At 55.3% G+C, this 52,968-nt stretch carries 45 protein-coding genes, 1 pseudogene and 1 riboswitch; of the genes and pseudogenes, 24 read left to right on the forward strand and 22 right to left on the reverse strand.

Annotation, left to right across the window (positions count from 1 at the left end; genetic code table 11):
• Nucleotides 1-52: 52 nt before the first annotated feature.
• Nucleotides 53-508, forward strand: a complete 456-nt coding sequence (locus IQ254_RS08555; RefSeq protein WP_193965757.1) for a hypothetical protein — start codon at nucleotides 53-55, stop codon at nucleotides 506-508.
• Here the strand turns inward: IQ254_RS08555 and IQ254_RS08560 are convergent.
• Both IQ254_RS08560 and IQ254_RS08565 read right to left on the reverse strand, forming a co-directional pair.
• Complete coding sequence (locus IQ254_RS08560; protein ID WP_193965758.1) at nucleotides 498-1,178, reverse strand: DUF4033 domain-containing protein; 681 nt, start codon at nucleotides 1,176-1,178, stop codon at nucleotides 498-500. The genes IQ254_RS08555 and IQ254_RS08560 overlap by 11 nt on opposite strands.
• A 68-nt stretch (nucleotides 1,179-1,246) precedes the next feature.
• Nucleotides 1,247-3,001, reverse strand: coding sequence for an ABC transporter ATP-binding protein (locus IQ254_RS08565; RefSeq protein WP_228040381.1), 1,755 nt, complete (start codon nucleotides 2,999-3,001; stop codon nucleotides 1,247-1,249).
• 147 nt (nucleotides 3,002-3,148) lie between these two features.
• Here IQ254_RS08565 and rdgB point away from each other — a divergent pair, with 147 nt between their 5' ends.
• Entirely contained in the window at nucleotides 3,149-3,727 is a 579-nt protein-coding gene (gene rdgB / locus IQ254_RS08570; RefSeq protein WP_193965759.1) for an RdgB/HAM1 family non-canonical purine NTP pyrophosphatase, read from the forward strand.
• A 91-nt stretch (nucleotides 3,728-3,818) separates the two neighbouring features.
• On the opposite strand, the gene IQ254_RS08575 is transcribed toward rdgB, so the two are convergent.
• Nucleotides 3,819-3,938 (reverse strand): photosystem II protein Y, encoded by a 120-nt coding sequence (locus tag IQ254_RS08575; protein ID WP_106871929.1) that lies wholly within the window; start codon nucleotides 3,936-3,938, stop codon nucleotides 3,819-3,821.
• A 1,026-nt stretch (nucleotides 3,939-4,964) separates the two neighbouring features.
• On the opposite strand from IQ254_RS08575, the gene IQ254_RS08580 reads away from it, so the two are divergent.
• The 6 genes from IQ254_RS08580 (at nucleotide 4,965) to IQ254_RS08605 (ending at nucleotide 13,337) form a co-directional block, all read left to right on the forward strand.
• A complete protein-coding gene (locus IQ254_RS08580; RefSeq protein WP_193965760.1) occupies nucleotides 4,965-6,845 on the forward strand; it encodes a PRC-barrel domain-containing protein in 1,881 nt (626 codons plus the stop codon).
• On the forward strand, nucleotides 6,820-6,975 hold the full coding sequence (locus IQ254_RS08585; RefSeq protein ID WP_193965761.1) for a hypothetical protein: 156 nt from the start codon (nucleotides 6,820-6,822) through the stop codon (nucleotides 6,973-6,975). Before IQ254_RS08580 ends, IQ254_RS08585 begins: the two co-directional genes overlap by 26 nt.
• A 695-nt stretch (nucleotides 6,976-7,670) precedes the next feature.
• The gene (psaA, locus tag IQ254_RS08590) at nucleotides 7,671-9,965 is read left to right on the forward strand and encodes a photosystem I core protein PsaA (RefSeq protein WP_193965762.1); all 2,295 of its coding nucleotides are present in this window, start codon (nucleotides 7,671-7,673) and stop codon (nucleotides 9,963-9,965) included.
• Nucleotides 9,966-10,081: 116 nt separating this feature from the next.
• Nucleotides 10,082-12,310 carry a photosystem I core protein PsaB gene (gene psaB / locus IQ254_RS08595; protein WP_193965763.1) on the forward strand — a complete coding sequence of 743 codons (2,229 nt, stop codon included), beginning with the start codon at nucleotides 10,082-10,084 and terminating at the stop codon, nucleotides 12,308-12,310.
• Nucleotides 12,311-12,682: 372 nt separating this feature from the next.
• On the forward strand, nucleotides 12,683-13,165 hold the full coding sequence (locus IQ254_RS08600; protein WP_193965764.1) for a photosystem I reaction center subunit XI: 483 nt from the start codon (nucleotides 12,683-12,685) through the stop codon (nucleotides 13,163-13,165).
• Nucleotides 13,166-13,220: 55 nt separating this feature from the next.
• The gene (locus IQ254_RS08605) at nucleotides 13,221-13,337 is read left to right on the forward strand and encodes a photosystem I reaction center subunit VIII (RefSeq protein WP_193965765.1); all 117 of its coding nucleotides are present in this window, start codon (nucleotides 13,221-13,223) and stop codon (nucleotides 13,335-13,337) included.
• 299 nt (nucleotides 13,338-13,636) lie between these two features.
• Here IQ254_RS08605 and IQ254_RS08610 read toward each other — a convergent pair whose 3' ends face one another.
• Together IQ254_RS08610 and IQ254_RS08615 are read right to left on the reverse strand one after the other, a co-directional pair.
• A complete protein-coding gene (locus tag IQ254_RS08610; RefSeq protein ID WP_193965766.1) occupies nucleotides 13,637-13,795 on the reverse strand; it encodes a hypothetical protein in 159 nt (52 codons plus the stop codon).
• 367 nt (nucleotides 13,796-14,162) lie between these two features.
• Nucleotides 14,163-15,641 carry a catalase gene (locus IQ254_RS08615; RefSeq protein ID WP_193965767.1) on the reverse strand — a complete coding sequence of 493 codons (1,479 nt, stop codon included), beginning with the start codon at nucleotides 15,639-15,641 and terminating at the stop codon, nucleotides 14,163-14,165.
• 149 nt (nucleotides 15,642-15,790) lie between these two features.
• Between IQ254_RS08615 and IQ254_RS08620 the strand changes: the two genes are divergently transcribed.
• Nucleotides 15,791-17,050, forward strand: a complete 1,260-nt coding sequence (locus IQ254_RS08620) for a sodium:proton antiporter (RefSeq protein WP_193965768.1) — start codon at nucleotides 15,791-15,793, stop codon at nucleotides 17,048-17,050.
• A gap of 421 nt (nucleotides 17,051-17,471) precedes the next feature.
• On the opposite strand, the gene IQ254_RS08625 is transcribed toward IQ254_RS08620, so the two are convergent.
• A complete protein-coding gene (locus tag IQ254_RS08625) occupies nucleotides 17,472-18,767 on the reverse strand; it encodes a hypothetical protein (RefSeq protein WP_193965769.1) in 1,296 nt (431 codons plus the stop codon).
• 614 nt (nucleotides 18,768-19,381) lie between these two features.
• Here IQ254_RS08625 and murF point away from each other — a divergent pair.
• On the forward strand, nucleotides 19,382-20,752 hold the full coding sequence (murF, locus tag IQ254_RS08630) for a UDP-N-acetylmuramoyl-tripeptide--D-alanyl-D-alanine ligase (protein ID WP_193965770.1): 1,371 nt from the start codon (nucleotides 19,382-19,384) through the stop codon (nucleotides 20,750-20,752).
• Between the two features lie 50 nt (nucleotides 20,753-20,802).
• On the opposite strand, the gene IQ254_RS08635 is transcribed toward murF, so the two are convergent.
• From IQ254_RS08635 to IQ254_RS08645, 3 genes are all read right to left on the reverse strand, one after another.
• Nucleotides 20,803-21,897, reverse strand: a complete 1,095-nt coding sequence (locus tag IQ254_RS08635; protein WP_193965771.1) for a DUF3086 domain-containing protein — start codon at nucleotides 21,895-21,897, stop codon at nucleotides 20,803-20,805.
• Nucleotides 21,898-21,961: 64 nt separating this feature from the next.
• The gene (locus IQ254_RS08640) at nucleotides 21,962-22,351 is read right to left on the reverse strand and encodes a DUF3119 family protein (protein WP_313887403.1); all 390 of its coding nucleotides are present in this window, start codon (nucleotides 22,349-22,351) and stop codon (nucleotides 21,962-21,964) included.
• Nucleotides 22,352-22,451: 100 nt separating this feature from the next.
• Nucleotides 22,452-23,249, reverse strand: coding sequence for an MlaE family lipid ABC transporter permease subunit (locus tag IQ254_RS08645; RefSeq protein WP_193965772.1), 798 nt, complete (start codon nucleotides 23,247-23,249; stop codon nucleotides 22,452-22,454).
• Between the two features lie 368 nt (nucleotides 23,250-23,617).
• Between IQ254_RS08645 and IQ254_RS08650 the strand changes: the two genes are divergently transcribed.
• A complete protein-coding gene (locus tag IQ254_RS08650; RefSeq protein ID WP_193965773.1) occupies nucleotides 23,618-25,093 on the forward strand; it encodes a pitrilysin family protein in 1,476 nt (491 codons plus the stop codon).
• Nucleotides 25,094-25,135: 42 nt separating this feature from the next.
• The gene (locus IQ254_RS08655; RefSeq protein WP_193965774.1) at nucleotides 25,136-26,620 is read left to right on the forward strand and encodes a pitrilysin family protein; all 1,485 of its coding nucleotides are present in this window, start codon (nucleotides 25,136-25,138) and stop codon (nucleotides 26,618-26,620) included.
• Between the two features lie 30 nt (nucleotides 26,621-26,650).
• Here IQ254_RS08655 and IQ254_RS08660 read toward each other — a convergent pair whose 3' ends face one another.
• Both IQ254_RS08660 and IQ254_RS08665 read right to left on the reverse strand, forming a co-directional pair.
• Nucleotides 26,651-29,092, reverse strand: coding sequence for a serine/threonine-protein kinase (locus IQ254_RS08660; protein ID WP_193965775.1), 2,442 nt, complete (start codon nucleotides 29,090-29,092; stop codon nucleotides 26,651-26,653).
• A 91-nt stretch (nucleotides 29,093-29,183) separates the two neighbouring features.
• The gene (locus tag IQ254_RS08665) at nucleotides 29,184-29,342 is read right to left on the reverse strand and encodes a hypothetical protein (RefSeq protein WP_193965776.1); all 159 of its coding nucleotides are present in this window, start codon (nucleotides 29,340-29,342) and stop codon (nucleotides 29,184-29,186) included.
• 331 nt (nucleotides 29,343-29,673) lie between these two features.
• Between IQ254_RS08665 and IQ254_RS08670 the strand changes: the two genes are divergently transcribed.
• Entirely contained in the window at nucleotides 29,674-30,276 is a 603-nt protein-coding gene (locus IQ254_RS08670; protein ID WP_313887404.1) for a TetR/AcrR family transcriptional regulator, read from the forward strand.
• Between the two features lie 12 nt (nucleotides 30,277-30,288).
• On the opposite strand, the gene bioB is transcribed toward IQ254_RS08670, so the two are convergent.
• Nucleotides 30,289-31,323: a biotin synthase BioB gene (gene bioB / locus IQ254_RS08675; RefSeq protein ID WP_193965777.1), complete on the reverse strand. Its 1,035-nt coding sequence runs from the start codon at nucleotides 31,321-31,323 to the stop codon at nucleotides 30,289-30,291.
• Between the two features lie 177 nt (nucleotides 31,324-31,500).
• Nucleotides 31,501-32,037 carry a DUF4330 domain-containing protein gene (locus IQ254_RS08680; RefSeq protein WP_193965778.1) on the reverse strand — a complete coding sequence of 179 codons (537 nt, stop codon included), beginning with the start codon at nucleotides 32,035-32,037 and terminating at the stop codon, nucleotides 31,501-31,503.
• Between the two features lie 236 nt (nucleotides 32,038-32,273).
• Here IQ254_RS08680 and IQ254_RS08685 point away from each other — a divergent pair, with 236 nt between their 5' ends.
• Nucleotides 32,274-33,137: a M48 family metallopeptidase gene (locus IQ254_RS08685; RefSeq protein ID WP_193965779.1), complete on the forward strand. Its 864-nt coding sequence runs from the start codon at nucleotides 32,274-32,276 to the stop codon at nucleotides 33,135-33,137.
• On the opposite strand, the gene IQ254_RS08690 is transcribed toward IQ254_RS08685, so the two are convergent.
• The gene (locus IQ254_RS08690) at nucleotides 33,124-33,960 is read right to left on the reverse strand and encodes a pantothenate kinase (RefSeq protein ID WP_193965780.1); all 837 of its coding nucleotides are present in this window, start codon (nucleotides 33,958-33,960) and stop codon (nucleotides 33,124-33,126) included. The genes IQ254_RS08685 and IQ254_RS08690 overlap by 14 nt on opposite strands.
• A gap of 1,146 nt (nucleotides 33,961-35,106) precedes the next feature.
• Nucleotides 35,107-37,584, reverse strand: a complete 2,478-nt coding sequence (priA, locus tag IQ254_RS08695) for a primosomal protein N' (RefSeq protein WP_193965781.1) — start codon at nucleotides 37,582-37,584, stop codon at nucleotides 35,107-35,109.
• Between the two features lie 555 nt (nucleotides 37,585-38,139).
• Here priA and IQ254_RS08700 point away from each other — a divergent pair.
• From IQ254_RS08700 to IQ254_RS08720, 5 genes are all read left to right on the forward strand, one after another.
• On the forward strand, nucleotides 38,140-39,315 hold the full coding sequence (locus IQ254_RS08700) for an RNA polymerase sigma factor, RpoD/SigA family (protein ID WP_193965782.1): 1,176 nt from the start codon (nucleotides 38,140-38,142) through the stop codon (nucleotides 39,313-39,315).
• 197 nt (nucleotides 39,316-39,512) lie between these two features.
• The gene (gene folB / locus IQ254_RS08705) at nucleotides 39,513-39,878 is read left to right on the forward strand and encodes a dihydroneopterin aldolase (RefSeq protein WP_193965783.1); all 366 of its coding nucleotides are present in this window, start codon (nucleotides 39,513-39,515) and stop codon (nucleotides 39,876-39,878) included.
• A 127-nt stretch (nucleotides 39,879-40,005) separates the two neighbouring features.
• The gene (gene lipA / locus IQ254_RS08710) at nucleotides 40,006-40,917 is read left to right on the forward strand and encodes a lipoyl synthase (protein WP_193965784.1); all 912 of its coding nucleotides are present in this window, start codon (nucleotides 40,006-40,008) and stop codon (nucleotides 40,915-40,917) included.
• Nucleotides 40,914-41,723 carry a lipoate--protein ligase family protein gene (locus tag IQ254_RS08715; protein ID WP_313887405.1) on the forward strand — a complete coding sequence of 270 codons (810 nt, stop codon included), beginning with the start codon at nucleotides 40,914-40,916 and terminating at the stop codon, nucleotides 41,721-41,723. The genes lipA and IQ254_RS08715 overlap by 4 nt, the downstream gene beginning before the upstream one ends.
• A 128-nt stretch (nucleotides 41,724-41,851) precedes the next feature.
• Nucleotides 41,852-42,511, forward strand: a complete 660-nt coding sequence (locus IQ254_RS08720) for a response regulator transcription factor (protein WP_313887406.1) — start codon at nucleotides 41,852-41,854, stop codon at nucleotides 42,509-42,511.
• 10 nt (nucleotides 42,512-42,521) lie between these two features.
• Here IQ254_RS08720 and IQ254_RS08725 read toward each other — a convergent pair whose 3' ends face one another.
• Entirely contained in the window at nucleotides 42,522-43,883 is a 1,362-nt protein-coding gene (locus IQ254_RS08725; protein ID WP_193965785.1) for a sensor histidine kinase KdpD, read from the reverse strand.
• A 232-nt stretch (nucleotides 43,884-44,115) separates the two neighbouring features.
• On the opposite strand from IQ254_RS08725, the gene IQ254_RS08730 reads away from it, so the two are divergent.
• Together IQ254_RS08730 and IQ254_RS08735 are read left to right on the forward strand one after the other, a co-directional pair.
• Entirely contained in the window at nucleotides 44,116-45,714 is a 1,599-nt protein-coding gene (locus tag IQ254_RS08730; RefSeq protein WP_193965786.1) for an alpha/beta hydrolase, read from the forward strand.
• A 123-nt stretch (nucleotides 45,715-45,837) separates the two neighbouring features.
• Nucleotides 45,838-46,227, forward strand: coding sequence for a hypothetical protein (locus IQ254_RS08735; RefSeq protein ID WP_193965787.1), 390 nt, complete (start codon nucleotides 45,838-45,840; stop codon nucleotides 46,225-46,227).
• A gap of 93 nt (nucleotides 46,228-46,320) precedes the next feature.
• Here the strand turns inward: IQ254_RS08735 and IQ254_RS08740 are convergent, their stop codons facing one another.
• Nucleotides 46,321-46,797 carry a DUF4278 domain-containing protein gene (locus tag IQ254_RS08740; RefSeq protein ID WP_193965788.1) on the reverse strand — a complete coding sequence of 159 codons (477 nt, stop codon included), beginning with the start codon at nucleotides 46,795-46,797 and terminating at the stop codon, nucleotides 46,321-46,323.
• Between the two features lie 31 nt (nucleotides 46,798-46,828).
• Nucleotides 46,829-46,921, reverse strand: a riboswitch (Glutamine riboswitch).
• Nucleotides 46,922-47,132: 211 nt separating this feature from the next.
• Between IQ254_RS08740 and IQ254_RS08745 the strand changes: the two genes are divergently transcribed.
• Complete coding sequence (locus IQ254_RS08745; protein ID WP_193965789.1) at nucleotides 47,133-47,369, forward strand: hypothetical protein; 237 nt, start codon at nucleotides 47,133-47,135, stop codon at nucleotides 47,367-47,369.
• Between the two features lie 125 nt (nucleotides 47,370-47,494).
• On the forward strand, nucleotides 47,495-48,910 hold the full coding sequence (gene hydA, locus IQ254_RS08750) for a dihydropyrimidinase (protein WP_193965790.1): 1,416 nt from the start codon (nucleotides 47,495-47,497) through the stop codon (nucleotides 48,908-48,910).
• Nucleotides 48,911-49,004: 94 nt separating this feature from the next.
• On the opposite strand, the gene IQ254_RS08755 is transcribed toward hydA, so the two are convergent.
• The 5 genes from IQ254_RS08755 to IQ254_RS08775 form a co-directional block, all read right to left on the reverse strand.
• Nucleotides 49,005-49,316 (reverse strand): VOC family protein, encoded by a 312-nt coding sequence (locus IQ254_RS08755; RefSeq protein WP_193965791.1) that lies wholly within the window; start codon nucleotides 49,314-49,316, stop codon nucleotides 49,005-49,007.
• A 6-nt stretch (nucleotides 49,317-49,322) separates the two neighbouring features.
• Nucleotides 49,323-49,940: a class I SAM-dependent methyltransferase gene (locus IQ254_RS08760; protein WP_193965792.1), complete on the reverse strand. Its 618-nt coding sequence runs from the start codon at nucleotides 49,938-49,940 to the stop codon at nucleotides 49,323-49,325.
• A gap of 33 nt (nucleotides 49,941-49,973) precedes the next feature.
• Complete coding sequence (locus tag IQ254_RS08765; protein ID WP_228040383.1) at nucleotides 49,974-50,507, reverse strand: adenylate kinase; 534 nt, start codon at nucleotides 50,505-50,507, stop codon at nucleotides 49,974-49,976.
• A 25-nt stretch (nucleotides 50,508-50,532) separates the two neighbouring features.
• The gene (locus IQ254_RS08770; protein WP_193965793.1) at nucleotides 50,533-50,958 is read right to left on the reverse strand and encodes a DUF6326 family protein; all 426 of its coding nucleotides are present in this window, start codon (nucleotides 50,956-50,958) and stop codon (nucleotides 50,533-50,535) included.
• A gap of 134 nt (nucleotides 50,959-51,092) precedes the next feature.
• Nucleotides 51,093-52,262: a MerR family transcriptional regulator gene (locus IQ254_RS08775; protein ID WP_193965794.1), complete on the reverse strand. Its 1,170-nt coding sequence runs from the start codon at nucleotides 52,260-52,262 to the stop codon at nucleotides 51,093-51,095.
• Between the two features lie 176 nt (nucleotides 52,263-52,438).
• Between IQ254_RS08775 and IQ254_RS08780 the strand changes: the two are divergent.
• Nucleotides 52,439-52,840: pseudogene (locus IQ254_RS08780) on the forward strand (Uma2 family endonuclease); the annotation flags it as partial.
• Nucleotides 52,841-52,968 lie beyond the last annotated feature (128 nt).

The raw sequence follows: 52,968 nt of genomic DNA on the forward strand, positions 1-52,968 counted from the left end.
CTCCCCTCCCCTACAATGACCACATCCATTGGGCCAGAGGCGATCGCTTAGAATGGAGCTATTCAAGCGTCAGGTGTGGATCAACTTTCTGGGCTTGCTGCCCGGCAGTTTGGTCACGGTACTCGTAATCGCTATTGCATTTCTGCGGTTCTATGACAAACAAGACTTCCAGTTCCTCAGCATCGTCGCCCAGCCCCAACTCTGGAGCAACCGACTCACCGTGGCAGCCCTCCTGGCTGCACTGGCTAATTTCGGCGTTGAGTGGAACCGTCGAAATCGAGAAGGAAACCGTGAGGCTGAAGCAAGAGACCGAAGAGCTGAGGAAACAGAACGCGAAGCTGAAAGAGCAGAACGCGAAGCTCGACGAGATCGACAGGAAGTACGCTACCAAAAAGCTCAAATCCGATACCAACTAGACCCCAATGTGGCCAATCGTCAGGAACTGATATTGGTGCTGGCGGCACTGGAAGAATATGAGCAAACCCTATCGGACACCCTCAGTGCCTAACCTTGGGGCAGGGCTGGGGATCTCTGGTTGCGAGGGAACAATGATCGATGAGGCAGGGCTGCTGGTAGGCGTCCTCGGTCTCTAGGGGTGACGGCGGCTGACCAAAGACCATCTCGCAGCTAAAGTCTTCAAAATTCGGCACCATGGTGAGGGGAATGCCAAAGTCTTCGGTAAAGAAGCGCTGGGTAGGCAGCTTGCACATGTTGACGCACATGCCGACGCAGCGACTCTCATCCAGGTAGCGGCACTTTTTAATTTGGACGCCGCTGCGCTGCTGCCGCACCTGCCCTTGGGCATCGGTAAGTTCGACGGTTGTGACATCGCAGGGGCCAACTAGCCACTCAAACAGGAGGGTGGCAAACCAAGCATTGAGTTCACAGACCAACTGGGTGGGTGCAAACAGATGGCGAATCAGCCACAGGGCTTGGGAGGGCACTAAGGATTTGAGCACCACGGCTACAAGAGCTTGCTGCTGTTGGGCATTGCGCCCCTGCATAATTTGCTGCGAAAGCTCGACAAACCCGTCATAACCCCTGCGGGCGGGGTCTTTGCCGACAGCCTTAGCCATTTTGTGGCTAAACAGCCAGATAAATAGACGATCGATCGCGCCGTCGTTATAAACTGCTTTCTCAGAGTTGGGGCCAAGGCCCGTAGCCGGAGACGATGTCATGCCAATGGGAACCGTTAGGGACTTACTTCAGAGTAGTCATTACAGAGCATGATGACAGCGGGGGCAGGCTACCCCTGACTACTGCCTGCAAACTGTTGAGCATAAAATTGAGCATAGCGACTCTGGTTAGCCAACAGTTCGCTGTGGGTACCCGACTCGATCACTTGGCCTTTTTCTAGCACCAAGATACGATCGGCGTCGCGCACAGTGGCCAGTCGGTGGGCAATGATAAACACGGTGCGATCGCCCATGAGCCGCTCCAGGGCCTCCTGCACCAATGCCTCTGACTCGGCATCGAGCGCTGAGGTAGCTTCGTCAAGGATGAGAATGCGGGGGTTGAGCAGAACGGCGCGGGCGATCGCCACCCGCTGCCGCTGCCCCCCCGACAGGTTTACGCCCCGCTCACCCATCCAGGTGTAGTAGCCCTGGGAAAACTGGCTAATGAAATTGTGAGCATTGGCGATGCGAGCCGCTGCTTCCACCGCTTCAAGGTCAAAGTCTTGTTGGCCAAAGGCAATATTTTGGGCGATCGTACCCGAAAATAGCGTGGTTTCCTGGGGCACAATGCCGATCTGCCGCCGCAGGCTGCGCAGGGTCACTGTGGAGACATCGACATCGTCGATCAAAATTTGGCCCGATTGGGGGTCATAGAAGCGAGGCAGCAAGTTTACCAGGGTCGACTTGCCTGCCCCCGAAGACCCCACCAGGGCAATTTTTTCGCCGGGTAAAGCCAGCAAATCCAAGTTGCGCAACACCGGCTCGTCGGCCTCGTAGCCAAAGGTAACGTTGCGGTACTCTACCCGCCCAGTGACCTTGGGTAAGTCGCCAGCACTGGGCAATTCGCGCACCGCAGGCTCAATATCTAGCAGCTCGATCACGCGATCGACCGAGGCCTCGCCCTGCTTAAACTCGCCATAATTGATAATGACGTGGTTGACCGGGTCAATCAGCATTAGCGCTGCAACCACGTAGCTACCAAAGGAAGCCCCGGTAAGATTACCCTGGGAAATTTGCCAGGTACCCACTAGCAAAATCAGCATCACGACCACGGCGTAGGTAAAGCCCACCACCGGGTACTGCACCGCCTGCAGCCAAGCCGCTTTGTACTTGGCCTGGCGGTTTTTCTCAGCTTCCTGGGTAAAGCGCTCGACCTCGTAGTCTTCGGCAGCAAAGGCCCGCACTAAGCGAATGCCGCTAAACACCTCGGTCACCAGCGACGACAGATCAGACACCAGATTTTGGCTGCGCCGCGAAAACGTCAGCATTTGCTCCCCAAACCACCCGGCCAGAATGGCCAAAATCGGCACCAGCACGATGGCGGTGAGGGTGAGCTGCCAGTTGAGATAGACCATATAACCCAGCACCACAACCAGCTGTAGCACTGACGGCAAGAAGTCATGGAACAGCTTTTGCACCACTTCGCCAATGCGATCGATATCCTCCGTTAGTCGATAGGAGAGATCGCCGGTTTGACTGCGCTCAAAGTAGGTGAGGCTGAGCCGATGGATGTGGGTATAGACATCTTTGCGCAGGTTAAAGGCTACCTCTAGGGCCGCCCTCGCCATCAGCGAATCTTGAATATATTGACCAATTTTTTGGAGGGCAAATCCGGCCATGGTGATGGCGATAAACCGCGCTACCACAGGCACATTGCCCGCCGCTAGCTGGGCCAGTATATTTCCCGACAGCCAGGCCAACACCGGCCAGAAGGAAACGAAAATGATAGTGCCAACCAGCGCCTGGGCAATGGTGCGCCATTCACGTCGCACATAGGGAGCGAGCGTCCAGTAGTTGGAGCGTTGGGAGGGGCGCTTTGCGGTCAAGGGCTCAACCTTTTCGATTGAAGGCAACTGTTCAACCACGCTACCAGGTTTAGGTTCAATCTGTATTTGGCAGCTGTGCCATTTTGTCGGCCCGAACCAGGCACTACAATCGACCCATGGCTCCCTCTTGAAATGGATAGATTACCCATGCCCACGGTCGTTGTCGCTACTGGGAACCCCGGCAAGCTAAAAGAAATGCAGGTGTATCTCGATGCCCTGGGCTGGGAGCTGCAACTCAAACCCGATGCAATCGATATTAAGGAAACCGGCACCACATTTCTAGAGAATGCCCGACTGAAAGCATCGGGGGTAGCCCAGGCACTGGGCCAGTGGGCGATCGCAGACGATTCGGGCCTACAGGTAAAGGCCCTCGGTGGCGCGCCAGGCATCTACTCGGCTCGCTACGCCCCTAGCGATCGAGCCAGAATTGATCGCCTACTGCAAGAGCTAGAGGGCATAGATCACCGCCAGGCCCAGTTTGTTTGCGCCCTGGCCCTGGCCAACCCCGCTGGCCAGATCGTGGTTGAAACCGAGGGTATTTGCCCCGGTGAAATCTTACTGGCACCGCGCGGCACAGGGGGCTTTGGCTACGATCCGATCTTTTACGTGCCAGCCCTGGGGCAGAGTTTTGCCGAAATGTCGCCACAACAAAAAGAGCAGCACAGCCACCGAGGCGTAGCCTTTAACCAGCTGATGCCCAAGTTGCAACAGTTAGCCCTAGAGTGAACCGGCAATTTCAGGCCAGCCCCTTCTAGGGCAACGTGAGTGGGCTTAATTTAGGCGGTAACAATGCGACGACAGACTCAACGAACCAGGCCTAAGCCTCCCGGTTGAGAAAGTCTTGTAGTTGCCCTAGGGCAGCCCGACCGATGTTAAACACAGCCCAGCTAGCCGCCACAGCAATCGGCAATAAAACGACTACAACACGCCAATCCATAGGGGATGACCTCCTAAATTGAGTTTACTTAAATAGTTGTCACAATTTTCTCATAATGTACACCACCTGGGGCGATCGCGGGCAGAGAGATTTATCTGCCCACCCTCGATCAGGGCAGCTCGGGAGCGATCGCGACCATTAGCCAGTTAGGACGCTATCGGGATAAAGCCCATAATCCTTAGCACCGTTGGCCTAGCTGCGACTACTGACCGCCAAATATCTCCACACAGGTCTCCACACAGGTCTCCCCACAGGGGCGGTCGTCGTGGAGCTCTATGACCGTCCTCTTAAAATCGCTGCATCCAGTTACAACACATCTGTAAAGCAGCGCCAAAGCAGCGCCAAAGCAGACACCCACTGCCAGCCTTAACAGCAGCCTTAGGAAAGACTCCAAAAATCAGCCCACCCGCCAGGGATTTTCATAACCCATCTTTGCCTTGTCAATCTATCTAAAGACAGATAGATTTTTATTTCTTGATGGGGAGGCTTTTTTTGTTACATCGAGAGTAGAGTTACTATGGGAAGTAGAGACAGATGTGTTTATTCTGGCCTTTTACAAGGTCAAAGTTTCTAGAGTTAGCCTATTTACTACCTGCTTTTTTGTTCTGCTGATAGTAGAAAAATAGTGGGTTTTAGGCACTTTAAAATTCTTTGAGAGAATTCTCTGATCTGCAATGGATCCCTGTTAGGAAAGGTTATGCCTCGCTACAAAGTTAGCTCTTGAGTTCAAACAGCTCTTGAGCTCAAACACCGCTGTGAAATTTTGAAGGAGTTGGCAATGCCTAGGTTAGTAGGAAAACGGACTAATCATAGACTTTTTTGGGGTGTCGCTTTGGTACTGCTCGCGATCGCAGGCCTGGGCACGCTTGAGTACAAGGGCTACACCAACTGGGGGCCTGACGTTGTCCGGCAGCAGTAGCCTCCGCTCGCTGAATTTACCATCAACTGATTTTTTAGGCTCGATCCCAGTTGGCTCAGCCTCAAACCAATACTCTACGGTTCACACACTAGCGGCAAGGAGCAACTATGCGACAAGGTAGCGATATTTTAGGGAAGTCGATTTTTGCCTACGACACTGGCAAAATGTTGGAGTCAGTACGTGATTTAGTTTTTGACCATGAAACTAATCAGGTGCTGGGCTTTCTAGTGTCTGAAGCAGGTTGGTTTAAAGGTGCTCGTATTCTGCCCCTGGCATCGGTTAAAGCCATTGGCCCTAGCGGCATTATTACTGCCGATAAAAGCACTCTTGTTTCGGCTAAGACGCTAAGCCGTATTAAAGCTCTGCTGCGAGAAAACAATATCCTGCGGGGTACCAAAATTATGACCACCGATGGTCGTCACCTCGGTACCATGGTTGACCTGTTTTTTGACGAAATTACGGGCTTGGTGGAGGGCTATGAAGTCTCTGGCGGGCTGTTTGCCGATGCCTACTCAGGGCGATCGTTCGTGCCCGCGCTACATACGTTGACCATCGGCGAAGACGTGGCCTTTGTATCACCCGAAACCGCTGACCTAATGGAAGAACAGGTGGGTGGGGTACGCGGGGCTCTGCAATCAGCGAGCGATCGCCTGCAAGAGGCCAGTCAGTACACCGGCACTAAGCTTCAGGAAGCGGGTCAGTACACCAGCGAGAAGCTTCAGGCTGCCACCACCGCTGCTCAAAAAGATTGGGAAGCCCTCACCCGTGATGCCAGCGAACAGTACGACACGGCTCGTCGCAGTGCCGAGGTCTCAATCACAAATGCTGTTGTGGCCCCTAGTGAGCAGCAAGCTTTTACCCTAGGCAAAACGACCCAGGATGCCGTGCTTGATCACCAGGGGCATATGCTGTTCCCCGTTGGGTTAGCGATCACGGCGGCGGATGTGCAGAAAGCCTCAGATAGCGGCGTGCTCGATCGCCTCTACCGGGCGACGGGCGGCGACATTGGCCAGGAAGCCCGCGATCGCATTCAGGTGGCTACCCAAGCTGCCAGGGAACAATTTCAAACAGCTACGCAGCAGGCCAAAGACCAATTTCAGTCGGCAACCCAACAGGCTAGCCAAGATCTCAAAGGTTTGCAGCATGACACCCTGGCATCAATCACCAATGCCGCCGTCTCCCCCGCCAATCAGCGCGCCTATGTCCTGGGTAAAATCGTCGATCGCGACATTTACACTACCGCAGGCAACCTGTTAATTGCTGAAGGTGCTGTGGTCAATACTGAGGTGCTGAGTCTGGCCGATTCTGCCGAGGTGCTCGACGAACTCTACCGCGCCACAGGTGGCGATATCAGTGCCGATCTGACCCAGCAGGCTACAGGGTTCTTAGCTGCTCCCCTGGTTGATCAAACCCTAGGACAGCGCGCTGAGACTACAGTACGGACTCCCTCGGGGGTTGTGATCGTAGCGGCCGGACAGATTGTCACCGAAACGGTGCTGGAGCGTGCCCGTACCCATCGCCAAGAGCAGGCGCTGATGGACGCCACGGGTCTCAGTCTGGATGCAGCCCTTCGCCAAGGGGCCAGCCAGAGGCTGCAACGCACCAACGAGCAATTCAAGCAGAGAACTGCGATCGCAGGCAGGCAACTGCAAACCGGGGCCAGCCAGCTCCAATCTGAGGCCGCTACCCTGTGGGCAGTCCTGCAGCGTCAGGCGACCAATGCCCAGGTTCAGGTTCAGCAGTTCATCGAGAACCGTCGCATTCAGGGAGCCTTGGGACGCCCAGTGACAAGGGTCATGCTCGATGAACAGGACCAAGTCATTTTGAACGTCGGCGATTTGATTACTCACAAAGCTATTCATCGGGCTCGCGCAGCGGGCTGCTTAGAGATTTTGCTGGGGTCAGTGTACAGTCATACCCCTGAACTGACCCGCTCTGACCTGCGTGCTCCCACGCCTGGGGATGCCGCCCTGGTGCAGCGAGGATAATGTCACTGGTGGGCGGATCGCCATTGAGCCGATCGCCATTGAGCCGATCGCCATTGAAATGAAGGCATTCTTTTTCCCGATGGGGACGCTGCCCATTGGCGAAGCTTGTCTACAAGACTTACGATTCTGACCAAACCCAGTTCTGGACAGGGCAAATCTAACCCGGTCAGGCTGACATTGCCGAACGGGCGCATCTTGGTAGGCATGTAACTTACCCCATGATGGCCCCAAACCTTTCGCTATGAGCCGCTCAGGTCACAGCCAGACTCAGCCCATGCCATCTAGCAACCAACCCCATTTCTAGAAGCCGTAACCTCAACCATGGTTACGACGAGACCCCGCAATGGGCCAGTTTATTCATTCTCTGGTCGCTAATATATAGAGTACTAAACCCTCTTATGTTGAGATGATTATTTTTCTTTATTGCAAGAAATAAAAGAGCACTGTCGGCCATCCTCAAAGTATTTGGCTTGTCGATTTTATTTTTTCCAGAGTTATTAACTTGTGAAACTTTCGCTTACCAAGAACACCAACCATTCTGTAGTTTATTACTTAACCTGACCTTGTTTTTAGGACGATTGAGTGATCTAGCTTAGGTTTTAGACTGGCTCTAGCCCTAGGAAAGTCAGGATTGAAAGCTATTAAACCGTTCGATTCAACGGTGCCTTTCTGGGTTATCCAGTCAAAGTCACCCCTGCTTCGGAAGGCTTTTTAGCACCCAAAACGCTTATTTAAGCTTTCTATAGACTCAATTTATATTCGTCTATCGAGTAGGAAGCACTTTATATCCGCTCTGTATTTTCGAGTAGAAGAGAGGAGAGTCCCATGACCATAAGTCCCCCTGAACCGGGACAAAAAGTCAGGGTCGTAGTTGATAAAGATCCGGTACCCGTCTCATTTGAGCGATGGGGCAAACCCGGCCACTTCGACCGCACGTTGGCCAAGGGGCCCAAAACCACCACCTGGATTTGGGATCTGCATGCCGACGCCCATGACTTTGACAGTCACACCAGTGACCTGGAAGATATTTCGCGAAAAATCTTCAGTGCTCACTTTGGCCATTTAGCCGTCATTTTTATCTGGCTAAGCGGCATGTACTTCCACGGTGCCAAGTTCTCTAACTACGAGGCTTGGCTCACCAACCCCACCGGCATTAAGCCCAGTGCTCAGGTAGTTTGGCCCATTTTTGGCCAAGAAATTCTCAACGCCGACGTGGGCGGCGGCTTCCACGGCATCCAGATCACCTCTGGCTTGTTCCAGATGTGGCGGGCCAACGGCATTACTAACGGCTTCCAGCTCTACTGCACCGCCATTGGCGCCCTGGTAATGGCCGGGCTGATGCTGTTTGCCGGGTGGTTCCACTACCACAAGGCTGCTCCCAAGCTGGAGTGGTTTCAAAACGTGGAATCGATGATGAATCACCACCTGGCCGGGCTCTTGGGCCTGGGCTGTCTGGGCTATGCCGGTCAGCAGATCCATGTGTCGTTGCCCGTCAACGCCTGTTTGGATGCGATCGATGCGGGCAAGCCTCTAACCATTGGTGGCCGGCTAATCGACTCGGCGGCGGCGATACCCTTGCCCCACGAGTGGATCCTTGACAAGAGCTTGATGGCGGATCTATACCCCAGCTTTGCCGAGGGACTAAAGCCATTTTTCACCCTAAATTGGGGAGTCTACGCTGACTTCCTGACCTTCAAGGGTGGGCTAAACCCCCAAACTGGCGGGCTGTGGCTGTCGGATACGGCCCACCATCACCTGGCGCTGGCGGTGCTATTTATCGTCGCGGGCCACTTCTATCGCACCAACTGGGGCATTGGCCACAGCTTTAAAGAGGTGCTAGAAGCTCACAAAGGGCCCTTTACCGGCGAAGGCCACAAGGGTATGTACGAAATTTTCACCACCTCCTGGCATTGCCAGCTGTCGTGGAACTTGGCCTGGGTGGGCTCTCTATCGATCATCGTGGCCCACCACATGTACTCGATGCCCCCCTACCCGTACATCGCTACCGATTACCCCACTCAGCTGTCGCTGTTTACCCACCACATGTGGATTGGCGGCTTCTTAATCTGTGGGGCGGCGGCCCACGCAGCCATCTTCATGGTGCGGGATTATGACCCCGCCATTCATGTGGATAACCTGCTGGACCGCGTGTTGCGCCATCGGGATGCGATTATCTCGCACCTCAACTGGGTGTGTATTTTCCTGGGCTTCCATAGCTTTGGGCTATACATCCACAACGACACCATGCGGGCGCTGGGGCGACCCCAGGATATGTTCTCCGATACGGCGATTAACCTCCAGCCCATATTTGCCCAGTGGATTCAGGGCATCCATGCTGCCGCCGCTGGCAACACGGCACCCCAAGCCCTGGCCGGGGTTAGCCCTGTGTTCAACGGCGACGTGGTAGCGGTAGGTGGAAAGGTTGCTATGGCGGCCATTCCCCTGGGGACAGCCGATTTTATGGTGCACCACATTCATGCCTTCACCATCCACGTGACGGTGCTGATTTTGCTCAAGGGCGTGCTATTTGCCCGCAGCTCCAGGCTAGTTCCCGACAAGGGTGAACTGGGCTTCCGGTTTCCCTGCGATGGACCCGGTCGGGGCGGTACCTGCCAGGTTTCGGGCTGGGATCACGTTTTCCTCGGCCTGTTCTGGATGTACAACTCCATCTCGATTGTGATTTTCCACTTTAGCTGGAAGATGCAGTCGGATGTGTGGGGAACGGTTTCGCCCGACGGGGCAGTGTCGCACATTACCGGCGGCAACTTTGCGGCCAGCGCGATCACGATCAACGGCTGGCTGCGCGATTTCCTTTGGGCGCAGGCTTCCCAGGTGATTGGTTCCTACGGGTCGGCACTGTCGGCCTACGGTCTGATGTTCCTCGGGGCGCACTTTGTCTGGGCCTTTAGTCTGATGTTCTTGTTCAGCGGTCGCGGCTACTGGCAAGAGCTGATCGAGTCCATTGTTTGGGCGCACAGCAAGCTGAAGCTGGCTCCGGCCATCCAGCCCCGTGCCCTGAGCATTACCCAAGGTCGGGCCGTGGGCCTGGCGCACTACCTGTTAGGAGGGATTGCCACAACGTGGGCCTTCTTCCTGGCGCGAATAATTTCGGTGGGATGACCCGTTTGGTCATGGGATTCCCGGTAGGGGCACAGCATGCTGTACCCCTACCGCAACCCAAACCACCGAATTTCGACGAATTGCGTTTTCTGACCCATTCGTATCCGTTTTGATTCATGGCAACTAAATTCCCAAAATTTAGCCAGGACTTGGCTACCGATCCGACCACAAGGCGGATCTGGTACGGGATTGCCACGGCCCATGACTTTGAGAGCCACGATGGCATGACGGAGGAGAATCTTTACCAAAAGATTTTCGCCTCCCACTTCGGCCATTTGGCAATCATCTTTTTGTGGACCTCGGGCAACCTGTTCCATGTCGCCTGGCAAGGCAACTTTGAACAGTGGGTGAAAGACCCACTGGGCGTGAAACCGATCGCCCACGCGATCTGGGATCCGCAATTTGGCCAACCCGCTGTGGATGCCTTCACCCAGGCGGGGGCCAATTATCCGGTTAACATTTCATTCTCTGGGGTGTACCACTGGTGGTACACCATCGGCATGCGCACCAATGTCGATCTCTACAGCGGGGCCATGTTCCTGCTGATTATGGCGGCGGTCATGCTGTTTGCCGGTTGGCTGCACCTACAGCCTAAGTTTCGGCCTAGCTTGGCCTGGTTCAAAAATGCGGAATCGCGCCTGAACCACCACCTGGCTGGGCTGTTTGGCGTTAGCTCTCTGGCCTGGGCTGGTCACCTCATCCACGTGGCGATTCCCGAAGCGCGGGGTCAGCACGTGGGCTGGGATAATTTCCTGTCAGTCAAACCTCACCCTGCCGGGTTGAAGCCCTTCTTCACTGGTCAGTGGGGGGTCTATGCCCAGAACCCCGACAGTGCAAACCATGTGTTTGGCACTGCCCAAGGGTCGGGCGATGCGATTCTCACCTTTTTGGGTGGGTTCCATCCCCAGACCGAAGCGCTGTGGCTGACGGATATTGCCCACCACCACCTGGCGATCGCGGTGTTGTTTATCGTCGCGGGTCATATGTACCGGACTAACTTCGGTATTGGCCACGACATGAAGACCATCATGGAAGCCCATAACCCGCCACCGGGTACCCCCTTTGGGGGCATGATTGGGGCAGGACATAGAGGCATCTATGATACTTACAACAACTCCCTGCACTTTCAGCTAGGTTGGCACCTGGCCTGTTTAGGGGTGGTGACATCCCTGGTAGCGCAGCACATGTACTCGCTACCGTCCTACGCGTTTATCGCCAAGGACTTCACTACCCAGGCGGCGCTCTATACCCATCACCAGTACATCGCTGGCTTCTTGATGGTGGGGGCCTTTGCCCACGGGGCGATTTTCTTGGTGCGGGATTACGACCCCAAGGCCAACGAAAACAACGTGCTGGCTCGCATGCTGGAGCACAAGGAAGCGATCATCTCCCACCTGAGCTGGGTATCGCTGTTCCTGGGCTTCCACACCCTTGGACTGTACGTTCACAACGACGTAGTGGTCGCCTTTGGCACCCCAGAAAAGCAGATCCTGGTCGAGCCAGTCTTTGCCCAATGGGTACAGGCAGCCTCTGGCAAGCTGCTCTACGGGTTCGATACTCTCCTATCTAACCCCGACAGCATTGCCACCACCGCCTGGCCTAACTTTGGCAACGTGTGGCTACCGGGCTGGATGGATGCCATCAATAGCGGCAGCAACTCGCTGTTCTTGACCATTGGCCCCGGCGACTTCCTGGTTCACCATGCGATCGCCCTGGGTCTACACACCACCACCTTGATCTTGGTCAAGGGGGCGCTGGATGCCCGCGGCTCGAAGCTAATGCCCGACAAAAAAGACTTCGGCTACAGCTTCCCCTGCGATGGCCCTGGTCGGGGCGGCACCTGCGATATCTCCGCGTGGGATGCCTTCTACCTGGCCATGTTCTGGATGCTGAACACGATTGGCTGGGTGACCTTCTACTGGCACTGGAAACACCTCACTTTCTGGGGTGGCAACGTGGCCCAGTTCAATGAAAACTCGACCTATCTCATGGGTTGGTTCCGAGACTATCTGTGGCTTAACTCGTCGCAGCTAATCAACGGCTACAACTCCTACGGCATGAATAATCTGGCCGTCTGGGCATGGATGTTCCTCTTTGGGCACCTGGTCTGGGCGACGGGCTTCATGTTCTTGATCTCCTGGCGGGGTTACTGGCAGGAGCTGATCGAGACCCTGGTGTGGGCCCACGAGCGCACTCCTCTGGCGAACCTGGTTCGCTGGAAGGATAAGCCCGTTGCCCTCTCCATCGTGCAGGCTCGGGTGGTGGGTCTGGCTCACTTTACGGTGGGCTACATCGTCACCTACGCCGCCTTCCTGATAGCCTCGACCTCCAGTCGCTTTGGCTAGCGAGGAGCGCATCCCCTCCTCGGAGGGGTAAGGGGTGGGTTTAACTGAGTCCGTTGATCCACCCCGCCCTCCGGGCACCCCTCCCAGGAGGGGAAAGTAAGACAAAAAATTACGCTCACGAGTAGCCTTTTCAAACAGCCACCAGGCTGAGACGGCGATGGTGGGCGATGCCCACCCGATCAAAAATATTTTTAGAAATTGAGGTGTGTCAGACCCTCTACAGCCCCGTTCTGACCCCTTCTACAGGCTTGAGACGGATGGAGACTCTCCGCTTCTCAAGAGTCCTGGTTCTTCGGGGTAGTTGAGCCAGGACTTTTATTCTTTTCCCTGCGTGTCTAGACAACCAAACCAAATCCAGAGGTAAATCAACCCATGACCAATCAAGTCGTTGGCCCTTACCAAGGCGATCCTCAACTGGGTCACCTGTCTACCCCGATCAGTGACTCTGCTTTTGTGCGGGCATTCATTAGCTGGCTGCCAGCTCACCGTAAGGGAATGGCTCCCATTACCCGAGGCCTAGAAATTGGCCTAGCCCACGGCTATTTTTTAGTCGGGCCAGAGGTGGTTGTAGGGGCTTTGCGAGACTTTGAGGCGGCTCCCTACCTGGGTGGGTTGGTGACTGCGATCGCGATCGTGCTGCTCGGCACCGCTGGCATGGGAGCCCATGGGTTGGTCTCGAACAAGCCCGCTGCTGAACAGCCCGCTGGTACCGACGCCCTCAAAACCTCCGAAGGTTGGAGCGAAATGACCGCTGGCTTCTTCATTGGCGGCATGAGTGGAGCCTATATGGCCTATTTCCTCCTGACTCACTTTGAAGAGCTCAATGCCATTTTCAGAGGTTTTGTGAATAACTAGGTGCCCCGAGGCTAGGCTCAACAATATTCATTTACTTGCTAAGGAGATTTCAATCATGGATGGAACCTATGCGGCATCGTGGCTGCCCTGGATTTTGATTCCGATTATCACCTGGCTCATGCCAGTGGCCGTGATGGGCATGCTGTTTTTCTACATTGAGAGCGACGCCTAAACACCTAGGCGTTTCGTCAGTGTTTGGGATGGGGTGGTAACACACCTGCTCAACATCACAGCTAGAAGGCGCGGGTTCCGCGCCTTTTTTTGCCTAGCCTACTTAGACTGGCGACGATCAAGAGTAGGCTGAGCCATTGTCGATAACCTGATCGTGACTGAATAATTCCACCTTAATCGGTCACCAGCCGAGCAGTACTGGCATTGCAGCCCTCATCCAACTTGATTCCCACCATTCGGCGTTGGCGGGGGGATTGTGATTTTGGGACGTAGGCAGCATAGCAACGTTAACCGTGGCTTCTAGGCGTAGCGCCGCACCATCCGCTCTAGCTGACGCATCACCTGCCGAAGTTGCTGGTTTTCTTGGCGCAGGGCTTTGTTTTCGGCCCGGAGGCGTTGATTCTCATACCCTAGGGCCTGGTTATCTGGGTGTAGCTGCTCTGAAGATGAAGCGTACATGGTGGTTTCGGGTGACAAAGACTAGGCGATTGCTCGGAGCCGCACCCTAACCTTGCCCCTATTGCTAAGGACAGTTGGCATGGCTCAACGATCAAGACTGAACCATGTTGGCGGGCAACGGCAAAGGTCACCAATGTTAGAGATGATCTAGGCAGTTACGCTATATCTCTATTGTGGCTTGCCTATAGGCCCGACTTAGAAACCGTAATCAAGCGCAACAGCGCCCCGCGGCAGGGCTGCCCTAACAGGGTTTCCTATGATGTCTAGCCCTAGTACTCCACAGCTTAAGTTTATGTACTAGTCCTTAGAGCTAGGGAGCAGGAGAGCCAAGCGAGCCAGAACGATGGACATATTTCGCCTCAAGGCATTAGGTAGACGCGGGTTTAGGATCGGGCTGGGGGGGCTTCACCTGACCGATCGCCTTTGAAACCCGATCGGCTAGCTCGGGGTCGGCCTGGCGAAACAGGGCGAGCTGATGCTTCTGAATTATGTCCATACATTTGCCGAGGCTACCGGCAATATTCTTAACTAGCCGCCCTTTCTCGTCTTCACTCAGCATTTGATAGAACATCCGCGCCTGGTCGGCATGGTCGTCTTCATCGAGCTCAATCCGATCGGCCAGCCCTTCGACAGGATGCGCTGGTTCGGCTGCACCTGGAGCAACCTGGGGATAGTCGTGGTGGGTAGGGTGGAAGTTGTTGCGGCTGCCTTTGCTGCTATCGCTCTGCATTAGCCCATCCCGGTAGCCGGTGTTAGCCGTTGTAGCGTGGGGCGCATTGACGGGTAAGGTCTCATAGTTGACGCCGAGACGATAGCGGTGGGCATCTGCGTAGGACATGATCCGCGCTTGCAGCATACGATCGGGCGACCAGGAGACCCCCGGTACGATGTTGCCCGGCGAGAACGCAGCCTGCTCAACTTCAGCAAAGTAGTCTTCGGGGTTGCGGTTCAGCTCCAGACGGCCCACCCGCTGCAGCGGAAAGTCGCCGTGGGGCCAGACCTTAGTCAGATCAAAGGGATTCCAGGGGAAATCCTTGGCTTGCTCATCGGTCATGGTCTGGATGTGCATGGTCCAGGAGGGATAGTTACCCTCGTCAATGGCGTTATAGAGGTCCTTGGTGGCCCAGCGGGGCTCGATACCCTGGAGTTTCATCCACTGCTCTTCGGTGAAGAACTTATTGCCCTGGTTAGTCTTAAAGTGAAACTTAACCCAGATCCGCTGGTCTTCTGCATTGATGAAGCTAAAGGTGTGGCTGCCGTAGCCGTTCATGTGACGCCAGCCCATGGGGGCGCCGCGATCGCCCATCAGCCACAGCACCTGGTGCAGGCTCTCCGGCACCAGCGACCAAAAATCCCACCAGCGCTCGTCCTGCCGCCAGTTCTCTTGGGGATGCTCCTTCTGCGATCGAATAAAATCCATAAACTTCATTGGGTCGCGCATGAAGAAAATGGGGGTGTTGTTGCCGGTCAGATCCCAGTTGCCCTCTTCGGTGTAGAACTTGATGGCAAACCCGCGCAGGTCGCGATAGATGTCAGAGCCACCCTTAGATTTAGCTACGTTTGAGAAGCGCACAAAGACTTCCGTTTCTTTGCCAACTTCAGCAAATAGCTTGGCTTTGGTCAGGGAGGTAATATCGTCAGTCACTGTAAAGGTGCCGTAGGCTCCAGACCCTACGGCATGTACCACCCGCTCAGGAATCCGCTCGCGGTTGAAGTGAGCCATCTTCTCCAACAGCGTGTAGTCGTCGAGCAGCAGAGGACCATACTTCCCCGCCGATCGCGACACTTCGTTGCTCGGTACGGGAATGCCCGCCGCGTTCGTTAGCGTATTCTTTGTATCAGCCATAAAGACACCTGGGTTCCGTAGAAATCTGGGCTAAAGCAGGGAGGGTGCTGCCAAAGTCATACCCTGCACTCTAGCGGTGACGTCCAAGCCCTCGCCTCTGCCAAATGAGAGATGCTCAAACGCCGCGAAGCGCCTTGAATAGATAGACCATGGAACCAAAAGTTATTCTCTACATTGCCTTCGGTCTAGCAACGCTAGGGCTCACCTGGCTACCGGATGTGCGGCATATTCGCTACATCGGCACTCCAATCATCTATGTACTGTTGGCGGCACTCCTGTTTAGCCTGCCGCTGAATTTACCGGTCATCGATCCGATCGCTAATACGGTTCATAGCCACATCACTGAGTACCTGACCGAGCTAATTGTGATTGTCTCTCTAGCCGGAGCGGGCCTGGCGATCGACTGTCCATTTCGGTTCAAAGCTTGGGCTTCGACCTGGTGGCTGCTAGGGGTGGCTATGCCCCTTTCGATCGGTGCTGCCGTGGTGCTGGGGCAATATCTCTTTGGTCTATCGTTGGCGGCATCGGTTTTGCTAGGAGCACTCTTGGCCCCAACTGACCCCGTTCTAGCCGCTAGTGTACAGGTAGGGCCACCCAATCAGGGGGGCGAGGATCCGGTGAGGTTTAGCCTTACCACCGAAGCCGGGCTCAATGACGGTCTGGCTTTTCCCTTCGTATATCTGGCTATGGGCCTGGCCGAACACGCGTCAGTTGGGGGCTGGCTGGTAGAGTGGTTTTTCGTCGATCTGCTCTACCGGGTTGGGGCAGGCATTCTGTTGGGTATTGGCGTCGGCTGGATTATAAGCCACTACGTTTTTCACTATTCCGATGAGACCAATCGAGCCGAGACCCAAGAAGGGCTAATGGTAATGGCAACGATCTTTTTAGCCTACGGTTTGGCCGAAATGATCCACGGCTACGGCTTTTTAGCTGTCTTTGCGGCGGCAGTGGCCGGCCGTCAAAACGTGAACAAAGCCGATAGCTATCATCAAAAGCCTTACCAGTTTGCTGACCAAATGGAGAATATTCTACTGGGTTTCTTGCTGCTGGCCCTGGGTGGGTTCATTGCCACCAGTACAGTTCAGCTGGGTTCAGTAAATGCCCTGGTTTTTGCTGGGTTGTTTTTACTGGTGGTGCGACCGTTGGCCGGTATGATTTCGCTTAGAACGCTCGAGTTCAGGCGGATTGAAAAGCGTGCGATCGCCTTTTTAGGCATTCGCGGATTTGGCTCGTTCTATTATTTGGCCTACGCCCAAAACCACGGCAGCTTTGAGGACATGGGGGTGCTGTGGCAAATCACCACTGTCGTCATTTTGGCTTCGCTGCTGATCCACGGCGGCAGCGCTACCTTCGCCATGCGTAAGCTCGACAGCAAGGGGCATTTACAGTCGTCGCTGCCGCCAAGCTAGCGCCTGAACCACGTCCAAATTCAAACACGCCGCCTAAAAGTAGGCAGGCTGTAGACACAAACGGCCGTTTACCCTGACCAACTGGAACCATACCCCAGACCTGAGGATGAATAACGGCAATATGTTAGGAAAAGGATAAAAGTCCTGGCTCAACTACCCCGAAGAACCAGGACTCTTGAGCAGCGGAGAGTCTCCATCCGTCTCAAGCATGTAGAGGTAGTCAGAATTAGAACCGTAGAGAAAATCTGACCGACCTCAATGGGTCAAATCCTGTGGATCAAATCTTGGTCGATAGGGCAGCCATGGTCCTACCGAGGGGACGGGGGCATAGGCGCTATGCCCCCGATTGTCAAGGCATCAGTCAGGGGCGAATCGCAGTTCGTCCAACATCAACGTGCTCAGGAATGCTACCAGGCAAATGCTACCGGGCAGTAGTGTGGGAGAGATCGACACTGCCAAAGTTAAGACTGAGAGCAATATTGATATTCTCAAACATGGTGACCAGCCATTCTACGGTTTCACTAGAAACCGTTTCGTAGTGGTTAAACAAGAGCGAAAAACGTCGCTCTACAAAAGGCCTAACTTTTTGGCAAATTAGCAAGATTCGCAGCAGTAGCCCCGTAGTATGCACCGGCCCCAAGTTGTTAATCAGATCGAGAAATACATAGTGCTGACGTCCAGCACTGGGGTCAACCACTAAAAAATTAAACAGATTACTGCAGGTTCGCACCTTGAGAAAGTCATCGACAGGGCTGCTATCGCTGTCGTTACAAGTTGCCAGGAGGTGATCTTGCAGCATAGTCTTGAACTGTCGCTGGCCGTATCCGACATTAACATCGGCCATGATGTAATCAAACAAGTCTTCTTTAAACTGCCTAAAGGAGGCCCCCTGATCGTGGGTGAGCAGAAATCGCTGAGCACCATCGCGATAGCTTTGGCCATGGTCGCGACGACGGGCAAAATGCCGCAGCGACGAGGCCAAGTCGTGGTCGCTTAGAAGCGTGGGGTTGGGTACCACTCGCAGTTTTTCGGCAACGTCATCCCGCCCCTGGCGATGCATGCGCCCCTGGCGAACTCGGTAGGTGACGTAGTGAGATAGGTCTACCTCAAACTTATGCTGGGCCTCAACCTGCATGTTACGCACATATTGCTGATGTTGCAGGTCGCTGTCTTCAGTAACCAGGCAGTGCTCGTAGAGGTAAGGGTAACGATTGATTAACGACCCCAGGGGCACAGCCTCGGCTTGTCGATAACGGGGCAGGGCTGAGTGGCGCGCTTCGATAATGCGAGCTAGGCGTTTAAGGGCTAGGTACTGCTCTGTATCGCGAAAGTTGTGAGTAACATGGCGCAAGCGGCGAACAGAACGCGAGCGTGACAGCTCTGGCACTCGGCTCGGTGGAGTTGACTCAAGCAGGGCAATCAGTACAGGAATAGCAGGCTGCAGCTGAGTGTTAGTCTGCCACCGATTAATTAAAATGTGGCAGCAGCGGTTGAGGATAAAGCGAAAATACTCGTCGATCTCATGGCAGCTTAGCAACCGATCAAGCGCCGCTACCACCTCGCGGTCGGGGTAGCCAAAACCATCTAGAAAGAGCGCTTGGAAGCGATCGATCATAGCATCAGGAGATTCTACCGATACACAATCGAGAAGATGGCTATACAAGCGCTGCTCGTCGGCAGTAGTAATTCGGCTGTTATAGGTCGATTTAGTCTTCACGTATTTACCGCCCTTGCCCCATCAACAGGCAGGTTGACTTAAACTCAACCCACGTGGACTGCGATGAGAAAAACTTTGGAAAATAAACCCACAGGCTAAGGTACGAAGCCAAGAGATGCACAGCTTTGATGGCAATAACAGTCCTTAGCCTTATTAAAGATGGCGGCAGAGCCTTTCTGCGTCAGTTTTTACACTGGACAATCACCCCAACACCTTAAGACTACTGCGTGGATTCTCCGGTTTCTGGGAATATGTCGAGGGTATTAACGAAATTCCAGTAAAATTTGCTGTCAAACTATAAGGCAACCATAAACTTCAACGAAGACTCAGCGGGTTCATCACATGAGGAACCCCGCAGCCAACCTTTGACGTATTCGACCATAGCCTAATACTTAAACGCTGAGGAGAGGGGGATCAACCGTCACCTCCCTGAAGAACGTCTAGAAGGTAAAAGGTTGCTAAATCAACGTTCTAGCTCGCCAGACCCACGCCCCAAAGCCAGCACCCATCCTAATCGAGAGCCCAATTTCCTTTACAATCAAATCACCCGAGGGCAAGGCTCGAGTAAAGAGCTGACATAGGGCCAATACTGCTACAGCATTTTAGTCAAAGCTATGGGTTTTTCGTCGCTGGCCACCTTAGCAGGAGCCATTCAGGCTCCGTTGGATTACATACCGCCGCCCCTCGGAGAAGTCGAGGTATCAAGTATCACTACGGATACACGGCATCTACGTGAAAATGCCTTATTTATTGCCCTGCATGGTGACCGATTTGATGGCCATCAGTTTGTGGAGCATGCGATCGCCAATGGGGCCATTGCTGCTGTCGTCGAGCAGAGCAAATGTCTGGCCCATCTACCCTGTTTACCAGTGGCCGATACCCTGGTGGCCTATCAAGCGCTGGGGCACTGGTGGCGGACTCAGCAGCGGGCTGCCATTGTGGCGATTACCGGCTCAGTGGGCAAGACTACGACCAAAGAGCTGATTGCAGCGGCCCTCGCCACCCAAGGAACTGTCCACAAAACTCAGGCCAACTACAACAACGACATTGGTGTTGCCAAGACCCTATTACAGCTTCAGCCCATCCACGACTTTGGGGTGGTAGAAATGGGCATGCGGGGGCCAGGGGAAATTGCTCGACTGGCACGGGTGGCGACCCCAGACATAGCGGTCATTACCAATGTGGGAACGGCCCACATTGGTCGCTTAGGGTCTGAGCAGGCGATTGCCGATGCCAAGTGTGAATTATTAGCCGAGCTACCGCTCGCAGGCACAGCAGTGCTGAACCACGATAATGCTCGACTCATGGCTACCGCTCAACGGGCCTGGTCAGGGCAGACCATCACCTTTGGGCTAGAGGGTGGAGACGTGCACGGCCAACTGGTGGACGCGGGTACGCTAGCTGTGCAGGGCATCAACTTGCCTCTGCCCTTGCCCGGTCGCCACAACGCCCTCAATTTGCTCGCTGCGATCGCGGTGATGCAGTCCTTAGAATTGCCCTGGCAGGTGCTCAGCCAGGGCATTACCGTAGAGTTGCCCAGCGGTCGCGCCCGCCAGATTACCCTGCCCAACGATATTGTGCTGCTCGATGAAACCTACAATGCTGGCATGGAGTCGATGACGGCAGCCTTGCATCTGCTGACCGAGACTCCGGGGCAACGCCACATTGCCGTGCTGGGCACGATGAAGGAACTAGGAGCACAATCCATCGCGCTCCATCGTCAAGTCGGGCAAGTTGTGAGTCAGCTCGGGTTAGATGTTCTGCTGACCCTGGCCGACCCTGAGGAGACCCTGGCCCTAGACGAGGGTGCCACAGGCGTGAAGACCCTTGCCTTTGAGCACCCACAGACCCTTGCTCAGCAATTGCTGGAACTAGTTCAGCCGGGCGATCGCATTTTGTTTAAGGCTTCGCGATCGGTTGCCCTCGATCGGGTGGTCGATCAGGTTGTACAAACGCTCCAAACTTCTATGGATGCGCCTCCTTAGCCTCCTCAATCGAGGCTGAGGTTGGAGCATGAGGCCGCTGCCCCAGGAGTTTAAAAGTAGTCATACTCTGCCGCCGGATTCATGGGGTCAGGGGCAAAGGCCAGCCATAGGGGAAACTGTAGCAGGGCCAGGCTAATCACCGACTCCGCTTCATCGACCACAATAAACGGTAATCCGTTATCAGCCGTGATCCGTTCTGCTCGCTGGGCTAAGGGCTCTGGTGCATCAAACAACATGACGCCCTGCCCCGTGCCAAAGTCAGCCCGAGAAATACCCAGACAGTCTTGCAGACCCCGTCGCCACTCGCCTAAACGCTCAGGGCTATTAGACAGCACCAACGTGCGCAAACGGTTGCCGTAGAGCGCATACAAAATCGACAGGGCTGCTGATGCCACCAGCACATTTTGCAGGCGACTGCCCATACTCTTGACGGCTCCACGACCCCCTTGGGCAAAAAACCAGTTAGAGACGCGCTCGGCATGGATAGGCTCAAAGGTACGCCGTAGTTGCCACAGAGGACCATAGTAGTCAGGGCGCATGCGGTACTGGTCGAGCAAGCTGCGAATGCGCTCGGTCTGGTCTTGAAAGGCATTGGCAGCAAAGGCAGGTTCAGCGGGGGCAGGTTCAGCCGCCGCCCGGGTGCGATCGCGCCCTCGAGATTGCATCTCGGGCGCTGCACTACTCCGACTGGCTGGAGCCAAATCAAGCTGCTCTGCGGCTACCGAAAGATCTTGCAAACTGCCGACTAGATAATCTTTAAAACCCTGCACTCGCACTGCTAAATCCTGAGATGCACCCGCAAAGGTCGTGCGCATTTCAGCCCGAATCCGCTCTTGTCGGCGCTCTAGGGTTTCAATTTCTTGTTGCAAACTACGCTTGCGCTGTTCTAAATCAGCCGTACCCTGCTGTACCATACGGCCAATATCAGCCTGAATTTTTTGAAACTGGTCTTGCGTCAGGCGGTTATAGGTGGTTTGTAAGTCAGCAATGCTGCGCTTAAGGTCGGCTTCTTGCTGACGCAGAGCATCAATGCGAGTGTTCCAGTCTGATTTCAGCCCCGATGGCTCAGCAGCCCCTGAGCCAGTGTTCCCGCCAATGCTGCTCTCTGGCCCCAGACCTGATTTCGATAGATCCTCTGCGGTCATATCGGCTCCCATAGACCTTTTTGCCAGCCTATCAGATGAGGGCAAGATTCGCCCTAGCCAACCCTTAGCTTGGATCTTGAGCAGCAGCGCAGTGGGCTTCTAAACAGGCCCGTAGCTCAGCAGGGCCAAACAAAATAGGCAAAAAATGAATGCTATTGACTTCGCGAAAGTAAAACAACACGGGTACCGGTGCCCAAAAAATTTCCCAATGCTGCCAGTTAGCGTAGGGAAATGTCCGAATTTGCTGTTCTCCCCGATAGATATCTAAAGCAGTTTCGGTAAATCGCAACGTCAGGGTCAGGGTCTGTACCAGTAGAAATAGACCGAATAACCCCAGCACCGCCCCTAGCCAGAGGTTAATCGCGATTAGCAACATGCCGCAGCCAACCACCACCATCGGCACACGATAGCTGCGGGGTAAATCGGTGTAAGTAGCTGTCGAAGTAGAGGCCACAGGTTCAAGCACCGGCAAAGTGCAGGAGTTATTTCTCAGTCGTATTTCTCAGTATAGAGGCATTGAGCAGCTCAGCCTCGGAAGCTAGATCGGGGTCTGCTTAAAAATTGCTGATGACCGCGCTACCAGTCCCCTGAAACATCAGCCAAGACAGAAAAAAGTTGCTGATAAATATCGCCAATAATGCCGTTACGACGGCGGTAGTGGTGGACTGCCCTACACCCTTAGCACCACCCGTGGTAGTCAACCCCCAGCTCGTGCCAATGATCGCAATCAAAATACCGAAGAAAAATGCCTTGATCAGCGAACTCACCAGATCCCAAATAGACAAAAAGTTTTTGGCTGAGTCTAAAAAGACCGTGTAGGTAATGCCGTACTGATTGGTTGCAATCAGCAATCCCCCTGTCATACCGGTAATAAACGACAGCACATTGAGCAGCGGCAGCATCAGAGCACAGGCGATCACTCGCGGAATCACCAGGTAATCGATCGGATCGGTTTTGAGAATTTGCAAAGCATCAATTTGCTCTGTCACACGCATGGTGCCAATTTCAGCGGCAAAAGCTGACCCTACTCGGCCAGCAATGATCACTGCCGTTAGCACCGGACCCAGTTCTCGAGCCAGCGTCAGGGCCAATACCCCGCCCACCGCTGCACCAGCTCCAAAGCTAAGAAATTCTCGAGTGACCTGGATGGTAAATACCATGCCCACAAAAGCAGCGGTAATTAGGGCAATGAGTAACGACTCTGGCCCTACCGCCGCCATTTGCTCTAGGGTATTGCGCCGATGCAAGGGACGAGAGATGAGGTGAATGACTACCTGACCAGACAAAAAGGTCGCGGCCATGGCGCGCCGCGCCCACTGCCTCAGGTTTGAGCTTTCAGCCGCCTGTGTCAATGCCCGCCCCCTCTTTTAAAGAATATTGATGGTACGGAAAGACAACTAGTGAGGGTATACGCTACGCCAAGCTACAAACGTAGGCTATGCAGCAGCAAGATCGACTGGGAATGCGATCGCCTCAACCACAGGTCTATGGGAACTCTACCCAGGATCTGTGGTTTTTGACAACTGACCGCTGCATTATTAGCCAACTTAGAGACCGATCCTTAAGCAAAGCAGTGGTCATTGGCGATAGGACTCATCTATCCTAAAAGACGGAGTCTAGCCATGGTGGTTGAGTGCAGCCTAAAGAGAGAACTCCGCGTCTAAGACGCGGCTGGTTGGTGGGACTAGTGGCTGTGGTGGGCTTGTGGCTATGGTCGCCAGTGGCACCAGCCGTTGCTCAGCAGCCGTTACAGACAGCTCAAGCTATTCAACCCTACCTCGACCGAGTTGCTGAAGCCGTCACTGAGTTTACCCTCGACAACGGGATGAAGTTTATTGTCCTGGAGCGCCACCAGGCTCCGGTTGTATCGTTTATGATTCATGCCGACGTAGGGGCCGTCAATGAAGCCGATGGCAAAACCGGCGTGGCCCATTACCTAGAGCATTTGGCCTTTAAGGGAACCCAACAGATTGGCACCCGCAACTATGCCGCAGAGAAAGCCCTATTCCAGGACATGGATCAGGTTTTTGAGCAAATTTTGGTCGCAGAAGCAGCTGGAGACAATGTCCAGGCTGAAGAGTTGAAAGTCAAGCTGACAGCCCTGCAAAAAGAGGCGGCCACCTATGTAGAGCAAAATAAGTATGGCCAAATCATTGATCAGGCTGGCGGCGTAGGTCTTAACGCTACTACTGGAGCCGATGCCACCCGGTATTTCTATAGCCTGCCCTCAAACAAGCTCGAGCTGTGGATGTCTCTGGAGTCAGAGCGATTTTTAGAGCCAGTCTTTCGGGAATTTTTTGAAGAAAAAGACGTCATTTTAGAAGAGCGCCGCATGCGGGTAGACAACTCACCCATCGGCAAGATGATTGAGGAATTTTTAGGGGCTGCATTTGAAGTACACCCCTATCGTCGCCCGGTCATTGGTTACGAAGAAGACTTGTATCGGGCTACTCGCGACGATATTCAAACCTTCTACGATACCTACTACGGCCCTGAAAACCTGACGGTAGCTGTGGTTGGTGACGTCGACCCAGCCCAGGTCAGAGAATACGCCGAAATATATTTTGGTCGATACCAGGCCAAGGCCGCTCCGCCAGATGTGGTGTTTGACGAGCCAGCCCAGACTGACAGCCGCGAATTTACGCTAGAGCTAGACTCAGAGCCATGGTACTTAGAGGGCTATCATCGCCCCGGCATTAACCATCCTGACCACGCCATCTACGGCATGATTGACAGCCTGCTGGTCGGTGGACGCACCTCGCGCCTTTATAAAACCCTGGTGGATCAAACCCAAATCGCCCTTGACGTGGGCAGCTTAAATGGCTTCCCAGGCGACAAATATCCCAATATCTTCCTGCTCTACGCCCTGACAGCCCCTGGCCATAGTGTGGAAGATATCGCAGCGGCCTTTCAACAAGAATTAGAGGCCCTCAAGACACAGCCCCTTTCATCCGCAGAGCTCGAGCGAGTTAAGACCCAGGCGCGGGCTGGGTTGCTGGGGAGTCTGGCCTCAAATTCGGGTATGGCCTCCTTGCTGGCCGAATATGAGGCAAAAACGGGTAGCTGGCGCAATATCTTTGCTGAACTTGCAGACATTGAGGCGATCAGTGCCGAGGATGTGCAACGAGTGGCCCGAGAGATGTTTGTGCCTACCAACCGCGTTGTTGGCAAGCTGATGTCTACGTCGGGCTCATAGCCCCAGATTGTGTCTATTTTTTGTCCTGTTTCTATTGGTTCTATGAGCTGGTTTAATCGCCGACGATCACTGATGAGCTGGCTAATTCTGGCGATCGCCACCCTGACCGCAGTTATTGGGCTCAGCTGGCAGCCTGCGGCGATCGCCAACACTGCCCGTCATTACACTGAGCTAGAGTTTGGCCCCCTAGGTGAAATTCAGTTTCCCGACTACGAGCGCTATGAACTCGCCAATGGGCTGGTAGTTTACCTGATGGAGGATCATGAACTGCCGCTGGTTAGCGGCAGCGCCACCTTCCGCACCGGCTCGCGATTTGAGCCAGCCAGCCAGGTGGGGCTGGCCAGCGTCACAGGCGATGCCATGCGGCTGGGCGGCACCACAACGGTTTCCCCTGACGAGCTTAACCAGGCCTTAGAACAAAGGGCAGCCTCAGTCGAAACCAGCATCGATATTGACTCAGGTACAGCAAGCTTTAGTGCCTTAACCGAGGATTTAGCATCTGTTTTCGCCCTCTTTGCGGACGTCGTTGAACGTCCAGCCTTTGCCCCCGACAAAATCGACTTTTTGAAAAATCAGTACGCTGGCAGCATTGCCCGCCGCAACGATGACCCAGATGACATCACCAGCCGCGAGTTCCGCAAACTGGTCTACGGTGCCGACAGCCCCTACGCCCGTGTGATTGAATACGCTACCGTGAAAACCATTGATCAAACGAGCGTACGGGAGTTTTATCGGGCTTCAGTTCGTCCCGATCGCACCATTCTGGGCATTGTCGGTGATTTTGACCGCGAGCAGATGAAGGCCCTAATCGAGCAACATTTTGGCAGCTGGCAGGCCAGCGGCAATCCGTTGGATGTGACGACCCTACCCGAAGTTACCCAAGCCAAGACAGGGGTTTTTAATGTAGAGCAGCCCCAGCTCACCCAGAGTTACATTCAGATTGGGCATCTCGGTGGCCAGCTCAACAGCCCCGATCATGCTCCATTATCGGTCTTGAATGAGGTACTCAACGGCTTCAGCGGTCGGCTCTTTAACGAAATTCGCTCCCGCCAGGGGCTGGCGTATGTTGTCTATGCCTACTGGGCTCCCCGCTATGACTTTCCTGGGATGTTCATTGGCGGTGGTCAGACGCGTAGCGATGCCACAGTACCGATGATTGAATCTGTCAAAGGTGAGATTCAGCGGGTGCGGTCTGCTCCCATTTCTGAAGCCGAGCTCAATCAAGCCAAAGATGCTGTCCTCAACAGTTTTGTGTTTAATTTTCAGCGTCCTAGCCAATCCCTAGAACGATTGATTCGCTATGAATATTACGGCTATCCCCAGGACTTTGTCTTTCAGTTTCAAGCAGCGGTAGAACAAACGACTGCGGCTGAGGTGTTAACCGCCGCCCAGGAAAACATCGACCCCGATCAGCTAGTGATTTTGGTTGTCGGCAATTCTAAGGCAATCGAGCCTGGCCTCAATGCCTTAGCTCCCGATACAACGGTGACTTCGCTTGATATCACCATTGCCCCAGCCGAGTCCTGAGCATCGTTAATGGGTCAATGGCGCACCCAGTTATGGCCCAAAGGTATTGTCACTGGCATCGTCATTACTGACAAACCATTCATGGGGAAGCATTTGAGTATCCTCAGTGGCCGCTGCGGGATCGTCTAAGTTGTCGGTAGCGACGCTGTCAATCATTACCCCGTAGGACGGCGATTCTCCAGATGAGGTGGTAGTCGCCACCGTTTGGAGCTGGGATTGCGATCGCACGGTTGCCTCGACCCGAGCCAGATCGGCGAGTACCGCTTCTGCCCGCTGGTAGCGATCGGTGAAATCGTACAGCACCAGTCGGCTAATAATATCGCCAAAATTAGGATCGAGGTGAGGGGCTTCATGGCGCCACATCAGGTCTCCATTGGCATCGCGCCGTAGAGCATAGGCTGGCACCCCGGTTAGCGCCTCAACGGCAGTAATGCCTAAGGCGTAGAGGTCGCTGCCAAACTTGGGTAACCCCGCCGATTGCTCACTAGGCATATAGCCCTGGGTGCCCACGCCAATGGTGGACGTAGAGGTCAGGTTCACTCCTGTATCGGCCAACTTGTTAGAAATCAGCTTGACCGCCCCAAAGTCAATGAGCACTAGTTGGTTGTCAGACTCTCGCCGAATAATGTTGGAAGGCTTGATGTCGCGGTGAATCACACCCTGGTTATGGACAAACGCAATCACAGGCAGCAGGCCCAGCAGCAGATCTAGCACGTAGACCTGGGGCATAGGGCGACGCGAGGCTAACTCATCTTTAAGCAGCCGCCCTGCCACCATTTCCTCCACTAAATAAAAGGAGTTTTGTACTTCAAAGTAGGCCAGCAACCGGGGAATCTGGGAATGATGGCCAAGCTTTTCCAGGGTTTCAGCTTCGCCTTCAAAAAAGCGTCGGCCCAGGCGATGGGCTTTGGGATCATTGCTGATAATCCGCAGTTGCTTAACTACACAGACCGGAGAGCCAGGACGCTGGGTATCTTCGGCCACGTAGGTTTCTCCGAAACCGCCAGCACCCAGCAACCGCATAATCCGGTATCGATTGGCCAGCAGCACCCCAATGACTTCCGCCTCCCGCAGTTTTAGCAGATCTTGCAGGTCGTCCTGCTGACTGATGATCTCCTGCACAATGGGGGAGGTAACGTACTGCTCCAGGGTTTGACGCAGGCGCTGCTTACGGATTTGCTCAGTGACAATATCAGCCACAATATAGGTGGTGCCCAGCACCATCAGCCCCATAATGGGGGCTGCCGTAGGCAACACCAACTTAGACCCGGCAAAGACACCATAGCTGAGCCAAAACCAGCCGCCAACGATGGCTAGAGTCCATCCTAGCCGGGCCACAGGGCGATTAAATCGGCGCAGTAGCACCACAAATCCCACTCCCCCTACCAGCACCACCAGCCCTCGGAGCCAGGCATTAGGAATACCCAGGCGCAGGTTTTGGCCGCTACGCAGATTGGCAATGTCGGTGGCTAAAATTTCGACCCCGGCTATGGCCTCAGGGTGCAGCAGGGTCTCTGAAAAAGGAGCCTGGTGAAAGTCTTGCATAAACTTAGCGGTGCTCCCAATCAGCACGATTTTGTCTTTAAAGAACTTCCCGCTGTTGAGGTGGTTGGCCCAGGGATCGGGGTCGAGCACATACCAGAAGGGCACGTGGCTAAAGCTGCGCGTTGGCCCGTAGAAGTTGATGAAATCGCCTCGATAGGGCTGATGCTCAACTCTGGCAGCATCAAGGGTGGCCTCCGCGAAGGATTGGGTATCGTCAACATCGCTCTCTAGGGTGCTGACGGCATCGATTTCGGCCAGACTGGCGCCTAGGCCATTGAGGTAGGTGCGCCCGTGGCGGTGAATACGACCGTCGGGCTCGATCGGGAAGTTGATGTTGCCAGTGTGAACGGGTGTATTGAGCAGTTTAGGCAAGGGCTGGGTAGGACGAATCAAGGCTCCCTGGCGCAGCTCAGCATCATCGACGGAGGTGGCTAGCACGACGCGATCGCCGTAGCGGGTCAGCACATCGGCTAGGGCCAGGTCGTCGGCAGGCCCGTAGCTGCTGTCAGAAAACATGAGGATGTCGAGGGCTACCGCCTTGGCTCCAGCATTCAGCAAACGCTCGATCGCGATCGCATAGGCCTGGCGCTGCCACGGACTGCCTGAGATTGGAGCCAGATAGCTGTACTGCTCGGGGTCGGTGCGATAGTATTCGGCTTGCCCAAACGATTCATCGTCCATGGCCAGTACAACAATGTCATTGGGGGTGACAATCGGCCCGCGAATTTCAAAAAAAATAGTTTGCAGCCGTCGTTCTAGGAACTGCGTTGGCACTGAGTCGGTCGCCACGTGGGCGGCTACAAAGCTCAGCCAGAGACCCGCCAGAGAAAGCTTGACCCAGTCACGCTTGATCTGCCGCTGCACCCAACCCCTGGCACGATAGGTAGCAGACAGATTAACCGTATTCGTTTTCGATGACGGAGTCATGGCGATCGCAGGGCAAGGGGGCGGAGCACCCCTAGCTTAATCACCAAAGCACCCTAGCGGGGGAGAGTTTACGGAATCTTAGCCCTGCGGACTAGTGATCGTCGATCTGGGTCTGCACCCGGGCCACTAACGACTGCAGCAGCCCCGGCGACAACTGCAGGTGAGGAACCGTATCGGCAATCATTAGCGTGGTCAGCACCACTATGGCCAGACGGCGCCATTTCAGATCAAAACCAGCATAGGTTTGCATAGGTCATAGTAGCGATCAGGCTTAGAGTATTCCACCTAAAAAAACATCCCGATCAGGAACGCGAACTCGGCCCAGTGGGCCGATCGCGGAGAGACACTGGATAAGTATTTAGTTGGAACACTCTTAACCAGGTGCTGTTAGCTTGATCTAGGCCAACAACGCCTTAACATAAAACTAAACTAAACGGTTTGGTAAAAAGAGTCAAGAAACCTGTAAACTAAGGTATAGAGCTATACTCATACGCCTTAGTATCTTGGGGATGCTCTGGGATGGGGGCAGCTGGCCATCCGGTGTTATACATGAGTCAATTGGGTTAGAGAGGTGAGCGCGCGTGGTTCAAAGTCCGGCAGTGCTGAATAACAAAGCCGTGCAAATTTTGCAGGGAGCCATGCAGGAGTTTCTACAAAATGGCTACGCTGGCACCAGCATGGACAAGGTGGCAGCCACCGCCGGAGTCTCTAAACCCACGGTCTATAACTATTTCAAAGATAAGGAGGGGCTATTTAGGGCGCTGATTCAGTACGTAGCTGAGTCCCGCTGTCAGCAGGTGATGGGCGATGGCAATCTGGAGGGCCGCCCCGAGGTGGTGATTCGGCGGCTTATCACTAACGCCATCGAGAGTGAACTGCACGATTTAGACTATCAAAACTTTGTCCGCTTAGTCGCGGGGGAGTCCGGTCGATTTCCGCAGTTGGCCCAAGCGTTTGTAGAATACCTCACCAAGCCAGCCGTCGATCAGCTGGCCGACTACCTAAAGGGCTGCTCAGACATCAATGCACCTGACCCCGAAGCAACCGCACGGGTAGTGCTGGGAGCCACGGTCTTTTTCATCATGACCCAGTCTGTCATGCATGGGGAAACGATTATGCCCATGGATCCTCAGCGCCTGGTGGATAGCCTGGTGGATTTAGTCACGCGATCGCCAACCCTTTAACCCATGACCCCATCAGCCCGCCATCGGTGGCTCCATAATCTCGCCATCCGGGCCTTCTAGCACAAAGCCCGCATCGCAAATCATGGCGTAGTCGGCTTGGGCGGCCTGACCCGGTGTGGTGAGGTAATCACCCACAAAAATTGAGTTGGCAGCATAGAGCCCCAGCGGCTGGAGCTGGCGCAACTGCACTTCTCTGCCCCCGGCAATGCGCAGTTCTTGAGACGGCAGCAGCAGGCGGTACAGGCATAAAATTCTCAAACACTGGCGGGGGTTGAGTGCTTGCCTACCGGCAAACGGTGTGCCCGGAATCGGAATCAGAAAATTCAAGGGCACGCTGGTGACCGCCAATCGCCGCAGGGCCAGGGCCATATCAATCATGTCATCGGCGGTTTCGCCCATGCCAAAGATGCCCCCCGAACAGGTGGTCATGCCGGTCGACTGCACCGCTTGGAGGGTAGCTAGGCGGTCATCAAAGGTGTGAGTTGTGCAAATATTGCCGTGGTTATTCTCACTGGTGTTGAGGTTGTGGTTGACCCGGTCTACCCCAGCCGCCGCCAGCTGCTGGGTTTGAGTCTCATCGAGCAGGCCCAGGCAGGCACAGATTTTCATTGGGTAGCGAGCTTTGACCTGGCGCACCGCGTCTAACACTTCACCGAACACCCGTTCTGAAGGCGATCGCCCCGAAATTACCATGCAAAAGGTGCCGGCTTTGAGGGTATTGGCTCGCTCTGCGGCCGCCAAAATTTTCTCCTGGGCCATAAACGGATATTTTTCAATCTCGGCACTGGAGATCTTCGACTGTGAGCAGTAGTGGCAGTCCTCAGGGCAAAGCCCACTCTGGGCGTTAAGCAAAAAATGTAGCCGCACCCGATTGCCCCAGTAGTGTCGCCGCACCCGGTAGACTGCCGCCAGCTGATCTAGCAGATCGGTATCGGGGGCTTCAAGCACAGCATGGGCCTGTTCTCGGCTCAGCACTTCCCCAGCTAGGGAAAGATCAGCCAGCGAATGCCAGTCTACGCGGTTCAGGGCAATGGGGGTAACAGTCATAGGGGTGGCGTACAAATAATCTGGGTTTAACAAGACCTCTATTGTCTCAGACTCGACCGGTCTCAGGCCCTGGCGGCAGCATAGACAAGCAGGACGCAGCCTCCCAAAAGTACCCGTACGACTAGGGCGAAGACTGGCTTTTGACGCATCTGGCCATCGGTTTCAGGCGAGGTTGCCCTAGCTATTTTCTAAAACCCTAACGTCAACTGTGCTGGTATTGAAGTTGTAAAGATCGCCATCTAACTCAATCTGAGTGCCTACCTTCACCTTGCTATTGCCAAATACTGGCCCGGTATCGGTAATTTGAGCATCGCCTTCGAGGGTAATTAGCATGTCAATGGTGTAGTTGAGCTCAGGGCGCGGGTCAGGTACCGCTTTCACCGTGCCGTCGGGCTGGGGAGCGACGGTGCTACGGGGCAGCTTTTGCACGTTTTTAACCTTTACCTGCCCGTAGGGCTGGTTACGAATAATGATGTTGGTGGTTTCAGAGTCTTGAATCGTCTGAAACAATTTTTCTGGGTCAGATGAGGTGAGACCTCGCACCATCACATCGACCTCTACGGGCTGAGTTGTCGTTCCCACCTGGGCCACCGAGCCCGATGTACCAGGATAGAGAAAAATGCCGAACAGCACCATCAGAATAATCAGCGCTGCGGCCACATCTAAGATGCTGACTTTGCCAAACAGGCGGCCTTTAGAGTCAAGTAGAGTCATGGCTAAATTGCCCTCGACATAGGTAGGGAGCGAGCATCTTCGAGACAACAGAAGAAGTCGATCTCATTGAACCACAGGCGGGCTCTTTTAGAACGGTCTGCTAACGGGGGCGCAGACGCTGGGTGGCCCAGTCGGCAGTGGCCACCTTGATTACTGACCACTGCCTGTGGTACCTACACCCTAGGCGGGGCAAGATGGTAATAGCTACGATCCTCAGCGGCACGTGAGGCATTTTTATGCTTTCTCCTCTCACCTCATCTCCCTTCGCATATCTCAAGCGGCACTCGTTTGTGCGGCGCGGGCTCTACGGGCTAATGGCGACTGTCATGGCTGTGACCATTGGCCTAGCAACGCCGACCCCATCCCAAGCCAGTATTTTTGATCTGATTTTTCAGGGCATTCGCTATGTGCAGCTGGGTAATTTGTCTGACCAAGACGAAGTTAACTTAGGCGCACAAATCGATCGTCAGATTAAGGCCCAAGGAGTGCGGGTTTATAACCGCAACTCAGGTATTAACGCCTACATCAACGAAATTGGCCAGCGCCTAGCCGCTAATAGCGATCGCCCGAATCTGCCCTATACGTTTCAGGTGGTCGATGATGACAGCATTAATGCCTTTGCTACTGTAGGTGGCTATGTCTATATCCAGACCGGACTGATCAAGGCGGCGGCGAACGAAGCTGAGTTGGCTGGCGTCATGGCCCACGAAATTGGCCACATTACCGGCCGCCATGCCATCGGCCAAATGCGCCAGGCGGCTCTGGCCAGCGGTGTGGCGGGGGCTCTAGAGGTCGATCAAGACACCCTGGTTAACTTGGGGGTGCAGTTGGCCCTGCAATTGCCCAACAGCCGTGAAGCGGAGTACGACGCCGATCGCCGTGGATTTACTACCTTGGGCCAGGCAGGCTACGACACCAGAGGGTTTATCTCTTTCATGCAGAAGCTGGAGGGAGGCTCTACCGCCGAGTTTTTGAGTACTCACCCCAACCCCGGCAACCGGATCAACAACCTGCAAAGCATGAACAGCCAGGGCGTCTATCCCAATAACGGTGTGGGTACCGACGCTAGCGCCTACCAAAGCCGCATTAGAGGTCTGTAGACTTCTTTAGGGTGCGCTGGCGGCAGGCCCTTAACCCCCAAAAACCCAGATCCGGATCTCGCTTGATCTGACGAGCGAGATCCGGGGCCCGGTGGGTCAGATAGGCTGCGATCGCGGCACTATCCCCCCCGGTCAACACCAATCGGCCATCGGGCCAATCGGTCTTCCAGGCGGTAATAAAATCGCACAGGCTCGCCAACACCGTATGCAATACTCCACTGGCGATCGCCTCGGCGGTGTTTGTTGCCCAGCGCTGGGGCCACGAATTTTCTTCAGGGGCAAGGCCTGGCAGGCGATCGGTATGCTCACCCAGGGCCCGAAACTGAAGCCCTAACCCCGGCAAAATAGCGCCCCCAATCAACCGTTGATCGACCCCGGCTGTATAGGTCAAAGCTGTGCCACAGTCGATCACCAGTGTGGGCCAGCCCCAGGTTTCACCCGCACCGACTAGGGCTAACGCACGGTCTACCCCGAGGGTGGCATAGGTATTTTGCAGTGGCACCTGGGCCGTTGTCATCACGTGCAGCGCAGGATAGTCAGCTAGCCAGCCTAGAGGCTGCTCTACCACTGACGCTAGCCAAAGTTCGGGATGGGCTACCCCTGCGTCGTTCCATCCTGCGGTACTAGCCCATATCCCCGGGTCAAGCCCCAACCGTTGAAACGACGCAGGAGCAAAGTGTCCCTGCTCCAGGGCTTTGACTTGAGATTCAGAGAGATGGGAGGTGTGCCAAGCACCGAGCCAGCGGTGGCCCGCAAATGCCCCCCAGTGCCAACGGCTATTGCCCACGATTAACCCCAGCCATGCATCCTGTTTGCCAGCCATAACCCTCTAGTACTCTGAGGCGGAAATAACCCAGCTATTTACTCACGCGGAAACCCTTATGAGACCTGGGGTTCCCGTTCTGCCTTCTGCCTTCTGCCTTCTTACTTCTGCCTTTCGGTACTCGCCATCTTCGCTCAGCAGTGGGGCCGCTCTAAATTATGGTGCAGCGATCGTCTCCCGTTGCTCCGAGCTGCGAATGATATGTCGCCAACCAGGCTATTTCTGTGGTGCGATCGCCCTATCTCAACGACCTGTCACCCAATCAAAATTTGTCTTTCCCAGGACTACAAAAAATACAATCAGACCAATGCACAACAGCCCAAATGACGCCTACCATTTAAATACTATTTCAATTAAATACTATTTCAAAAACTGAGGGGTGACCGCCATGGCCACCCCTCGTTAATGCTTTTGCAGATTTTAGCTTTTGCAGATTTTACGTCAGACAACAATATAATTGCCTTAACCTAAACTAGCTATCAATAGGGTTAGATAGCTAAAAAACGCACGAAAATCAATAGAATGAACGAATTCGTTAAACAACAGATGCCTTTTACAACCCATTGCCTGACCGGCAGCTAGGGTAGGTAAGACCAAAATTGGTCACCTCTGGAAGGGTTGAATTAAAGCAATTTGGGTTTGTTACGAACTTCAAGTCAACTCATAAAACTGTAGAAGTGAGCTAGACTTGCGAGCTATTCAGTTGTTTTCTATGCATTTAAACTATCACAGGCTAGAGGTCGTGAAAAGGGATTTTACCGATCGTTACCAGCCGTTACACCAGTTCGTAATGATAACAAAATTCTCCAGGAAAAATAGACAGCGAGCCTCTGTTGCGGCCTTGCGTTTGGGTAAGAGCGGCGATCGCACCGCCAACCAGTTCACCTCAGGGGGTTTCTGGCAAAGAAGATGCCCCAAGGTAGGGGCGTAGGGCCTGCGCCCTTGAGAGGAAGCGAACTGCTCGGATATTTTCGTTGCCAGACTTGTCCTAAGAGTATGCCACCTAAAAAAACATCCCGATCAGGAACGCGAACTCGGCCCCCTGGGCCGGTCGCAGAGAGACAGTCGCAGAGAGACAGTCGCGGAGAGACAGTCGCGGAGAGACAGTCGCGGAGAGACATCGGATAGGTATTTAGTTGGAACACGCTAAGCCAAATTTAGCGGATCGACATCAATGGTGAGGCTGACCGTGGCCGGGCAATGCTGTTTAAGCACCCGCAAGTCTGGCAATGGCTCATGCTTAGGGCCTTTGGCCAGCAAATGCCAGCGAAATCGACGCGCCACCCGAGGAATCGGCGCTGGAGCTGGCCCCAGCAGTTGATACGATGAGCCCTTGAGCATTTGACCGAGGTGCTGAGCCAGGGTGGCAGCGGTCTGTTCTACCACCTCGGGGTCGGTGCAGCTCAGCCGCAGCAGCACCATCTGCCCAGCGGGAGGGTACTGCAACAACTGCCGCTGGGCCCATTCTTCGGCGATAAACCCTTGGTAAGCGTGCTGAGTTACGGCTTCTATCACCGGATGGTCGGGGGTATAGGTCTGCAATAGAACCTGGCCCGGCTGCTCGCCTCGACCGGCCCGACCCGCCACCTGAATCAGCATCTGCAGCGCTCGCTCACTGGCCCAGTAATCATTCATATATAAGAGACCATCGGCGGCAATGATACCCACCAGCGTGACCTGGGGCAGATCGATACCCTTGGTCAGCATTTGAGTGCCCACCAGCAGATCGGCTCCACCCTCGGCAAAGCGGGTGAGCAGCGCCCGGTGAGCTCCCTTCGTGCGGGTAGTATCGCTATCGAAGCGAATGCAGCGCAGATCCGGAAAGGTCTCGGCCAGGGCATTGACCACTCGCTGGGTGCCGCTGCCAAAATGCTTCAGGTAAGGTGAGCCGCAGGCCGGACAATGCCTTGGATGGCCCTGGCTAAAACCGCAGTAGTGACAGCGCAGGGTCATGGTGCTGTTTGCCCCCGGCTGGTGATACGAGAGCGACACATCGCAGTGGGGGCACATGATCACATGGCCACAGCTGCGGCACGATACAAAACTACTGTGCCCGCGTCGATGAATGAACAACAGCCCCTGGTTGCCCTCTGCTTTCATGGCCGCTAACGCCGTTTGCAACGAGCGGCTGAGAATATTGCGATTGCCCGCTTGCAGCTCATCGCGCATATCGATCACCTTGACCTGGGGCAAGGGTTGGGCCCGTACCCGTTCGGGCAGGGAGAGGTAAGTCCAGGGCAGAGCATTTTTGGGTAATTCACTCTTGGCAGACTCAGGGCCCAGCTCCTGGCACTGCACCCAGGACTCTAGGGATGGAGTGGCCGAACCCAGTACCAACGGACAGTTTTCTAGCTCAGCCCGCCAGCGCGCCACCGTGCGAGCATGGTAGCAGGGGGAGACGTCTTGCTTATAGCTGCTGTCGTGCTCTTCATCGAGAATAATCAGCCCCAGCTGGGGGAGCGGCATAAAGATAGCCGATCGGGTGCCGACAATTACCAGCGGTTTAGCGGGCTTAAAACTCTGTCGCCAGGTATCGTACCGCTCACCATCGGCCAGGCCGCTGTGGTAAACCCACACCTGGTCACCAAAGCGACGACGAAAGCGATCGGTGAGTTGCGGCGTCAGGCCAATCTCGGGCACCAGCACCAGGGCTGACTGACCGGCGGCAAGCCGGGGTGCGATCGCCTGTAGATAGACCTCGGTCTTGCCCGACCCGGTGACGCCGTGGAGCAAAAACTGACTCCCCTGCTGACTCTTATTTATATAGTGCAGTGCGGCAGCCTGGTAATCGGTGAGCGGCTTGGGTTGATCGGCAGAGAGTCTGGGACCTGCCTCTGCCCGTAGTTGCTCGCGGGGTTCGATCACCAGGCAGCCTGCTTGGGCCAGTCGTTTGAGGGTAGGGCTCGTGGTTTGACACAGCTGCAGCGCATCGCTGAGCCATAGATCTCCGCCCTGGCGACGGAGGGTCGCCAGAATATCCTGCTGGCGGGCGGTGAGTTCGATGGGAGGGGTATCGCCACAGACTAGCGTTACTGCCTGACGCTGCTTAGTCTTGGGCGGCTGCGGCGGGGCCAGATATGACTCGGCCCAGCCCAGCTGAATCAGCTGCTGCATCGCTCGATAGCTGTGACCCCGGCGCTGAAGATAGGGCCAGGTGTAATCTCCATGGGGAGAGCGCTGGAGATCATCCACGATAGTTTTAAGCTCTGGCGACAGTGCCTCAGGTTGCGTTAGAGGAAGGCGATCGCGTCTCAGCCGCAGTCGCCGCTGCGATCTGGCCAACAACCCTGGCGGCAGCGCCGTCTTGAGCACCTGTATCAGCGACACCTGATAGTGACCCGCCACCCGCTGCAATAGCTCCCAGTAAGCCGCCGCAAAAAACCGCTGCTCAACGATGCCTTCTACCGATCGAATTTGGGCAGGTACCAGGTTAGCCGGTGGAGTTCTAGAGAGGGAAAGTGCGATCGCACCAATGCTCTGGTGGCGAAAGGGCACCGTCAAGATATCACCCACCCCTACCTCTAAATCAGGCGGTACCTCGTAGGTATATGCAGCAGGCTGACCGCCATAGTCCACCAAAACGTTGACCCACTGGGGCTGGGTGACATCCTTACCAAGGCCCACGCGCTTTCACCACCTACAGTACCTATGTCAGTCTAAGCGGTCGCTTGAGCTCCCATAAAGCGTCTTGCCTAATCAGCTAGCCTCTAACGCCAGCCTTTTCCAGAGGAGAAAGAATTTGTTTTCCACAGACTTTTATCTGTGGAAAACTTTTCCTTGCTGTGGAAAACACGTCTGAGAGTTTCTTCCGGTAATCTGAGCGGTCATTGTCTAGCTAACAATTAAGGCTCCACTACTCGCCTAACTCCGTCTAGCTTCCTGAGCCGCGATCTCTAACTGAGCAAAGCCCTAAAGATAGCCAAATATTGTTAGGTTATTAGCTCGAATTTTCGGTTCATTTTCGGGATTCACTGTTACACTACGCCAAGATGCCAAAGAAATGTTACATTGCCTAGGAATTCTAGGAAAAATCCGTATTGTGGACTCACAAAATAAATCCAAAAGATTCAGTTTGGGATCGAGAGGTTTTGCTGGGGGGTTGCCATCGGCAGGGCAGCCTGATATTCATGCTTCAATCTGCATGCTTCAATCCGTTAGGTATACAGTTTTATTTTCCCCATGACTACTACATATAACTCTGACAGAGATAGTTCTATAGCCTGGGCTGATGAGACCGTCGATGGATTTGCCACCGACTTAAATCGAGTGGCAGAAAAAGTCTCCACCACTGACAGCGAATTGACCGCTGACCTCACTGCTTGGGACGAAGATCGCGAGGTCTTGGCCAAGTTTTCTCAGTCTGAGGCCATGTCAGAGATGGGGCTCTCGGGATACAGTAAGACCCTGACAGACGATGCTGTGGGCGCTTTCTTCAAAGAGATGGCCCGCTATCCGCTGCTCAAGCCCAGCGAAGAAATTGAACTAGCTCGACAAGTTCGGTTTTTATCGAAGGTTGAGTCAGCCAGCGACAAGCTTCAGAAAGAAATCGGTCGCAAACCGACTCGACAAGAATTGATCGAAAAAATGAAGCTCAGCGACGCTGAGTTTACCCAAAAACTCCACGACGGCAGAACCGCCAAGCGGCGAATGATTCGCTCTAACTTACGCCTGGTGGTTTCTATTGCCAAGCGCTATTTAAATCGTGGCGTGCCTTTTCTCGATCTAATCCAGGAGGGGGCCCTGGGTTTGAATCGCGCTACCGAAAAATTTGATCCCGATAAGGGGTATAAGTTTTCAACCTATGCCTACTGGTGGATTCGGCAGGGCATTACTCGCACCATTGCCAACGATGCCCGCACCATTCGTTTGCCCATCCACATTGTGGAAAAGCTGAACAAGCTGAAGAAAGCCCATCGCGATCTACGCCGCGATTTACAGCGCAACCCCAGCGAGCAAGAGCTGGCCGATGCTCTCGATGTTACGGTTGAGCAGCTCAGAAGTTTACAACAAGTGCGGCGGCGATCGCTCTCTCTAAATCACCGTGTTGGCAAAGGTGAAGACACCGAACTGATGGAACTGCTCGAAGACAGCAGAACCCAAACCCCGGAGTCTAAGATTAGCGAAAACATGATGCGCCAGGAAATCACCAGCGTGCTGGCCGAGGTGCTGACTGAGCGTGAAAAAGACATCATTACCCTCCGCTATGGCCTCACCACCGGTGAAACCCACACCCTAGAAGAGGTAGGCGGCATCTTTAACCTATCGCGGGAGCGGGTGCGGCAGATTCAAACCAAGGCCATGCGCAAGCTACGGCGGCCGCAAGTGGCGGCACGCCTCAAAGGCTGGCTCAAGTAAGCTGGGCAGCTATTTTGCGGATTAATTTTGCGGATTTCCTGCAATCCCAGCACAGTAGACCGTTTGATATCCTCCTCAGACCCCCTTACCCCCCTGATTTAGGGGGGTTTTATTTGGCCGCTTGAGTCGCTCCTGACGCTGTGATCGAGAGGGCTCAGCGCCATCACGCACCCTCTTCTACTGAGGTACACCCCAGCATGGATGCCATTCACCTCACCAACATTCGCGCCTACGGCTACACGGGGGCACTGCCGGAAGAAACTGTGCTGGGCCAGTGGTTTCAGGCCGATATCACCCTCTATTTAGATCTGACCCAGGCGACAGCGAGCGATCGCCTCGCTGACACCCACGACTACCGCACCGTGATCAACAGCACCCAAGCCATCATTAGCGGGCAAAAATTTGTGCTGATCGAGCGCCTGGCCGGGGCGATCGCCACCTCAGCCCTAGAGTCTGACCTGCGCCTGCAGCGGGTTACCGTGCGGGTGACGAAACTAACGCCGCCCATCCCCAATTACACTGGCCAGGTTGCAGTCGAAATCACCCGCGATAGAATCCAATAGGGGCTGTTGTTGGGGCCATGCTGGCATTTTTGGTGGACGGCGGTTGTGGGTCTGAGCTCTACCAATCGGCTATTCAGCAGCTTTTGCGTCAAACATCTGGTGGGCGGTGCCCACCCTACGAGGGGCTATGACTTCATCTGCGACTGATCAAAGACAGCAGCTACGGGCAGAGCTGGAGCGCATGCCCGCCTGGCTGCGTCGCCCGATTGGCAACGCTAGTGAGCTGTCGACCGTGCAGCGCATTGTCAAAGAACGGCAGATTCACACCATTTGCGAAGAGGGCCGCTGCCCCAACCGGGGTGAGTGCTACGCCAACCGCACCGCTACCTTTTTGCTGCTGGGGTCGGTGTGCACCCGCGCCTGCGCCTTTTGCCAGGTAGACAAGGGCCACGCCCCCATGCCCCTCGACCCCCACGAGCCCGACCAGGTGGCCGAGTCAGTCAAACTGTTGGGTCTGCGCTATGTGGTGCTCACCTCGGTGGCCAGGGATGATTTACTCGATCATGGCGCTGGCTGGTTCGTCACCGTCATGGATACCATTCGCCAGGTGAATCCAGGGACTGACATCGAAGTGTTGACCCCAGATTTTTGGGGCGGATCTGCGCGAGATTGTGGTCAGGCTGAGCGCGTCAAAACGGTGGCAATGGCTAAGCCCGCCTGCTACAACCACAACTTGGAGACCGTGCGCCGACTGCAAGACCCGGTGCGTCGGGGAGCCAAGTACAATCGCTCCCTGCGTGTGCTGTCGCTGGTTAAAGAATTTGATCCCTCCATCCCCACCAAGTCGGGGCTGATGGTAGGTCACGGGGAAACCGAGGCCGAAGTGATCGAAGCCATGCAGGATTTGCGCGGGGTGGGGTGCGATCGCATTACCCTGGGCCAGTACCTGCGCCCCTCCCTGGCCCATCGCCCGGTCGATCGCTACTGGACGCCGGAGGAATTTGATCGCCTAGGGGCGATCGCCCGCGACCTGGGCTTTGCCCATGTGCGCTCTGGGCCCCTGGTACGCAGCTCCTACCACGCCGGGGAAGCCCCGTGACCGCCGCCGCCTGGCGGTTGATTCCCTGGCTAGACGCCCCCGGTGCAGTACAGATGGCCATTGATACCTGGCTGCTCGACCAACACCAGCACCACGGCCACCCGCCAGCCCTGCGGTTCTACACCTGGACCCCTGCGGCCATTTCCCTGGGGGTCAGCCAGCGGCGACAGGTGCCGACCCACTGGCACCAGCTGACCTGGCAGGGGAGCCCAGTTGAGCTGGTGCAGCGACCCACCGGCGGACGCGGGGTGCTGCACCAGGGCGATTTGACCTATAGCCTGGTCACCTCTCACCTGGAGGGCAGCCGCGATCAGGTTTACCGCACCCTTTGCCAGTTTTTGATTGAGGGTTGGGGCCAGCTCGGGGTGCCGCTCGATTTTGGTCAGCCCAGCCGTGCCTACCTGCGATCGCAGAGCGTCCCTTTTAGGGAATTGCACAATTGTTTTGCCCTGGCCACCAGTGCCGACCTGGTGGATGCTAACGGCCACAAAGTCATCGGCAGTGCCCAACTGCGGCGCGGCCCCTACCTGTTGCAGCACGGGTCGATGGGGCTAAGTCCTGACGCGGATCTGTGGCAGCAGGTGTTTCAGACAGTAGCCCCACCGCTGACCCAGGCCCAGACGCTGGTGCGGGCTGGACTCACAACAGCCTCCGTCGTGGATGCGTTAATTCAAGCCGCAGCCAGGTGCCTCGGCTGTCAGTTTTTGGTTCAACCGCTAACCCAGCAAGAGTGGCAGGCGATTCAAGACCTGGCTTTACCACCCTCCACAGCCAGCACACTGACCGGTGGGCAGCTCTCGTATTAGACGTCATCTCCCTCAAACAGCCGATGAACTCGCTATGGGCAACGGTATGGCAAACTTGAGAGGCTGAGGGCTTCTGGTCACAGGAAGCTGCTCTGCCCAACCACTCGATTCATTCTTTAGGCCCTACCGTGACTACGCTGCAAACTACACTCCAGGTGTTAATCGTTGAAGACGACCCGATGATGTTGTTGGGGCTGCGGCAAATGCTGGGTGAGCAACCTCACCTCACGGTTGTGGGCGCAGCCAGTGACGGCAACGCCGCCGTGCTAATGGCTAACCAGCTGGCTCCAGATATTGTGGTGATGGATTTGGGCCTGCCCTACTGCGATGGCATTACCGCTACCCAGCAGATCAAAGCTGCCGCCCCGGCCACCCGAATCGTTATGCTCACCTCCCACACAACAGAAGCTGAGGTGGTCTCTGCCCTCTCTAACGGCGTGGATGCCTACTGCGTTAAAGGCACCCAGATTGACCAGTTAGTAAGGGCGATCGAGGCGGTGGCCGATGGCGATACCTACCTGGATGCCCAGATTGCTCCCCAGGTAATCAGATCGCTATCCCAGCCGGTAGACGCCGTGTCGCCCACCATTGTGACGACCCTTTCGGGTCGCGAACGGGAGGTGCTACAGCTGCTGGTCAATGGCTACAGCAACCCAGACATCGCCAAAGCTCTCTTTTTAAGCCCCAACACCGTCAAAACCTACGTACGCAGCCTGATGAATAAGCTGGCGGTGAACGATCGCGTACAGGTAGCGGTCGTGGCCCTGCGAAACGGCCTAGTACGCTAGGGGGTTGGCGCTAACGGGGGCAATCAGGAGCTAGCGGCAAGGTAAAGACGATAGTAGTGCCTTGAGCCGGGTGGCTGCTGGCGCTAATTTGGCCACCGTGGGCTTCAACAATGCGGCGGCAAATGTAGAGCCCTAACCCCAGATTTAGGGGTTGATGCGAGGTTGTCGGGGTGGCGTAAGGCTCAAAAATTCGAGTAGCGGCGGCGGGTTCTCCCAGCCCCTGGCCATTATCGCTGACTTGGCAATGCATCCAGCCCGCTACAACCCAGGCTCGCAAAATCACACTCACACCGGGCCGATTGTACTGTAAAGCATTGCTGATGAGGTTGTCGTACACCCGCTGAATTTGCAGGGCATCCCCGTAGATGGGGGGTAGGTCTGGCCATAGCTCGAGCTGGATTGCCCCTGGAGGATAGAGGGCAGAGCGCTCTTGCAGCAACACTTTAATGAGATCCGGGAGGGAATGGGGCTGGGGAAAAATTTCGATTCCATGGACCTGGCTGTGGTGGCTTTCTAGCAGGGTGTTGATCAGCTGGAGCTGGCGCTCGTGGCTGTTGCGCATTTGCACGAGGGTCGTTGCGGGCAGCAACACCATGGGCTGCTGGGTTTTGAGAGCCTGGTTCAGCACCATGATGCTGCCCATCACCGGGGTGCGCAGATCGTGGGAGACGGCATGGAGAAAAAACTGCAACCGCTCCTTGAGATCAAATTCTCGCTGAAGTACCCCTTCGTAGAGGTAGATGCCGAAGTCAGTAATCAGGCAAACCAAACCAAGGCAAAGGGTGACCTGGAGCGCAAACACCAGTTGCAAGTCGGTGGGAACGCTAATCAGCTGAATATTTGGCAAGGCTATCAGGATCAACAGAGGCAGCGTGCAGGCCAGCTGAGTCAGCAGGTGCCAGCGCCAGCAGACTGGAATTAAGAGCCCCTGGAGCATAATCAGCAGCAACCACGTCAGCAGATCCAGATACACTTCCCCCCGCGACAGTGTCAGGACTGACGCCAGCAGCAGCACGAGCATGTTGATGAGCAAAAAAAGGCGCCAGGGATGGCGTTGCATCTTAGCTAGACGCAGCAGCACGAGACCCAGCAGCAGACCCAGCAGTTGAATCGCGGTGCTAAAGAAATAGTCCCGTTGGTCGGTGGTAGTGGTAGCCCAATCCAGTTCGGCGCTGCGGCGGGTGACCGGAATTAGAATGGCGAAATTAAAGACAAAAAAGACCAAAAAGGCCGCGATCGCCACTACAAACGCCAGACGCAGACGGCTCAGCACAAACCCATGCCGCCACTGTCGGTAAGCCGACGAAGTCATCTCCTGGTCTGGCTGCAGTACCCCCAGAGCTGATTTCAATCGAGCGGCAGCTGGTTTCATCCACTCACTCCACGCAACAACAGCCGAATCTAAACACGACTAGACCCGAGATAGGCGACCGGCTTACTCAGCTTACGGAACGCGGCGCCACTTGACACCCTCCTGTCGATTCACCCGATCGGGCGAACCGTTTAGGTTCACCCGAAGGCAGGTATTGGCTCTACCCCAGCACCCGCCATAGTTGGGGCGTGTCATCGGCCCGGTTGGCCCGCAGTCCCAGGGAGGATCAGCCATGTCAAAACGAGTTAACCATCTCAAAAGTCTATTTAGAACGCTTGTTGCCGCCCTGGTTCTAGCTCCTGGGGCAACGGCAGCAGACCAGGTAACTCTAACTTACGGCCCCTTTGAGCGTCATATTCCGACCACCTCGTTAGAAATCTATGCCCAAGAGCACCAGGTCGATGAGCACCTGGCTCCCTATCTACGGAGCCTCACCCCTGAGCGACAGCAAAACCTGCATCAGCTGCTGACCACTCGCCTCGACATTGGGGTGGTCTCCCTCTCCCAAATGCTCTACTCACCCATGGGAGAGGTATTGCTCAGGCGGCTGGGAGAACTGGTGCAGACCGAGGGCCGCCAGAATGGCCTCTATGGCCTACGGAGTGCTCTGGTGATCGCCGCTGCTAGCCCAGAAGGATTGACCCTGCTTAACGTCATGCGGCAGTTTCCAACCTCTACTCTGCGCATTAACCTGGCAGGAGTATTTGCCCTGGTACAAACCGCTGTTCATTTGATTCATCAGACCGAGGTGGCGATCGCCGCTATCCAGCAGCAGGCCGTGATCGAGATCGCCGCTGCTGCGCCCCTACCGGCCTCAGATCTCGACCTCACCCAGCCCGGCCCCGTGCCGTGGCACCAGGCAACCTGGAGCCTAAATGACCCCAGCCGCCAGCGGCAGATTGTTGCCGATCTATACCTGCCGCAAACTCCCCATGCCACCGTCCCGGTAGTGGTGATATCCCACGGCTTTGTCTCCGATCGCCATAGCTTTGAGGATCTAGCCCAGCATTTAGCCAGCCATGGTTTTGCCGTAGCTACCCTAGATCATCCGGGTAGCAACCGCCAATATCTAGACGACCTGCTTCAGGGCTACACCACCGACACCATCGACCCGCAAGAATTCGTTCATCGCCCCCAGGATATTTCCTTCCTGCTCGACGTTTGGCAAGAGCGCCAGCACCTTATCCCCGGCGTCGCTACCGTCAATCTCAACCAGGTCGGTATCATTGGTCTTTCGCTGGGAGGCTACACCGGCCTTGTGGCCGCCGGGGCGCAGCTCAACCAAGCGCAACTAACCGCTACCTGCATTAACACCTACCCCAACATCAACCTATCGGTCGCGCTTCAGTGCCAGGCCTTGCGGTCAACCATGCCCACCGCTTCCTTACAAGATCCCCGCATCAAAGCTGTCTTTGCCATTAATCCAATCACCAGCAGCCTGCTGGGAGCCGACGGCCTGGGTTCCGTGCAAGTCCCTGTCATGATGGTGGCTGGCAGTAACGATATCATCGCCCCCGCCCTGCCGGAGCAGATTCAGCCCTTCATGGCGCTGCCGACTGCCCATAATTATCTCGTACTACTGCAGGGAGGCAACCACACCTACAGCCGCCCCCACGAGTTGTTCGGTCAGCTCTCCGGCCCCGATCCCGATTTGGCCCGGCAGTACTTCAAAGCGCTTGGCCTGGCGTTCTTTAAAACCCACGTTGCCGAAAACTCCAGCTACAAACGTTTTTTGCAGGCCCGCTATGCTCACACCCTGAGCCGCGAACCACTACCTCTGAGTCTGGTGCAATTTCTGCCGTCACCGCTGGCCCAGGCCCTGACTGAGTAAATCAGGTATAGCCTCTCTGCGAGAGGCTGGCAGGGTCAGGTTGGCATCCTCTGGGCCGACTCGAACCTGGGAGGACGAAGGTTAGTGGATTTTCGAATTGCTTTTTCTAAGGAGAGTACGTTCATGCAACTTCAAATTATGGCTCTGTTCTGGGTAGCGATCGGTAGCTTATTGGGCGGCCTATGCCATCCTGTAGTGGCTGCCCAAGTGGAACTGCGACCCTGCGGCGGCTCAGCCCCCGGAGCCGGAAATGTTAGCGACTGTCAAACCGTGTTTTTTGGCCACTCTAAACCCGATCCTGAAGTGTTTTACATGAGTTTGGTCTACGACATGGACGTGGTGATCGCTCAGTACAGTACAAGCTTTGCCATCGCCTACGGCCCCCCTACCAACCAAGGGCTGATCGCCCTGCGCTACGAGGCCGAGCCCAGAACCGTGGCCAGCCATTCTTATTCTCAGCCTCTACTACTCAACCAACCTGAAGAAACTAACGGCCTGACTGCGCGACGCTAGAGACCTGGAGCGTCCCTTACTAAAGCAGGGCCAAGAACAAAAAAATGGCTCGGTGGGCCAGTTCACCGAGCCATTGACGGTATCTTCGTGCCGTTAGCTCATGGCCGTTGAGCTGCGATCGTAAGCGGAGAAATCGTGGGGCATTTTGCCCTGAATGTGGCTTTCGTAATGGCCAGCATCTTCCACAGACATGCCCACTTCGGCAGCCAGGCGCACCATCATGCCTTGCTCACGCCGCCGACTGCGCTGATGACGACGAATAAACAGATTACGGGCCAGCTCTGGAATATTAGTGGTGGACACTGAAGCAGGTGCCGCTGCCGTCTCCAAACTCGTAGCAACCGCCGGAATAGCGGCAACAGGCGCTGCTAGTGACACCGCTGTCGCTACACCACTACGATAGGGCACTCCCCGCCAGGTCAAATCAGCAGTAGGCTGAGCGGGCAGCTCGGCCAGAGCCTTGAATACAACAGTCGCGCCACGATAGCTGCCTGTGTCAATGGTTTCACCCAGTTGAGGAGCAGGGCTAAGGGTAGCGTCGTAGCTAACACCGCGATAAGTAAGTTTCATAATTCGCCTCCTTGAAGCGATGGCGTAGTGAGGCGCGTTCCTTCGGGAGTGTCCCTACTTCCGTCTCCCTGACCGAGCACCCGAGGGGCATGCCCTCAGCTAACAGAAAAAGGAGATGAACGTTTTGTCTTTATATCTGTATAGTAGACTACGGTTTTATTGAATTGTCAGCTTTTGATAATTCTATACAGATCTGGAGCTGTCACCAGAACCGAGTCAGAAGCATGAATATTATTCATAGTTACCATGACAAGAAGTTTTTGTAGTTATTGCTACCGAATTTTATTATGAGGTGTGGGTGAAATCCCACCGACAACGCATTAGGAGATCGAACTATGAATACCAGCTATTGGCCAATCCACACCTCATCCCATCTCCCCAACCTGGCTGCTCGGCTAGCGTCGAATTGGGATCGCCTGCTGGCTCACCTCAACACCACCACAGAGCCTCGGGTCTGGCAAACGAGCGATCGCCGCTGGAACGGCTACGACCCCATTAGCCAGCTCACCATCGATCAGGCCTCTGCCGATGAGCTGCGCACCTGGCTCGAAGAGCTGCACTATCGCCGCTAACCTGCACATTTATTTAATGGGCAAGATCTGACCCGCTCACTATAGTCATAGCAATGCTGCGCTCCCGAGCTGGGGAGACGACAGCCCGGCCAACTCGGCCAGCCGTTCACGTCACAAGGCTTGCTATGACTTCGGTGCTAATACAGGGTGGGCGCATTGTTACAGCGGTAGACGATTACCAGGGCGACATTCTCATTCAAGATGGCCGCATTGAGGCCATTGGTCGCCAGCTCACCGTAGAAAATGTGGAGCGCCACGATGCCACCGGCCTGTTGGTACTGCCCGGTGGCATTGACGCCCATGTGCACATGGAAACCCCCATGGGCAATGATGTCTACACCTGCGACAGCTTTGAGACCGGCACCCAGTCGGCAGCCTTTGGCGGCACTACCACCATCATCGACTTTGCCCAGCAGTTTCACGACGATAGCCCCAAGGCCGCCCTCGATCGCAGGCTGGCCGCCGCAGAGCCCCAGTGCTGTGTTGACTACGCCTTTCACGTCATTCTCACCGACGTTAACCCCGGCTCTCTAGCCGAGCTACCCGACCTGATCAACCACGACGGGGTTTCGAGCTTCAAGCTCTACATGGCCTACCCCGGCGTGCTGATGGTGGATGATGCCGATATTTTCAGAACCATGCGCCGCACCGGCGACCACGGTGGCATGGTCAATCTCCATGCTGAAAACGGGGTGGTGATCCAGGCGCTGATCGAAGAAGCCCTGGAGCAAGGCAACACCTCGCCCAAATATCACCAGCTCACGCGGCCCCGGTTGATGGAGGGCGAAGCGGCCCACCGCGTGATTCGGATTGCCGAGCTGGCCGAGGTGCCAGTCTATATCGTTCACCTGTCGGCGAAAGAGGCCCTGGAGGCGGTGGTGGAAGCGCGCGATCGCGGCATCCATGCCTTTGCCGAAACCTGCCCCCACTACCTGTTTTTAGACCAGTCGGAGTACGACGCCCCTGGCTTTGAGGCCGCTAAGTATGTGATGACGCCGCCTCTGCGCGATCACGACTGCCAGCACGCCCTCTGGCGGGGTCTGCAATTCGACGACTTGCAGCTGGTGGCCACCGACCACTGCCCCTTCTGCATGAACGAGAACCCCTTAGGAATTCTCAAATCGAAACAGTTTGGCCGCGAAAACTTTAACCGCATCCCCAATGGCGCGCCAGGGGTAGAGCTGCGCCTCACACTGCTCTACGACGGCGGCGTGCGGGCTGGACGTATTAATCTGAATCGCTTCGTGCAGCTCACCGCCACCGCCCCAGCCAAAATGTTTGGCCTGTTTCCCCGCAAGGGCACGATCGCCGTGGGCAGCGACGCCGACCTGGTGCTGTTTGACCCCAACGAAACCCACACCCTCAGCGCCAGCACCCACCATTCGCTAGTGGACTATTCGCTGTTTGAAGGGCGCGAGGTCACCGGCAAAGTGAAAAAGGTATTTTTGCGCGGCCAGTGCATTGTCGATGGAGAAACCTGGCTGGGCACCCCCGGCATGGGCCAATATTTGCCGCGCGGGGCCTCGGGCCGGGTGCTGTAGGGGATGACCTGCGGTCTGCCAGCCAGCCAGCAGCGATCGCTCAGAATCCGCCGAGCTTGGGTCACCATGGGGTAGGCAATAGGGAAAGCCGTGTCTACCACCGCAGAATTAGCGGCAGGGCCGGGCGATAATCTTCCGTGCGCCCCGAGTCATGATGATCCAGCGTGATTTCCATGAGATGGTCTTGGCGCGATCGCATCGAGAGGCGATCTGCTTGTGAAGCCAGCTCTAACACCCCTTCAGTATCCGTTGAGGGCGTAGAAATAAAGTAAAACCGACGGTTGGCCGTGCCCTGACCGGGATGAGTGTTTCTCGGCCCTTCTCGAAAGCCCTGCTCAAGCAGCCGATCGGCCACCTGAGCTGCTGGCTCAACCAAGATAAAGACGTGATCCAGTTCTAGATTCATGGTTGTTTATCCAGGCTTTTTGGCCACGATGAACACAGCCTTGCCTTTGCCGGGTTGCCATTGGTAATCTAGCTCGAACCCGGCATGGGTGAGGCTATCTTTTAGTGCTTGGGTGGTAAAGACGGCGACAAAGGGAAAAAACCCGAGGAATCGACCCATGGGTGCGATCAGCTTAAACCAGCTCATGGTGTCGCCTATACAGGCGGTACTGGTGACAAAAATGCCCCCCGGCTTGAGCAGTTGGTAGATCCGCGCGATCGCAGCCTCCTTGTCTTTCAACAGATGCAAAATGCTCAGGCCCAGCACCGCATCCAGGCTTTGGGCCGGAAGGTCGAGGTCTTCAATGGTGGCCTGTTCAAAGGTGACGTTGTCGATGTGCTCAGCCTTGCCCTGGGCGATCGCAATCATGCTGGCGGAGAAATCAATGGCGCGGATGTGCTTCACGTAGGGGGCATGGAGAATGGCCGTTGACCCCGTACCGCAGCCGATTTCTAGCAGTTCCATGTCGGGTCGCAGGTAGTCGCGGGTGACCGCCAGTTTTTTCTGATAGGCGGCTTCATCGGCGATCGGCTGCTGGGCATATTTCTGGGCGATTTTGTCCCAAAATTGGGTGGCTTTAGCCATGGTTCAACTCCTATGTAACGTCAGTTTGTGCGGCTATGGTTTCGTAGAACTGGGCGATGTCTTGGGGCGATGGTCAAAGACCGGTCCAGAGGACCATCGCAGATGGTAAACCTGCTTTGTCGCCTTCGCCTGCTCCACATACTCCCGATATCTGGGCGTTAGTTTGGTGTGACACAGCCGAACCGTGCGGTAGGAATTCAGCGTCCCTTGCCATAGCGGGCTCCCCTCCGGCCAGCCAGCAGGTGGCACCCAAACGCCCTTGAGAAATCGCTTTGTCACCCACCAGTAGTGCCGCCATAGGGGCATATCGAGATACACCAGAGTATCAGCCACCTCCAGTCGTTTCCACACGGTATCTAGAGAGCCAAAACCATCCACGACCCACTGGTCTTGCTGCAACAGCGCATCGTGAGCCGCTTTGAACTCGGCATGGGGCACTTCGCCGCCACCGGGCTGGTACTGGAGGGAATCGAGCGGCACCCAGGGCAGCCCGGTCATGTCCGCCAGGCGTTGGCTGAGGGTTGACTTGCCCCCGCCCGCATTGCCAAATACAGCAACTTTGTTCATCGGTTTTCTCTCTAACAGATTGCTTTTATGACGACACTTTCTGCCCGATCGCAGGTTGATTGAGAAGCGGGTTTCGCCACCGCCATGCCGACCAAATGACGAACAACAGCGCAGCACTCTCAACGATCAGGAAAAAGGTATCATCCAGGTCGATCGTCCCGTACGCGATCGCAAGCGAGAGGACGATCGCGGCGGCAATCATGTTAGTCCAGCGATTGGTGCCATAGGGCAATAGCCGAGAGAAGAGCACCATGGCGATCGGCACCTCGATCATGAAACCAGCCAACAGCAGCATTTGTTCGGATACTTGCCCGTTCATCAGCTCTTCCAGATATTCCGGCTTAGCCAGTTCATGCAGGTTCCGAAAGATCATATTGAGTAGAAAAAATATCCACAGGGTGGATAGCTTGGCTTTCGTTTCCATTGTCAGCATCTGCTTTTGCAAATTCATGATCAGGCTCCTCTTGGGATGTCTGATTAAAACTACAAACGGATGTGGGGAGCCGTAGTCCCCAGATGTGGGGATTAGAGGTGGGGATATGAGATACAACCCAGGTAGGTGACCATCTGCGAGATTTTTACCTTCTAGGGCCTGAGTCGTTGCTTCAGGCGATCGCAGTCCACCCGACACGCCTGCAAAACGCGCATCGCCATGCCGCCACCGGTTTCACCTTCTTGCAAAATGCCGAGCAGCAAATGTTCCGGGGTAATCTGATCTTCTCCCTGCTGTTGCGCTTGCTGAGCAGCCAGTTCCAATACGTGGTTGGCGCGAGGGGTAAACGGCATTTTGGCGGGAATTTCGGCAGGTGACGTAGCGCAGGCTAACCAGTCGCGCAATAGGGTTTCTGCCGTGGCAAAATCCACGCCTTGTTCCCCCAGAGCCTGGGCTGCCACACTCGTTTCCACTGCGAGCAGTCCCAGCAGCAGACCCTCTGTACCCATAAAGTCGTTGATCTGCAACTTTGTTCGCATGGCTTCCTGGCCTTGGGTGAGCACCGCATGGGTTTCTGGTGCTAAGCGACCCAGCGCAAAACCGACTAACTCTTCCCGGACTGATAGCATCGCCACCGCTTTGAGAATGTATTCCAAGGTCGGCGCATCCAACGTGCCCCAGCTAGCCGCCTCAGCCCCTTCTTGTTGGTAAAGCTGAATCAGGGCTTCGTAGAGCTGTAGATCGCCACCGACAAATCCGAGAATGCTGGTTCGCCACTGCCACGCCATTTGCTGGACCTCCGGATCGTTGAGGTCGCGCCCCTCGGCTAGATGCGATCGCGCCTGGGTCAGGAACTGCTGCCATTCGGCCTCTCCCTGCTGGAGTCGAGCTTCGAGTAAATCGTGCTGTTCTTGGGTCAAATATTGCTGGGTCATGGTGATCGTCTCCATTGTGGTGATCAGGTCTTCAACCGCAACGGTCTGAGAGATTTGGAGCTGTTGAGCTATCTGGCTGAGCTGGGTGAAGAGCGATCGCGATACCGCCATCTGCTCCTGCAGGCGCGCTAGATGCAGGTCAATCACCTGTGGCAAGGAAAATTCAGGATTCTCCAGGCACTCGCGGATTTCTTTAAGCGCAAAGCCCAACTGCCGCAGCGATAAGATTTGCTGAAGTCGAGCAATATCGGCTTCGCTGTAGAGTCGATACTCTGCCTCGGTGCGGTATGAGGGCACCAGCAGACCAATCTCGTCGTAGTACCGCAAGGTGCGGATTGACAGCCCGGTCTGTTTTGCCAATTCCCCAATTTGCAGCAGGTTAGACATAATGCCCTTCCGCTCCTATCCAAACGTGTACGGTTGATGACTAGAGGCTAAGGGGTGACGTAGCGTGAGACTCAAGCCGTTGGCTAGCTTTTTGGTGTCACTTGACTCGATCAGGACTAGGATCAGCGGTAATGATCTATGTTAAGTCTTTGCGATTGGATGACCAAAGGTGACCCATGACAACGCTGCTGATTCAGACGGAGAGCATTCCTCTGACGGTAAACCTGCCGATGCCGATTGAGATGACGATGGCAGAGTTCTATGAATTTTGTCAGGCCAATCGTGATCTGCGGATTGAGCGCAGTGCCAACGGAGAGGTGATCATCATGCCACCCGCCTTTTCAGACACGGGAAACCGTAACTTCAATTTAGCTGTGCAGATTGGCAACTGGGCTGAGCAGGATGGTAATGGGCTAGGTTTTGACTCAAGTGCTGGCTTTACGCTGCCCAATGGAGCAATGCGATCGCCCGATGCGGCGTGGATTCGGCTTGAACGCTGGAATGCACTAACAGGGGACGAGAAGGCGTCCTTTGCGCCCATTTGTCCAGATTTTGTCGTTGAGCTAAAGTCATCCAGCGCTTAACGGGTGACAAGGGTACTCAACGTCATGCGGTACAGGGCTTTGAGACAATAAAGGGGACAAAAAATAGGGAGCCTCAGTGCAGCTCCCCTAAACCAATATGTTTCCTGCATCCTACCAAACCA

The sequence above is a fragment of the Nodosilinea sp. LEGE 07088 genome (assembly GCF_015207395.1).
Classification (GTDB): Bacteria; Cyanobacteriota; Cyanobacteriia; order Phormidesmidales; family Phormidesmidaceae; genus Nodosilinea.

Excerpts from the sequence above, each read along its gene's own strand:
- IQ254_RS08620 (WP_193965768.1), top strand. The coding sequence starts at position 15,791 with ATGGAACCAAAAGTTATTCTCTACATTGCCTTCGGTCTAGCAACGCTA.
- IQ254_RS08735 (WP_193965787.1), top strand. The coding sequence starts at position 45,838 with ATGCAACTTCAAATTATGGCTCTGTTCTGGGTAGCGATCGGTAGCTTA.
- IQ254_RS08575 (WP_106871929.1), bottom strand. The coding sequence starts at position 3,938 with ATGGATTGGCGTGTTGTAGTCGTTTTATTGCCGATTGCTGTGGCGGCT.
- IQ254_RS08755 (WP_193965791.1), bottom strand. The coding sequence starts at position 49,316 with ATGAATCTAGAACTGGATCACGTCTTTATCTTGGTTGAGCCAGCAGCT.
- IQ254_RS08700 (WP_193965782.1), top strand. The coding sequence starts at position 38,140 with ATGACTACTACATATAACTCTGACAGAGATAGTTCTATAGCCTGGGCT.
- IQ254_RS08725 (WP_193965785.1), bottom strand. The coding sequence starts at position 43,883 with ATGAAACCAGCTGCCGCTCGATTGAAATCAGCTCTGGGGGTACTGCAG.
- IQ254_RS08610 (WP_193965766.1), bottom strand. The coding sequence starts at position 13,795 with ATGTACGCTTCATCTTCAGAGCAGCTACACCCAGATAACCAGGCCCTA.
- lipA (WP_193965784.1), top strand. The coding sequence starts at position 40,006 with ATGACTTCATCTGCGACTGATCAAAGACAGCAGCTACGGGCAGAGCTG.
- IQ254_RS08690 (WP_193965780.1), bottom strand. The coding sequence starts at position 33,960 with ATGGCTGGCAAACAGGATGCATGGCTGGGGTTAATCGTGGGCAATAGC.
- folB (WP_193965783.1), top strand. The coding sequence starts at position 39,513 with ATGGATGCCATTCACCTCACCAACATTCGCGCCTACGGCTACACGGGG.
- IQ254_RS08585 (WP_193965761.1), top strand. The coding sequence starts at position 6,820 with ATGCCGCCCTGGTGCAGCGAGGATAATGTCACTGGTGGGCGGATCGCC.
- IQ254_RS08770 (WP_193965793.1), bottom strand. The coding sequence starts at position 50,958 with ATGAATTTGCAAAAGCAGATGCTGACAATGGAAACGAAAGCCAAGCTA.
- IQ254_RS08730 (WP_193965786.1), top strand. The coding sequence starts at position 44,116 with ATGTCAAAACGAGTTAACCATCTCAAAAGTCTATTTAGAACGCTTGTT.
- IQ254_RS08685 (WP_193965779.1), top strand. The coding sequence starts at position 32,274 with ATGCTTTCTCCTCTCACCTCATCTCCCTTCGCATATCTCAAGCGGCAC.
- IQ254_RS08680 (WP_193965778.1), bottom strand. The coding sequence starts at position 32,037 with ATGACTCTACTTGACTCTAAAGGCCGCCTGTTTGGCAAAGTCAGCATC.
- IQ254_RS08740 (WP_193965788.1), bottom strand. The coding sequence starts at position 46,797 with ATGAAACTTACTTATCGCGGTGTTAGCTACGACGCTACCCTTAGCCCT.
- rdgB (WP_193965759.1), top strand. The coding sequence starts at position 3,149 with ATGCCCACGGTCGTTGTCGCTACTGGGAACCCCGGCAAGCTAAAAGAA.
- IQ254_RS08760 (WP_193965792.1), bottom strand. The coding sequence starts at position 49,940 with ATGGCTAAAGCCACCCAATTTTGGGACAAAATCGCCCAGAAATATGCC.
- IQ254_RS08560 (WP_193965758.1), bottom strand. The coding sequence starts at position 1,178 with ATGACATCGTCTCCGGCTACGGGCCTTGGCCCCAACTCTGAGAAAGCA.
- hydA (WP_193965790.1), top strand. The coding sequence starts at position 47,495 with ATGACTTCGGTGCTAATACAGGGTGGGCGCATTGTTACAGCGGTAGAC.
- IQ254_RS08635 (WP_193965771.1), bottom strand. The coding sequence starts at position 21,897 with ATGACCGCAGAGGATCTATCGAAATCAGGTCTGGGGCCAGAGAGCAGC.
- murF (WP_193965770.1), top strand. The coding sequence starts at position 19,382 with ATGGGTTTTTCGTCGCTGGCCACCTTAGCAGGAGCCATTCAGGCTCCG.
- IQ254_RS08655 (WP_193965774.1), top strand. The coding sequence starts at position 25,136 with ATGAGCTGGTTTAATCGCCGACGATCACTGATGAGCTGGCTAATTCTG.
- IQ254_RS08765 (WP_228040383.1), bottom strand. The coding sequence starts at position 50,507 with ATGAACAAAGTTGCTGTATTTGGCAATGCGGGCGGGGGCAAGTCAACC.
- IQ254_RS08665 (WP_193965776.1), bottom strand. The coding sequence starts at position 29,342 with ATGCAAACCTATGCTGGTTTTGATCTGAAATGGCGCCGTCTGGCCATA.
- IQ254_RS08605 (WP_193965765.1), top strand. The coding sequence starts at position 13,221 with ATGGATGGAACCTATGCGGCATCGTGGCTGCCCTGGATTTTGATTCCG.
- IQ254_RS08745 (WP_193965789.1), top strand. The coding sequence starts at position 47,133 with ATGAATACCAGCTATTGGCCAATCCACACCTCATCCCATCTCCCCAAC.
- IQ254_RS08615 (WP_193965767.1), bottom strand. The coding sequence starts at position 15,641 with ATGGCTGATACAAAGAATACGCTAACGAACGCGGCGGGCATTCCCGTA.
- IQ254_RS08555 (WP_193965757.1), top strand. The coding sequence starts at position 53 with ATGGAGCTATTCAAGCGTCAGGTGTGGATCAACTTTCTGGGCTTGCTG.
- bioB (WP_193965777.1), bottom strand. The coding sequence starts at position 31,323 with ATGACTGTTACCCCCATTGCCCTGAACCGCGTAGACTGGCATTCGCTG.
- psaA (WP_193965762.1), top strand. The coding sequence starts at position 7,671 with ATGACCATAAGTCCCCCTGAACCGGGACAAAAAGTCAGGGTCGTAGTT.
- IQ254_RS08580 (WP_193965760.1), top strand. The coding sequence starts at position 4,965 with ATGCGACAAGGTAGCGATATTTTAGGGAAGTCGATTTTTGCCTACGAC.
- IQ254_RS08775 (WP_193965794.1), bottom strand. The coding sequence starts at position 52,262 with ATGTCTAACCTGCTGCAAATTGGGGAATTGGCAAAACAGACCGGGCTG.
- IQ254_RS08600 (WP_193965764.1), top strand. The coding sequence starts at position 12,683 with ATGACCAATCAAGTCGTTGGCCCTTACCAAGGCGATCCTCAACTGGGT.
- psaB (WP_193965763.1), top strand. The coding sequence starts at position 10,082 with ATGGCAACTAAATTCCCAAAATTTAGCCAGGACTTGGCTACCGATCCG.
- IQ254_RS08660 (WP_193965775.1), bottom strand. The coding sequence starts at position 29,092 with ATGACTCCGTCATCGAAAACGAATACGGTTAATCTGTCTGCTACCTAT.